Annotated in this window: 52 protein-coding genes (2 of these 52 running past the window's edge); 32 read left to right on the forward strand and 20 right to left on the reverse strand. The window is 57.4% G+C overall.

The features are described from left to right. On the forward strand, positions 1-137 hold the 3' portion of the coding sequence (locus KDX30_RS02790) for a DUF3617 domain-containing protein (RefSeq protein ID WP_027902491.1). It extends 385 nt beyond the left edge of the window; the window shows 137 of its 522 coding nt (coding positions 386-522); its start codon lies off the left edge, out of view; the stop codon is at positions 135-137. On the opposite strand, the gene folE2 is transcribed toward KDX30_RS02790, so the two are convergent. Next, complete coding sequence (gene folE2, locus KDX30_RS02795; protein ID WP_231674908.1) at positions 121-1,038, reverse strand: GTP cyclohydrolase FolE2; 918 nt, start codon at positions 1,036-1,038, stop codon at positions 121-123. The genes KDX30_RS02790 and folE2 overlap by 17 nt on opposite strands. 107 nt (positions 1,039-1,145) lie before the next feature. On the opposite strand from folE2, the gene KDX30_RS02800 reads away from it, so the two are divergent. From KDX30_RS02800 to KDX30_RS02810, 3 genes are all read left to right on the forward strand, one after another. Next, positions 1,146-2,369: an N-acetylmuramoyl-L-alanine amidase gene (locus tag KDX30_RS02800; protein WP_231674909.1), complete on the forward strand. Its 1,224-nt coding sequence runs from the start codon at positions 1,146-1,148 to the stop codon at positions 2,367-2,369. 413 nt (positions 2,370-2,782) lie between these two features. Then, positions 2,783-3,991: a zinc metallochaperone GTPase ZigA gene (gene zigA, locus KDX30_RS02805; protein ID WP_231665565.1), complete on the forward strand. Its 1,209-nt coding sequence runs from the start codon at positions 2,783-2,785 to the stop codon at positions 3,989-3,991. Then, complete coding sequence (locus KDX30_RS02810) at positions 3,991-4,641, forward strand: DUF1826 domain-containing protein (RefSeq protein ID WP_231665566.1); 651 nt, start codon at positions 3,991-3,993, stop codon at positions 4,639-4,641. The genes zigA and KDX30_RS02810 overlap by 1 nt, the downstream gene beginning before the upstream one ends. Positions 4,642-4,791: 150 nt before the next feature. On the opposite strand, the gene KDX30_RS02815 is transcribed toward KDX30_RS02810, so the two are convergent. Then, positions 4,792-5,127 (reverse strand): hypothetical protein, encoded by a 336-nt coding sequence (locus tag KDX30_RS02815; RefSeq protein WP_049827088.1) that lies wholly within the window; start codon positions 5,125-5,127, stop codon positions 4,792-4,794. 53 nt (positions 5,128-5,180) lie between these two features. On the opposite strand from KDX30_RS02815, the gene KDX30_RS02820 reads away from it, so the two are divergent. Next, positions 5,181-6,158: a CobW family GTP-binding protein gene (locus tag KDX30_RS02820; protein ID WP_122398227.1), complete on the forward strand. Its 978-nt coding sequence runs from the start codon at positions 5,181-5,183 to the stop codon at positions 6,156-6,158. A 26-nt stretch (positions 6,159-6,184) separates the two neighbouring features. On the opposite strand, the gene KDX30_RS02825 is transcribed toward KDX30_RS02820, so the two are convergent. Beyond that, positions 6,185-6,577, reverse strand: a complete 393-nt coding sequence (locus KDX30_RS02825; RefSeq protein WP_027901708.1) for a DUF3301 domain-containing protein — start codon at positions 6,575-6,577, stop codon at positions 6,185-6,187. Positions 6,578-6,690: 113 nt separating this feature from the next. Between KDX30_RS02825 and pdxY the strand changes: the two genes are divergently transcribed. After that, positions 6,691-7,557: a pyridoxal kinase PdxY gene (gene pdxY, locus KDX30_RS02830; protein ID WP_122398228.1), complete on the forward strand. Its 867-nt coding sequence runs from the start codon at positions 6,691-6,693 to the stop codon at positions 7,555-7,557. A 168-nt stretch (positions 7,558-7,725) separates the two neighbouring features. Here pdxY and KDX30_RS02835 read toward each other — a convergent pair whose 3' ends face one another. Beyond that, the gene (locus tag KDX30_RS02835; RefSeq protein WP_020291647.1) at positions 7,726-8,211 is read right to left on the reverse strand and encodes an acyl-CoA thioesterase; all 486 of its coding nucleotides are present in this window, start codon (positions 8,209-8,211) and stop codon (positions 7,726-7,728) included. A 298-nt stretch (positions 8,212-8,509) separates the two neighbouring features. On the opposite strand from KDX30_RS02835, the gene KDX30_RS02840 reads away from it, so the two are divergent. Beyond that, positions 8,510-10,273 (forward strand): cation:proton antiporter, encoded by a 1,764-nt coding sequence (locus KDX30_RS02840; RefSeq protein WP_231674910.1) that lies wholly within the window; start codon positions 8,510-8,512, stop codon positions 10,271-10,273. Positions 10,274-10,405: 132 nt separating this feature from the next. On the opposite strand, the gene KDX30_RS02845 is transcribed toward KDX30_RS02840, so the two are convergent. From KDX30_RS02845 to uvrD, 3 genes are all read right to left on the reverse strand, one after another. Continuing rightward, positions 10,406-10,813 carry an SMI1/KNR4 family protein gene (locus KDX30_RS02845; protein WP_027901704.1) on the reverse strand — a complete coding sequence of 136 codons (408 nt, stop codon included), beginning with the start codon at positions 10,811-10,813 and terminating at the stop codon, positions 10,406-10,408. A gap of 133 nt (positions 10,814-10,946) precedes the next feature. Further along, positions 10,947-11,798, reverse strand: a complete 852-nt coding sequence (locus KDX30_RS02850; protein ID WP_027902356.1) for a Tim44 domain-containing protein — start codon at positions 11,796-11,798, stop codon at positions 10,947-10,949. 528 nt (positions 11,799-12,326) lie between these two features. Next, positions 12,327-14,510 (reverse strand): DNA helicase II, encoded by a 2,184-nt coding sequence (uvrD, locus tag KDX30_RS02855; RefSeq protein ID WP_122398230.1) that lies wholly within the window; start codon positions 14,508-14,510, stop codon positions 12,327-12,329. A gap of 251 nt (positions 14,511-14,761) precedes the next feature. On the opposite strand from uvrD, the gene hexR reads away from it, so the two are divergent. Beyond that, a complete protein-coding gene (gene hexR, locus KDX30_RS02860; protein ID WP_027902358.1) occupies positions 14,762-15,628 on the forward strand; it encodes a transcriptional regulator HexR in 867 nt (288 codons plus the stop codon). A gap of 86 nt (positions 15,629-15,714) precedes the next feature. On the opposite strand, the gene KDX30_RS02865 is transcribed toward hexR, so the two are convergent. Further along, positions 15,715-16,047 (reverse strand): hypothetical protein, encoded by a 333-nt coding sequence (locus KDX30_RS02865; protein ID WP_231674911.1) that lies wholly within the window; start codon positions 16,045-16,047, stop codon positions 15,715-15,717. Between the two features lie 209 nt (positions 16,048-16,256). Here KDX30_RS02865 and KDX30_RS02870 point away from each other — a divergent pair, with 209 nt between their 5' ends. Beyond that, positions 16,257-16,481, forward strand: coding sequence for a PA3496 family putative envelope integrity protein (locus KDX30_RS02870; protein ID WP_080238321.1), 225 nt, complete (start codon positions 16,257-16,259; stop codon positions 16,479-16,481). Here the strand turns inward: KDX30_RS02870 and KDX30_RS02875 are convergent. Continuing rightward, the gene (locus KDX30_RS02875) at positions 16,435-17,385 is read right to left on the reverse strand and encodes a LysR family transcriptional regulator (RefSeq protein ID WP_122398232.1); all 951 of its coding nucleotides are present in this window, start codon (positions 17,383-17,385) and stop codon (positions 16,435-16,437) included. The two genes, KDX30_RS02870 and KDX30_RS02875, sit on opposite strands and share 47 nt — an antisense overlap. A 184-nt stretch (positions 17,386-17,569) precedes the next feature. Here KDX30_RS02875 and KDX30_RS02880 point away from each other — a divergent pair, with 184 nt between their 5' ends. The 4 genes from KDX30_RS02880 to KDX30_RS02895 all read left to right on the forward strand — a co-directional run bounded on the left by KDX30_RS02880 (position 17,570) and on the right by KDX30_RS02895 (position 22,796). After that, positions 17,570-18,985, forward strand: coding sequence for an acetyl-CoA carboxylase biotin carboxylase subunit (locus tag KDX30_RS02880; protein WP_027902361.1), 1,416 nt, complete (start codon positions 17,570-17,572; stop codon positions 18,983-18,985). A 100-nt stretch (positions 18,986-19,085) separates the two neighbouring features. After that, entirely contained in the window at positions 19,086-20,894 is a 1,809-nt protein-coding gene (gene oadA / locus KDX30_RS02885) for a sodium-extruding oxaloacetate decarboxylase subunit alpha (RefSeq protein WP_231674912.1), read from the forward strand. Positions 20,895-21,204: 310 nt separating this feature from the next. Then, positions 21,205-22,521 (forward strand): type II toxin-antitoxin system HipA family toxin, encoded by a 1,317-nt coding sequence (locus tag KDX30_RS02890; protein ID WP_231674913.1) that lies wholly within the window; start codon positions 21,205-21,207, stop codon positions 22,519-22,521. Continuing rightward, positions 22,518-22,796 carry a helix-turn-helix transcriptional regulator gene (locus KDX30_RS02895; protein ID WP_027902364.1) on the forward strand — a complete coding sequence of 93 codons (279 nt, stop codon included), beginning with the start codon at positions 22,518-22,520 and terminating at the stop codon, positions 22,794-22,796. Before KDX30_RS02890 ends, KDX30_RS02895 begins: the two co-directional genes overlap by 4 nt. Before the next feature lie 52 nt (positions 22,797-22,848). Here KDX30_RS02895 and KDX30_RS02900 read toward each other — a convergent pair whose 3' ends face one another. The 4 genes from KDX30_RS02900 to KDX30_RS02915 all read right to left on the reverse strand — a co-directional run bounded on the left by KDX30_RS02900 (position 22,849) and on the right by KDX30_RS02915 (position 25,534). Then, on the reverse strand, positions 22,849-23,442 hold the full coding sequence (locus KDX30_RS02900) for a hypothetical protein (protein ID WP_231674914.1): 594 nt from the start codon (positions 23,440-23,442) through the stop codon (positions 22,849-22,851). A 164-nt stretch (positions 23,443-23,606) separates the two neighbouring features. Then, on the reverse strand, positions 23,607-24,281 hold the full coding sequence (locus KDX30_RS02905) for a GNAT family N-acetyltransferase (protein ID WP_231674915.1): 675 nt from the start codon (positions 24,279-24,281) through the stop codon (positions 23,607-23,609). Between the two features lie 10 nt (positions 24,282-24,291). Then, the gene (locus KDX30_RS02910; protein ID WP_231674916.1) at positions 24,292-24,738 is read right to left on the reverse strand and encodes a GNAT family N-acetyltransferase; all 447 of its coding nucleotides are present in this window, start codon (positions 24,736-24,738) and stop codon (positions 24,292-24,294) included. A gap of 172 nt (positions 24,739-24,910) precedes the next feature. Next, positions 24,911-25,534 (reverse strand): FMN-binding negative transcriptional regulator, encoded by a 624-nt coding sequence (locus KDX30_RS02915; RefSeq protein ID WP_231674917.1) that lies wholly within the window; start codon positions 25,532-25,534, stop codon positions 24,911-24,913. An 89-nt stretch (positions 25,535-25,623) separates the two neighbouring features. Between KDX30_RS02915 and pdxR the strand changes: the two genes are divergently transcribed. Together pdxR and KDX30_RS02925 are read left to right on the forward strand one after the other, a co-directional pair. Next, complete coding sequence (pdxR, locus tag KDX30_RS02920) at positions 25,624-27,171, forward strand: MocR-like pyridoxine biosynthesis transcription factor PdxR (RefSeq protein ID WP_231674918.1); 1,548 nt, start codon at positions 25,624-25,626, stop codon at positions 27,169-27,171. Positions 27,172-27,375: 204 nt separating this feature from the next. Beyond that, on the forward strand, positions 27,376-28,587 hold the full coding sequence (locus tag KDX30_RS02925; RefSeq protein ID WP_231674919.1) for a YeeE/YedE family protein: 1,212 nt from the start codon (positions 27,376-27,378) through the stop codon (positions 28,585-28,587). Between the two features lie 272 nt (positions 28,588-28,859). On the opposite strand, the gene tkt is transcribed toward KDX30_RS02925, so the two are convergent. Further along, the gene (gene tkt, locus KDX30_RS02930) at positions 28,860-30,935 is read right to left on the reverse strand and encodes a transketolase (protein WP_231674920.1); all 2,076 of its coding nucleotides are present in this window, start codon (positions 30,933-30,935) and stop codon (positions 28,860-28,862) included. A 228-nt stretch (positions 30,936-31,163) separates the two neighbouring features. Here tkt and KDX30_RS02935 point away from each other — a divergent pair, with 228 nt between their 5' ends. Continuing rightward, a complete protein-coding gene (locus KDX30_RS02935) occupies positions 31,164-32,048 on the forward strand; it encodes a bestrophin family protein (protein WP_231674956.1) in 885 nt (294 codons plus the stop codon). A 210-nt stretch (positions 32,049-32,258) separates the two neighbouring features. Here KDX30_RS02935 and KDX30_RS02940 read toward each other — a convergent pair whose 3' ends face one another. Continuing rightward, entirely contained in the window at positions 32,259-33,131 is an 873-nt protein-coding gene (locus KDX30_RS02940; protein ID WP_231674921.1) for a LysR family transcriptional regulator, read from the reverse strand. A gap of 197 nt (positions 33,132-33,328) precedes the next feature. Here KDX30_RS02940 and KDX30_RS02945 point away from each other — a divergent pair, with 197 nt between their 5' ends. Genes KDX30_RS02945 through KDX30_RS02965 form a run of 5 tightly spaced genes read left to right on the forward strand, consistent with a single transcriptional unit; the run spans position 33,329 to position 38,331 of the window. Further along, positions 33,329-34,324 (forward strand): amino acid ABC transporter substrate-binding protein, encoded by a 996-nt coding sequence (locus KDX30_RS02945; RefSeq protein WP_373562242.1) that lies wholly within the window; start codon positions 33,329-33,331, stop codon positions 34,322-34,324. A gap of 29 nt (positions 34,325-34,353) precedes the next feature. After that, positions 34,354-35,508: an amino acid ABC transporter permease gene (locus KDX30_RS02950; protein WP_231674922.1), complete on the forward strand. Its 1,155-nt coding sequence runs from the start codon at positions 34,354-34,356 to the stop codon at positions 35,506-35,508. A gap of 8 nt (positions 35,509-35,516) precedes the next feature. Then, positions 35,517-36,605: an amino acid ABC transporter permease gene (locus KDX30_RS02955; RefSeq protein WP_231672255.1), complete on the forward strand. Its 1,089-nt coding sequence runs from the start codon at positions 35,517-35,519 to the stop codon at positions 36,603-36,605. Continuing rightward, entirely contained in the window at positions 36,602-37,375 is a 774-nt protein-coding gene (locus KDX30_RS02960) for an amino acid ABC transporter ATP-binding protein (RefSeq protein ID WP_095093048.1), read from the forward strand. Before KDX30_RS02955 ends, KDX30_RS02960 begins: the two co-directional genes overlap by 4 nt. Continuing rightward, on the forward strand, positions 37,375-38,331 hold the full coding sequence (locus KDX30_RS02965; RefSeq protein WP_231665580.1) for an isoaspartyl peptidase/L-asparaginase family protein: 957 nt from the start codon (positions 37,375-37,377) through the stop codon (positions 38,329-38,331). Before KDX30_RS02960 ends, KDX30_RS02965 begins: the two co-directional genes overlap by 1 nt. 141 nt (positions 38,332-38,472) lie before the next feature. On the opposite strand, the gene KDX30_RS02970 is transcribed toward KDX30_RS02965, so the two are convergent. The 3 genes from KDX30_RS02970 to KDX30_RS02980 all read right to left on the reverse strand — a co-directional run bounded on the left by KDX30_RS02970 (position 38,473) and on the right by KDX30_RS02980 (position 42,609). Next, positions 38,473-39,477: an asparaginase gene (locus KDX30_RS02970; RefSeq protein ID WP_231674923.1), complete on the reverse strand. Its 1,005-nt coding sequence runs from the start codon at positions 39,475-39,477 to the stop codon at positions 38,473-38,475. Between the two features lie 27 nt (positions 39,478-39,504). Continuing rightward, entirely contained in the window at positions 39,505-40,953 is a 1,449-nt protein-coding gene (locus tag KDX30_RS02975) for an alanine/glycine:cation symporter family protein (protein ID WP_099270109.1), read from the reverse strand. Positions 40,954-41,184: 231 nt separating this feature from the next. After that, a complete protein-coding gene (locus tag KDX30_RS02980) occupies positions 41,185-42,609 on the reverse strand; it encodes an aspartate ammonia-lyase (protein ID WP_027898152.1) in 1,425 nt (474 codons plus the stop codon). 312 nt (positions 42,610-42,921) lie between these two features. On the opposite strand from KDX30_RS02980, the gene KDX30_RS02985 reads away from it, so the two are divergent. From KDX30_RS02985 to KDX30_RS03005, 5 genes are all read left to right on the forward strand, one after another. Beyond that, on the forward strand, positions 42,922-43,833 hold the full coding sequence (locus KDX30_RS02985) for a LysR substrate-binding domain-containing protein (protein WP_099270108.1): 912 nt from the start codon (positions 42,922-42,924) through the stop codon (positions 43,831-43,833). Positions 43,834-44,046: 213 nt separating this feature from the next. Beyond that, complete coding sequence (purE, locus tag KDX30_RS02990) at positions 44,047-44,538, forward strand: 5-(carboxyamino)imidazole ribonucleotide mutase (RefSeq protein WP_027902272.1); 492 nt, start codon at positions 44,047-44,049, stop codon at positions 44,536-44,538. Between the two features lie 9 nt (positions 44,539-44,547). Next, entirely contained in the window at positions 44,548-45,630 is a 1,083-nt protein-coding gene (locus tag KDX30_RS02995) for a 5-(carboxyamino)imidazole ribonucleotide synthase (RefSeq protein WP_231665582.1), read from the forward strand. 198 nt (positions 45,631-45,828) lie between these two features. Then, positions 45,829-46,077, forward strand: coding sequence for a GlsB/YeaQ/YmgE family stress response membrane protein (locus KDX30_RS03000; RefSeq protein ID WP_027902270.1), 249 nt, complete (start codon positions 45,829-45,831; stop codon positions 46,075-46,077). 85 nt (positions 46,078-46,162) lie between these two features. Next, entirely contained in the window at positions 46,163-46,696 is a 534-nt protein-coding gene (locus KDX30_RS03005) for a DUF3299 domain-containing protein (RefSeq protein WP_027902269.1), read from the forward strand. 107 nt (positions 46,697-46,803) lie between these two features. Here the strand turns inward: KDX30_RS03005 and KDX30_RS03010 are convergent, their stop codons facing one another. After that, the gene (locus tag KDX30_RS03010; RefSeq protein WP_231674924.1) at positions 46,804-47,712 is read right to left on the reverse strand and encodes a D-hexose-6-phosphate mutarotase; all 909 of its coding nucleotides are present in this window, start codon (positions 47,710-47,712) and stop codon (positions 46,804-46,806) included. 194 nt (positions 47,713-47,906) lie between these two features. Further along, positions 47,907-48,308: an acyl-CoA thioesterase gene (locus KDX30_RS03015; protein ID WP_027901946.1), complete on the reverse strand. Its 402-nt coding sequence runs from the start codon at positions 48,306-48,308 to the stop codon at positions 47,907-47,909. Positions 48,309-48,789: 481 nt separating this feature from the next. Between KDX30_RS03015 and KDX30_RS03020 the strand changes: the two genes are divergently transcribed. The 6 genes from KDX30_RS03020 to phoU all read left to right on the forward strand — a co-directional run. Continuing rightward, on the forward strand, positions 48,790-50,082 hold the full coding sequence (locus tag KDX30_RS03020) for an MFS transporter (RefSeq protein WP_231674925.1): 1,293 nt from the start codon (positions 48,790-48,792) through the stop codon (positions 50,080-50,082). A gap of 171 nt (positions 50,083-50,253) precedes the next feature. Further along, positions 50,254-51,243, forward strand: a complete 990-nt coding sequence (locus KDX30_RS03025) for a phosphate ABC transporter substrate-binding protein PstS family protein (protein ID WP_099270103.1) — start codon at positions 50,254-50,256, stop codon at positions 51,241-51,243. 388 nt (positions 51,244-51,631) lie between these two features. Beyond that, positions 51,632-53,665 carry an ABC transporter permease subunit gene (locus KDX30_RS03030; protein WP_406643712.1) on the forward strand — a complete coding sequence of 678 codons (2,034 nt, stop codon included), beginning with the start codon at positions 51,632-51,634 and terminating at the stop codon, positions 53,663-53,665. 69 nt (positions 53,666-53,734) lie between these two features. Next, entirely contained in the window at positions 53,735-55,351 is a 1,617-nt protein-coding gene (gene pstA / locus KDX30_RS03035; RefSeq protein WP_231672802.1) for a phosphate ABC transporter permease PstA, read from the forward strand. 147 nt (positions 55,352-55,498) lie between these two features. Beyond that, on the forward strand, positions 55,499-56,332 hold the full coding sequence (gene pstB / locus KDX30_RS03040; RefSeq protein ID WP_027901941.1) for a phosphate ABC transporter ATP-binding protein PstB: 834 nt from the start codon (positions 55,499-55,501) through the stop codon (positions 56,330-56,332). A 67-nt stretch (positions 56,333-56,399) separates the two neighbouring features. Further along, positions 56,400-56,857 carry the 5' portion of a phosphate signaling complex protein PhoU gene (phoU, locus tag KDX30_RS03045; protein ID WP_122396678.1) on the forward strand. 304 nt of this gene lie beyond the right edge of the window, so only the first 458 of its 762 coding nucleotides appear in the window; the start codon lies at positions 56,400-56,402; the stop codon falls past the right edge of the window.

Raw genomic sequence — 56,857 nt, forward strand, 5'->3', positions numbered from 1 at the left:
AGTTCCTGAGTGACCGAGAGTTCACCACCCACGTTATCGGCACCTTCAATGCCACCGGCCAGCAGCAGAACGGCAGCATGGACACGCGTGCGGTATGGCAGGGCGCGCAGTGCGGTGCGGTCAAACCGCGGACTTGATAGGCTTACTCCCCACGGCGCTCCAACTGCTTTGAGCGACAGCGTCGTGGGCATGCAGGCTTTCGGCGTGCACCACCTTCACCGTGAAGGCCTTCAGCGTCGGATTGAGCTGTAATGCGTGATGCAGGCGGCGGGCAGCGTCTTCGCAGAACATCAGGTTCTGCCCGTTCGCCAATGCGAAGGCCTGCTCATCTGCTCGTTTGACTGCCGTTTGTACGGCGGTCCCGAGCGCAGCTTCAGCTTGATCAATCAAGTGAAGAAGCGGTAATTCTTGAGATAAATCATCGAGTTGCACATGTAAATGCGCAGTGCTTCGTTGGCTGTGCGGCGTTGCAACGATGCCTTCCGCAGTCCCTAGCCATTCCAGAACACGTTGAAACTCAAGCTCGGTGCTGGCGAAGTCCGCAGCGAATTGCTGTTGGATCAGCTGCCTGGCCAACGCCGCTGAGCAGGGGCAGGTGGACGAGTAGGCCACGTCAATTTTTAGTTCCACGTGGAACATATCGTTTTCAGCGCTCGCCAAGATGCTGATTGGATAGGCTTTCCAGCCTGCCAACGGGCTGATCAGCGCCGGACGTTTCAGTAAGCACTCGGTGTGAATATTTAGATAGGCACGCCGGGACAAGCCGTCGTGACTGTCGAGAAAGCTCATCAGCACCTGCCGGATCGAGTGCATGCTCAGCTCTTTGTCTTCCAGTGATTCAAGCGCGAGGTACAGACGCGACATGTGAATGCCTCTGGCGCTGCCATCATCCAGACTCACCCCCGCATCGACCTTGGCGCTGACGTGCTGTCCCTCAATGCGCACTGGCATGGCGATGCCACACATACCTACCCAATCCAGCGGCTGTGTCTGGCGGGAAGTTTGTGCGGCGATATCCGGAAGTGAAGCAAGTTTCATGAAAGAGGCCATCTGTCAGGTAAATCATCACGTTATACTATAACTATAATTTCGACGATTTCTTTTTTTTGGGCCGGGATGCTCTTCACCTTCGAATGGGTCACCGCATGCATCGCCGTCAAATTCTGCTCAATTTCTTGCTGGCCAGTGCCGCCTTTGCCTTGCCATTGGGCGTCAACGCAGCCCAGATCCGCAACGCCCGCCTGTGGCGTACTGCCGATAAACTCCGGCTGGTGCTGGATCTCAGTGGTCCAGTGCAATACAAGACCTTCACCCTCGGCGCACCTGACCGACTGATCATCGATATAAGCGGCGCGCGCCTGAGTGGTGATTTCAGTCAGCTTGCACTGCAAGACACGCTGATCAAATCCATCCGCTCCGGGCATTACGGTCAGGGTGATGACACGCGCATCGTTCTTGATCTGACCGGGCCTGTGAAGCTCAACAGCTTTCTGCTCGGGCCTGCTGGCGATCAGGGCCATCGGTTGGTTCTGGACCTGGGCGCAGAGGGGGCCGCTCCACAACAACTGGCGGCGCAGCCGGTGCAACGTGCGCCGGTGGTCAGTGACAAGCAGCACCCCAAGCGCAACATCATGGTGGTGGTCGATCCGGGACATGGCGGTAAGGACCCCGGCGCGGTAGGTTCCAAGGGCGAGCGGGAAAAAGATGTGGTGTTGTCTATTGCCCAGCTGTTGGCCAAGCGACTGAAGCGGGAGAAAGGCTTCGATGTGCAACTGGTGCGCAACGATGACTTCTTCGTACCCCTACGCAAGCGCGTTGAGATTGCTCACAAACACAACGCCGACATGTTTATCTCGGTGCATGCCGACGCAGCACCGCGTTTGACGGCTTCCGGTGCATCAGTATTTGCTTTGTCCGAGGGCGGCGCTACCTCCGCCACTGCACGCTTCATGGCACAGCGCGAAAATGGCGCGGACTTGTTGGGCGCAACCAGCTTGCTCAACCTCAAAGACAAGGACCCGATGCTGGCCGGGGTCATTCTCGATATGTCGATGAACGCCACCATCGCCGCCAGCCTGCAGCTGGGCAATACCATTCTCGGTAGCCTGGCGAACATCACCACCCTGCACCAGAAACGCGTCGAACAGGCTGGCTTCGCCGTTCTCAAATCGCCGGATGTGCCGTCGATTCTGGTGGAAACCGGATTCATCTCCAATGCCAAAGACAGTCAGCGGCTTGTGACGGCCCGCCATCAACAGGCGGTGGCGGATGGATTGTTTGAAGGGTTGCAGCGCTATTTTCAGCGTAATCCGCCGATTGATTCGTACATGGCGTGGCAGCAGGAGCAGAAGCGGGCCGGCCAGGTTTAGCTTTCTACTCTCGGAGCTTTGAGTGTCTTGTCACCACGCTGTCTTGCGGCAAACAGAGACTCGTGGGACCGGATATATCCGGGAAGGTGGCATTCTGGCGATAAAGGTGCTGTGAACGTCCCGGCCTCTTCGCGAATGAATTCGCTCCCACTGGTTCTGTGTGAACTCAGATTAGCACCGGACACCCCGCTGTCGCGCAGCAAAAATGGGCCCTGTAGGAGCGCGCTTGCCCGCGATTGCGTCAGCGCAGACGACATATTTATCGACTGACAGAAAGCATCGCGGGCAAGCGCGCTCCTACAAAGACAGTTTACTACTTGCATTGTTATACTATAACATCTTCGGGTGATTGAACGGTGCCTCGCGCCGCCATGCGAACAGGGTCTAAACCCTGCAACCTGATGAGAATACCGATGCCAAACCGTCTTCCCGTAACCGTGCTGTCCGGCTTTCTCGGTGCCGGTAAAAGCACACTGTTGAACTACATTCTGCGCAATCGCGAGGCTCTGCGGGTCGCCGTGATCGTCAACGATATGAGCGAAATCAACATCGATGGCGGCGAAGTTCAGCGTGATGTGAGCCTGAACCGCGCGGAAGAGAAACTCATCGAGATGAGCAACGGCTGCATTTGCTGCACCCTGCGCGAGGACTTGCTCGAAGAAGTCAGCCGTCTGGCCCAAGACGGGCGCTTTGATTATTTATTGATCGAATCCACCGGTATTTCCGAACCGTTGCCAGTCGCAGAGACCTTCACCTTTCGCGACGAGGCCGGTAAGAGCCTCACCGACATGGCTAGGCTGGACACCATGGTCACGGTCGTCGACGGGGTGAACTTCCTGCTCGACTATCAGGCCGCCGAGAGCCTCGCGACCCGGGGGGAGACCTTGGGTGAAGACGACGACCGCTCGATCACTGATTTGCTTATCGAACAGATCGAGTTCGCTGATGTGATTCTGCTCAGCAAGATCGACCTGATCAGTTCCAGCGAGCGCGAAGAGCTGATCGCCATCCTGCAGCGACTCAATGCGAATGCCGAAATAATTCCGATGGTGATGGGCGAGGTGCCGTTAGCGAAGATCCTCAACACCGGTCGTTTCGATTTCGAGCGGGCGTCACTCGCACCCGGTTGGCTCAAGGAGTTGCGCGGCGAACATACGCCGGAAACCGAGGAATACGGCATTGCTTCGACGGCTTACCGCGCTCGGCGGCCGTTTCACCCGGAGCGTTTCTTCAGCTTCATTGATCGGGAATGGACCAACGGCAAACTGCTGCGCTCCAAAGGCTTCTTCTGGCTGGCCAGCAAGCATCAGGATGCGGGCAGTTGGTCTCAGGCCGGAGGGTTGATGCGTCATGGTTTCGCTGGCCGCTGGTGGCGGTTCGTGCCGCGTGCGCATTGGCCTCAGGATGAAGAAAACATCACCGCAATCATGGACAACTGGACCTCACAAACCGGTGACTGCCGGCAAGAACTGGTGTTCATCGGCCAGAACATCGACTTTGCTCAGCTCACCGCTGAGCTGGATAACTGCCTGCTCACGGACGCCGAGATGGCTCTGGGCACCAATGGCTGGGTGGCGCTACCCGATCCGTTTGGCCCATGGCATGAAATGGAGGTGGCGTGATGTTAGCGACGGTATTGAAGTGGCAGCCCCGTATTCGTCAGGTGCAGGGCGACACTCCGGCCATTCTCAGCCAAGTACTGGAGGATGATGTGAATCTGGCAGTCTGGCAGCGTCAGTTGCCTGCGCACATCGAGGACTTTGGCGCATTACTGCTCTCTTTGAACGAGCCGCTTGCGGAGGCCATTACGCTGGAGATCAGTGATGAGAACGCTCAGCCTGACCTCCAGACCTTCGCCTCTGCTTATGCTGACCTTGAAGGCTATGAGGGTTTCATCGCCGACGTGTCATGGCTGATCAGCGCTTACGCCTGCCTGCTGGGCGCCAAACGTGTAGGCGTTCGGCTGCGAGTACTGGATAAAGCCATGTGTCCGCGTTTCCATGTCGATCATGTGCCGGTGCGCTTGATCACCACTTACGCGGGCATTGGCAGCCAATGGCTGAGAGAGGGGGCCATTGATCGCAGCCAGCTGGGCAAACCTCAGGCCGAGCCTTCGGATGCGCTGAATATCAGGCAGATCAACTGTGGCGATGTAGCGTTGCTCAAGGGCGAGCGCTGGGTTGGCAACGAAGGCCAAGGCCTGGTACACCGCTCGCCGCCGTTGCAGCGTGATGAGCGGCGGTTACTGTTGACCCTGGATTGGTTGGCTTGAGACTGGCAAATACGTTTGTTTGATCTGTAACGCTGACCTGTGGGAGCGAATTCATTCGCGAAGAGGCAGCTATAACCGATACATTTTTGTCATCTGGAACACCGCTTCGCGAATGAATTCGCTCCTACCGTTGCATTGCAAGCCCGCCCCTCAAGGCACCAGCCACTTCCCCTGACTCTGCCCCTCGCAAAATGGCTTCAAGTACTGCGCATCGCTGGCGACGCCGTAATAGTGAATGTCTTCGCGATAAGGCATATTGGCGACTTGTGCGTTGCTGCAAATTCCAAACGCTCCAGTGGGGCATTGCTCCAGGAACGTCACATCGGTTTTCTGCCCAGCGAGTTGCGGCTGGCAAAAGCCGTCGTGAAACAGCTTGGGCGGTATGTTGCGATTGGCCTGACAGACTTTCACGTCCAGCCGCTCGGCCTGGCTGTGTACCAGACACGCCTCGGCCTGTGCGTTTCCTGCACCCGTTGCCAGTAACATCCCCAGAAACATCCCGATTCTGGCCTTAAACGCCTTCGTCATAAGCGACCACCATGCTGCAGAACATCCCGACCCACGTCATCGGCGGACCATTGGGGGCTGGCAAGACCAGCCTCATCAAACATCTGTTGGCGCAAAAGCCGGCAGATGAACGATGGGCGATCCTCATCAATGAGTTCGGTCAGATCGGCCTCGACGCCGCACTGCTGACCACGGCCGCCGATGGTATCGCACTTGGCGAAGTGGCTGGCGGTTGCCTGTGCTGTGTCAACGGCGCGCCCTTTCAGATTGGCTTGGGTCGTTTACTGCGCAAGTCCAGACCCCATCGGTTGCTGATCGAGCCGTCCGGCCTTGGCCATCCCGTGCAGTTGATCGAACAGTTGCAGCAAGCGCCCTGGCTGGGTGTGCTCACGGTTCAGCCCAGCGTGATGGTCCTCGACGCAGCCGCACTGGCGACGGGGCATCCGCTGCCGCCCAGTCAGGCTTCGGCGCTGACTGCTGCGGGGTTGCTGGTACTGAATAAATCAGCGGATCTGAATGCTGCGGCGCGCCAGAGGCTCATTGAACAGTTGCCTGCGGGCAAGTTGATCTGGACAGAGCAGGGCCGGATCTCACTGGCTGAGTTGCCCGGCATTTCAGCACGGCCCGATCTGCTTGTGGATAAATCTGCTGTGGATAACCTCGCCATCCCCAAGAGCCTGGGGCAGCTTCCTGCTGTATGGGCTGATCCAGTACAACCGATTTGTCTCAGTCAGGCTCAACAGGAAGGCTGGAGCATCGGCTGGCGTTGGCACCCCAGCCAGCGTTTGGATCTGACCCGTGTGGAAATATGGTTGCAGGGAATGAACTGGCGTCGCGCCAAACTGGTGATTCACAGCGAAAGAGGTTGGGTGTCAGGCAATGCTGTCGCGGGGGATACTGTGCAGTGGCAAGTCAGTGAGTGGCGACGGGATTCACGGCTGGAATTGATTTTCACACAGCCTCAGGATGAACCGCGCTTACAGGCTGAACTGGCTACGTGTTTGCTCTGACAAGCTATCCACACACGGCGCGAAATCTACTGCTTCCACTTGTTGTGTTCTTGCCGCCATTGGCTCAGCTGGATGATTTCTGCACTCGGGGGCGGCGTTTTCATCTCGAACGGGTAGGGCGCCAGTTCGATCTGCGCACTGTGGGCACCAAACATGGTGATGGTGCCTGGGTGACGCTGCTCGCCGGTCACCGTGAACTCAAAGTTATACACACGGGCCAGACGTTTGCGGCCCTGTGAGTCCCGGGCAAACGTCAGCTTACGCAAGGCCACGTTGCCGTCCAGCAACTCTATATCCAGTTTCGCGCAGTGTTGTTTGACCCGCTCCAGCGCTCTTTCGCGCAAACCGTGGGCGTGCCATAGCCATGCCGCACCGGTGGCCAAAAGCATCAGGACAAACATGTTTCCCAGGGTCAGCATGAAGAAGCACTCCAACAAAGTGCCACCAGCTTAACTGTCTCCGGGGTTTTGCAGCCATACTGCGCGACTTAAATTTCTTACTACTGCATTTGCATCGTGTTCAGGAACCCTAGATGAAACGTACACCCCATTTGCTCGCCATCCAGTCCCATGTGGTTTTCGGCCATGCAGGCAACAGCGCTGCGGTGTTTCCGATGCAGCGAATCGGGGTGAATGTCTGGCCGCTGAACACTGTGCAGTTTTCCAACCACACCCAGTATGGAAAGTGGGCAGGCGACGTGTTGCCCCCGCAACAGATTCCCGCGCTCATCGAGGGCATCGCGGCGATTGGCGAGTTGGGCAATTGCGACGCAGTGCTCTCCGGTTACTTGGGAAGCGCTGCCCAAGGCCGAGCGATTCTGGTGGGCGTTGAGCGGATCAAGGCGGCCAACCCTAACGCGCTGTATCTGTGCGATCCGGTGATGGGGCATCCCGAGAAGGGCTGCAGCGTGCCCGCGGAAGTCAGCGATTTTCTGCTCGAAGAAGCGGCAGCTGTGGCGGACTTCATGTGCCCGAACCAGTTGGAACTGGATAGCTTCTCCGGCCGCAAACCTGAGTCGTTGTCCGATTGCGTGGCCATGGCGCGTGCCTTGTTGGACCGGGGCCCGAAAGCCATTGTGGTCAAACATGTGGATTACCCCGGCAAGCCCGCTGACGGCTTTGAAATGTTGCTGGTGACCGCCGATGGCAGTTGGCACTTGCGCCGCCCGCTACTGGCCTTTCCGCGCCAGCCAGTGGGGGTGGGCGATCTCACGTCCGGGTTGTTCCTGGCGCGCGTACTGCTGGGTGATGAACTGGTTGCGGCTTTTGAATTTGCCGCCGCCGCGGTCCATGAAGTGCTGCTGGAGACCCAGGCGTGCGGCAGCTACGAACTGGAGCTGGTCCGCGCCCAGGACCGCACGGCTCATCCTCGGGTGAGGTTTGAGGCGGTGCGGTTGTAGAGTGTGGTCAGCACGGTTCCCTGTGGGAGCTGGGCTTGCCCGCGATAAACGATCACGCGGTGTATCTTATATCTGCGTCTCATATATCGCGGGCAAGCCCGGCTCCCACAGGAATAGCATTCCAATTGATAGTCTGTATTGCCTGATATACCGGGGTTGAGTCTCGCCTTAGAGCGTCTCGTCCTTGATTTCCTGATAACGCTTTTCCAGCTCCTGGCGGATTTGCCGACGCTGTTGCGCCTGAATGTAGCGGCGTTTGCCGTCCAGGCTTTCTGGCTCCAGCGGCGGCACGCTGGCCGGCTTGCGCTGATCGTCCACGGCGACCATGGTGAAGAAACAGCTATTAGTGTGGCGCACCGAGCGCTCGCGGATGTTTTCCGTGACGACCTTGATGCCGACTTCCATTGAGGTATTACCGGTGTAGTTCACCGACGCCAGAAAGGTCACCAATTCACCCACATGAATCGGCTCGCGAAATATCACCTGATCCACTGATAGCGTCACCACGTAACGCCCTGCGTAGCGGCTCGCACAGGCATACGCAACTTCATCGAGGTATTTCAGAAGGGTGCCGCCGTGTACGTTGCCAGAAAAGTTGGCCATGTCCGGGGTCATCAATACAGTCATCGACAGCTGGGCGTTTCCGGGTTCCATAGCGTACTCACGATCAAGGCGGTTCAGAAATTGCACCTTATGACGGTGCTTACGGATTCAAGCGGTGTGTGACAGTTATCGGGACGCTTGCTGGCTTGAGGCCGTCACGCGTGCAGCCGATCTGTTTCCATATATTGCACCGGCTTTATCGATGAATGCGCGGTGTTAACCTGCAAAAGCCCGTGGATCGGGCAATTTCTTACAAATTAATCAGATTTCTGCACTGCAGTGGCTGAATTCTCCGTCGTCCTGATGAGAGTTCGGCCATCAGCAATGCGTTTCATAAGGAGCCGGACCCATGCATGCCATCAGCTTTATTCAGGATTTGGCGGTGATCATGCTGGTGGCTGGTGTTGTGACCATCCTCTTTCATCGCCTCAAACAACCTGTAGTGCTGGGCTACATCGTCGCCGGTTTCATCATCGGCCCGCATACACCGCCGTTCGGCCTGATCCACGACGAAGACACGATCAAGACCCTCGCCGAGCTGGGGGTGATCTTCCTGATGTTCTGTCTGGGGCTGGAATTCAGCCTGCGCAAGTTATTCAAGGTTGGGGCAACAGCGTTCATTGCGGCGTTTCTCGAAATCACCCTGATGATCTGGATCGGTTATGAAATCGGTCAGTACTTCGGCTGGAGCACCATGGATTCGCTATTCCTTGGCGCGATCCTGGCGATTTCTTCGACGACCATCATCGTCAAAGCGCTCAATGACCTGAAGATGAAAAACCAGCCCTTTGCGCAGTTGATCTTTGGCGTGTTGATCGTCGAAGACATTCTGGGCATTGGCATCATTGCCTTGTTGTCCGGGATCGCCGTCAGTGGCTCAGTCAGTTCGGGCGAGGTGTTTTCTACCGTCGGCAAGCTGTCGCTGTTCATGATCGTCGCCTTGGTGATCGGTATTCTCGTAGTGCCGCGCTTGTTGGCTTACGTGGCGAAGTTTGAAAGCAATGAGATGTTGCTGATCACCGTGCTGGGCCTGTGCTTCGGCTTCTGTCTGCTGGTGGTAAAGCTCGAATACAGCATGGTACTGGGCGCGTTCCTGATTGGCGCGATCATGGCCGAGTCGCGGCAATTGTTGAAAATTGAACGCTTGATCGAGCCTATTCGAGACATGTTCAGCGCGATCTTCTTCGTTGCCATTGGCTTGATGATCGATCCTGCGATTCTGGTGCAATACGCCTGGCCGATTGCGGTGATCACCGTAGCGGTTGTCCTCGGCAAAATGTTGTCCTGCGGATTGGGTGCCTTTCTCGCCGGTAACGATGGCAAGACCTCGCTGCGGGTGGGTATGGGCCTGTCACAGATTGGCGAGTTTTCCTTCATCATCGCGGCGCTGGGCATGACCTTGCAGGTCACCAGCGACTTCCTCTATCCGGTGGCGGTCGCGGTTTCCGTTATCACAACTTTGCTAACGCCTTATCTGATTCGCGGTGCCGATCCGTTGTCGAATCAGTTGGCGAGCATCATGCCTCGCCGCGTGGCGCGGGTGTTCGGCATGTACGGTGAGTGGCTGCGAAGCATCCAGCCACAAGGCGAGGGCGCGCTGCTGGCATCGATGATTCGGCGGATTCTGTTGCAGGTCGGGGTCAATCTGGCCCTGGTCGTGGCCATATTCTTCTGCGGAGGCTATTTCGCCGAGCGTATCGGCGTGTATATCAGCGACTGGGTCAGCGACGTTGGGCAACAGAAAGCCTGGATCTGTGGCGCTGCATTGCTGCTCTCACTGCCCTTCCTGATCGCGGCTTATCGCAAGCTCAAAGCGCTGTCGATGCTGCTGGCTGAGATGGGCGTCAAACCGGAGATGGCGGGTCGGCACACGGCGCGAGTGCGCAAGGTGATCGCCGAGGTGATCCCGCTGCTGTCTTTACTGGTGATCTTCGTGATGCTCGCGGCGTTGTCCGCCAGCATCCTGCCGACCAACGAACTGCTGATTCTAATCGCCGTGATTGCCGCCATTGTCGCCGCAGTGGCATGGCGCTGGTTCATCAGAGTGCATACGCGCATGCAGATCGCGTTGCTGGAGACGCTGGGGAATAACCAGGAGTCGAACGGGCATTAGCGGCCCGGTTGAAACCTGATAAATCCGGGTACTGTAGGAGTTGTCGGAGGTTACGACGGCGCCGATAGCGGTTTGCCTGACACACCGCTATTCGCAGCCTGCGGCAGCTCCTACAGATCCAGGTAATGCAGCTCAGCTTTCCAGCCAGACGTCCCGCGCCCAGTGCCATACCGATTCCCAGCTTTCTTCGGTGACCAGCTCTTCTTCGCCAGACCACAGCACCACGGTGCCGTCTTCTTCGACGCAGTAGTAGTCTTCACCGTCCTGGCAGATCGGGATCAGCTCGCGCGGCACGCCGATGTCCCAGGCTGACGCGGCGACTTCCGGCAGGTAAGTGTGCGATCCGGGGTCGGTAACGGTCACCGGTTCCAGGCTGCCGTACACCACGTCGCTCACGGTCAGGAGAAATTCCTTGAAGACGAAGGGGATGTTGATGAACAGCTGTTCTTCTACCTCAACGAGTTGATCCTCGTCGGGCAGTTCCAGCGGAACCGGAACAGGTTCATTCGCTTCGCGTAATTGTTCAATGACTTCTTCCACGGCCTGGCTCCTCTGACTTGATGGCGCGGTTTATACAGTAGCTTAAAGCGTTTCTCAAAATAACTATCCCAACGGATAAAACAAAAACCCCGGACAAGTCCGGGGTTTCTGCTTACGCGTGGAGCGGTCTGGATCAACCGTTCTGGCGAATACCTGCAACCAGCCAAGGCTGATTATCGCCTTGTGGGCGTTCCATGTTCCAGCTTTCGCTGAACACTTCACCCTGATCGAAGCGCGAAGACTTGGACACACCGCTGAATGTCAGCGTGGCGATGGTCTTGTCTGCACGATCATCCAGGCCGTCCAGTTGCACGTTCAGATTGTCGATATAGGTCGACTGGAAGGCGTCGCCCAGATCCGCACGTTCTTTCTTCAGGAACTGCAGCATCTGTGGGGTCACGAACTCTTCGATCTTGTCCATTTCGTTCGCATCCCAGTGCTGTTGCAGCGACTGGAAGTGGCTACGAGCAGCTTCAAGGAAGCGGGTTTCGTTGAACCAGGCCGGAGCGTTGATCACCGGAGCGGCTGCCGATGCTGCACCCGAACCACCAAAGATGGAATTCTGGGCAGGCTGTTGAGCGTTTTCACGCTGATAAGTCATCGGGCCAGCGGCGGTAGCCATTTGCTCGCCTTGTTGCTTACGACGACGGGCCGCGATGAAGCGGAAGATCAGGAAGGCAATGACCGCCATGATCAGGATGTCGAAGATCTGCATCCCCTGGAAGCCGTCGCCCATGAACATGGAAGCGAGCAGGCCGCCAGCAGCGATACCGGCCAATGGGCCGAGCCAGCGGGAAGCACCGCTAGCAGCAGGACGACCAGCAGCGGTTGGTGCTGCGGCTGGAGTGGTCGGAGTGGCTTGGCGCGACTGGTGACTTGGCGCCGAGCCCATGCTCTTGCCACCACCGAAACGCGCAGCGTTGGCTTCGAAGCTCATGGTGAGCCCGATGCACAACGCCATAGCGATGCTTAGAAAACGTTGCATAAGGGTATTCCCGTTTTGTGGATTGCACGCGCGCCATATTGCATAGGGCATATGTGTCTGGCTAGCGGCCAAGTGTTTCCGGCTTTTGCGTGATTGCCGAAGACCCTATTTAGATTGGTCCGTAGGGCTTCGCTGAAAGTTCTGTAGGACAGATCGCCGGACAGTGTCATCTATATGGAGGTGACCGGTGGCTGATTCAATCTGCCGCTGCATCACTGCTGTCTGTGGGAGCTGGGCTTGCCCGCGATAAGGCTGGATACGATTCACATGAAACCGCGTTGACCTTATCGCGGGCAAGCCCAGCTCCTGTCAAACAAGATAATAACTACCTGATCTGGAATGCATTTTCTGTAGGAGTGAGCTTGCTCGCGATAGCTTCAGCACAGGCAATATATTCATCGACCAACAGATCGAATCGCGAGCAAGCTCACTCCTACAGGTCCCGTGTTTGCTGCGCGACAGCGTGGTGTCAGGACGCCGGGGCAGCTCCCACAGGAAGTATTTCCATTCAGAAAACGAGTCAGCAGTCTAAATAGCTTCCAGCTTCGCGTAGCCCATCATCAGCCACTTGCTGCCTTCGGCGAAGTTGACCTGGACACGCGCCTGAGCGCCAGCGCCTTCGAAGTTCAGGATAACGCCTTCGCCAAACACCGCATGCTGCACACGCTGCCCAAGGCTGAAGGCTGTCTCCGGAATGCCGGTGCCATTGAAAAGGCTGCTGTTGCTGACCTTCTGCGTGCCGCCGAAAGGTCGAGTGACGCTGTTGGACAGGCGCACTTCCTGAATCAGCAGCGGCGGAATTTCACGTACGAAGCGCGACACCTTGTTGTAGGTCTCGCTGCCGTACAGGCGACGGGTTTCCGCGTAGGTCATCACCAGCTGTTGCATGGCGCGGGTAATGCCGACATATGCCAGACGCCGTTCCTCTTCAAGACGGCCCGGTTCTTCCAGGCTCATCTTGTGGGGGAACAGGCCTTCTTCCATGCCCACCAGGAACACGTAAGGGAATTCCAGGCCCTTGGCACTGTGCAAGGTCATCAATTGAATGCTGTCTTCATGCTCTTCGGCCTGGGTATCCCCGGCTTCCAGCGAAGCATGGCCGAGGAATGCCGCCAACGGGGTCAGCTCGGCGTCTTCTTCGTTGTTTTCGAAGTTGCGCGCGGCACTGACCAATTCCTCAAGGTTTTCTACCCGAGCCTGGCCTTTTTCGCCTTTCTCTTCCTTGTGGTAGTTGATCAGTCCGGACTGCTCGATGACGGTTTGCGTCATCAAATGCAGCGGCATCTCCATGACCTTGGCGGCAAGGTTTTCGATCAGCTCGACGAAACCGCCCAGCGCGCCTGCCGCACGGCCGGTCAGACCTTTATTGGCGATTAGTTGGCGAGTGGCTTCCCACATCGAGACATCGGCATGGCGAGCATGCTGACGAATCGCTTCGACGGTTTTTTCACCGATGCCACGGGCCGGCACGTTGATGATCCGCTCCAGTGCCGCATCGTTGCCACGGCCTTCCAGCAAGCGCAGATAAGCCATGGCGTTCTTGATTTCGGCGCGTTCGAAGAAGCGCTGGCCGCCATAAATGCGGTACGGAATTCGCTCGCGCAGCAACGCTTCTTCAAGCACCCGGGATTGGGCGTTGGAGCGATACAGAATGGCGATTTCGCTACGGGCAAGACCGGTCTTGAGTGCGCTTTCAATGGTTTCAACCACGTAGCGGGCTTCGTCGTGTTCGTTGAATGCCGCGTACAGATTGATCAGCTCGCCATCACCGACATCAGTCCACAGCTCTTTGCCCATGCGGCCGCTGTTATTGATGATCAGGCCGTTGGCCGCTTTGAGAATACTGGCGGTCGAGCGATAGTTCTGCTCAAGACGAATGACTTCGGTGTCCGGGAAGTCCGACGAATACTGGTGGATGTTCTCGATCTTCGCGCCGCGCCAGCCGTAAATCGACTGGTCGTCATCGCCGACCACCATCAGGCTGTCGCCACCCTGCGCCAGCAAGCGCAACCATGCGTACTGCACGGCGTTGGTGTCCTGAAATTCGTCCACCAGCACATGGCGGAAGCGGCGCTGATAGTGAGCAAGCAGGCCGGGATTGTCGCGCCACAGGTCGAGTGCACGCAGCAGCAGCTCGGAGAAATCGATCACGCCGGCACGCTGACAGGCGACCTCATAGGCTTCATAGACCGACTTCATGGTAGTCAGAAACAGATCGCCGCTGGCCTGAATATGCTTCGGGCGCAGGCCTTCGTCTTTTTGACCGTTGATAAACCACGTGGCTTGTTTGACGGGCCAGCGTTGTTCATCAAGCCCCAGCTCGCGCATGACGCGCTTGACCAGGCGTTGCTGGTCATCGCTGTCCAGAATCTGGAAGGTCTGCGCCAGATTGGCTTCCTGCCAGTGTGCCCGCAACAAGCGGTGCGCAAGGCCGTGGAACGTGCCCACCCACATGCCTGCCGGGTTGATGCCCATCAGTTGTTCGATCCGGTGGCGCATTTCTGCTGCCGCCTTGTTGGTGAACGTCACCGACAGGACCGAATGTGGCGAGGCTTGCTCGACCTGGATCAACCAGGCGATGCGATGCACCAGCACACGGGTTTTGCCGGAACCAGCGCCGGCCAGGACCAACTGACGACCCACGGAGGCAGCTACGGCCTGACGTTGGGCATCGTTGAGGGAATTAAGCAGAAGGGAGAGATCATCGCGCATCGACGCATTCTAGGGTGCCGAGCGAAACCGGGCAAACCATGCTTTGCGCGAATCGACAAAAGCAGCATCTGGCGACGGGTGGCGAGCGGTTGTCGGGACGTGAGGGGGATAGGCATCAAGGTAGGCTACGGGCGCCGGGCGAACTGCGATTCATGATCAAAGGAGCGTTTAACTGGGCGTCCCGCAGGTCATGTAGTATAACTACAAAAAAGCTACATCCCGTCCCATGCACCTTTGCCGAGTCTGCCCCTTTGAATCTGCTGCAACACATCGCCCAGTCACGCCATCTGTTACGCAAGTCGGAGCTGAAAGTCGCCGACCACGTGCTGCTTGACCCTGCGGCTGTGATGCACAGTTCCATGGCCGATCTGGCGCACAGCGTTGGTATCAGCGAGCCCACTATCGTGCGCTTCTGCCGTGCCATTGGTTGTACCGGCTTTCAGGACCTGAAGCTCAAGCTGGCGCAGAGTCTGGCTGCCGGGGCGAGCTTCGGCCAGTTCGCGATCCACGAAGATGACTCGGTCGCTGACTACAGCCTGAAGATTTTCGATACCACGCTGCATACCTTGATGGAAGTTCGCGAAAACCTTGATCCCCATGCGTTGCAGCTGGCTGTGACTGCCATGGCGGCAGCCAAGCGGGTCGAGTTTTACGGGTTTGGTGCGTCGGGTGCGGTAGCGGCTGACGCTCAGCACAAGTTCTTCCGGCTGTTGCTCAGCGCGGCGGCTTATTCGGATCCGCACATGCAGGCCATGTCGGCGGTTACACTGGTCCCATCAGATGTCGCTGTTTGCATTTCCCAGTCCGGGCGCTCCAAGGATCTGCTGATCACGGCGAATCTGGTTCGCGAGACCGGTGCGACGTTGATCACTTTGTGTCCAAGTCAGACACCACTGGCTGAACTGTCGTCAGTCAATCTGGCGATTGATGTGCATGAAGACACCGAAATCTATACGCCTCTGACTTCGCGCATCGCGCATCTGGTAGTCATCGATGTGTTGGCGATGGGCGTTGCCATGGCGCGTGGCCCAAGTCTGGTCAACCACCTCAAGAGCGTGAAGCGCAGCTTGCGCAGTCTTCGTCTTTCGCCCAAGTCGATCAAGTCTCACGAGGATTGATCGCTTCGACTCCTGTACAAAAACTGCTACCAGCTACCCGAAAGTAGCCGGCAGCAGTTCACTGCTATGAAACCAATCCGTGTTTATCAATGAGTGACTTGCACGTCATCGATGCTTGCCAGCAGCTTGCCTTTGTAAAAGATACTGACCCCGGTGATGCTTGCGCCACTGGATTGCGTGTACCTGACCGGTCTATCAAACAGTTCTGTTTCATCCCTCTCCACCGGCAGGGTGATTTCGTCCTTTCTGCTTTCAACCATCAGATCGAGGCCTAGATGATTACCGGCAGCGGGGGATTCACTGCGAACCAGAACTGCCTGGAGGTGGTAAGGTAGCGACACGATGCCAGATACTTTTAAGGTATTAACGCCTGGCATTTTGTCGTCTTGCGCATGCCAGTCTCTGTTTTGAATGCTCATGATTTAGCTCCTTGCTAAAGTTAATTGCGTCCTGCAGGGCTACTATCTCAAGGTCGTGTTGATGGGTTGCACTACATAAATATATCGGTTGTTGCGTCTTGTTTCCGATGTGACACGTGTTGACCTTAACCATCCTGTCACGCATTCGCCGTCAGATCGTCACGCCCTCCGGGCATTCTGTACTCCCGCAACGCACTGGGAGACAGGATATGCCTCGGCACTACGATGACTCGCAACAGAGCAGCACCGTCAAAACCCGCCGTCAGCAGGAAGATCAGCGACGTATGGGGTTCCGTCGGGCAATAGAAAGCTATTCCGAAGCGCGTCGGCTCAATCAAGAGCTGTGCGACTTTGAAGAGAGCGTTTCAGAGCGCTTCTGGCAGGCGGCTAAACCTTTGGAAGACGCCCGTCGAAACGCTCCATCAGCTGGCTGATCTGCGCACGTTCGGTGCGGATGAACGCCAGGAAGGCGTGCGCCACGGGCGACAGGCGTCGATCCCTGGCCTGCACCACGCACCAACTGCGATAAAGCGGCAACTCTGCCACCGGTAACTCTTTCAGCATGCCGGTGGCGAGTTCCAGGCTGACCGCGTGTCGGGTCAGCATCGCGATGCCCAGCCCGGCCAGCACGCTTTCCCGTTGCGCTTCGTGAGCCGACATCTCTACGGTCGTGGTGAAGTGCACGCGCTTGTCCTTGAAATACTCTTCGCAGGCCTTGCGAGTCCCCGAACCATTTTCCCTAATCAGTAAGGTATAGGGCTCCAGATCCTTGAGCGCTAAGGTACGTCCGTCGCATAGCGGATGATCCGGCGGAGCGACGGCTACAATCGGATTATTGAGAAACGGCAGGAATTCCAGGCCCATGTCTTGCGGCACCATGGACATCACGACCAGATCATCGCGGTTATCCGACAGCCTTCTGATCACTTGAGCGCGATTGACCACTGTCAGGTTGAGGACCACCTCCGGGTATTTACGCTTGAAGGCGGCAAACAAGTGCGGGATGAAGTATTTACAGCTCGATTCGACGGCCAGCTTCAATTGCCCTTGTAGCGAGCCCTGCATATCGGTGAGCTGCATATCCAGGCTTTCCAGTCGCCCGAAGATATCGCGACTGGCCGATTGCAGCGCTTCTGCGGCCTCGGTCAGGTAGAGCTTTTTGCCGACGTATTCAAACAGCGGTTGGCCTACGAGCTCTTCCAGCTGGCGAATCTGCAGGCTGACAGCCGGTTGAGTAAGCGACATTTCCTCCGCTGCTCTGCTGTATGAACGCAGATCACACACTTCGTTGAAAATTCGTAATTGACGCAATGTCATACGCATCAATGACTTACGCATTTTTAACGACCCCGCTTGTTCGCTGAATCTTCAACTATAAGTCTTTACTTATACACAACCCAATTTTTACTCATTTTTGTTAATCCCTGATCGGCCTTAGGGTGTCCCTGCGGCAATCAACCACATGCCCCGTTACAAAACCGGTTCAGCTATAAAAACCGGTTCAACGGTCGAGGGAATACTCGTGATAACAAAAATCCTGATCGCCAACCGTGGAGAGATCGCTGTCCGGATCGTGCGCGCTTGCGCCGAGATGGGCATTCGCTCGGTGGCAATCTTTTCCGACGCCGACCGTCACGCGTTGCATGTGAAGCGTGCTGACGAAGCCCACAGCATTGGTGCCGAACCGCTCGCGGGTTATTTGAACCCGCGCAAGCTGGTTAACCTGGCGGTGGAAACCGGCTGCGATGCGTTGCATCCCGGCTATGGCTTTCTATCAGAAAATGCCGAACTGGCTGACATCTGCGCTGAACGTGGGATCAAGTTCATTGGTCCGTCCGCGGAAGTCATCCGTCGCATGGGTGACAAGACCGAAGCACGCCGCAGCATGATCAAGGCAGGCGTACCTGTTACGCCCGGCACCGAAGGCAACGTGGCGGATATTACCGAGGCGCTGGTTGAAGGGGACCGCATCGGGTATCCAGTGATGCTCAAGGCGACCTCGGGTGGTGGTGGGCGCGGTATCCGTCGCTGCAACAGCCGCGAGGAACTGGAGCAAGCCTTCCCGCGAGTGATTTCCGAAGCGACCAAAGCATTTGGCTCGGCGGAAGTCTTTCTCGAAAAATGCATCGTCAATCCCAAGCACATCGAAGCGCAGATTCTCGGCGACAGTTTCGGCAATGTCGTGCACCTGTTCGAGCGCGATTGCTCGATTCAGCGCCGCAACCAGAAACTGATCGAGATCGCTCCCAGCCCGCAACTGACGCCCGAGCAGCGCGCCTACATCGGCGATCTGTCGGTGCGTGCCGCTAAGGCCGTTGGCTACGAAAATGCCGGGACTGTGGAGTTCCTGCTCGCTGAGGGCGAGGTGTACTTCATGGAGATGAACACTCGCGTGCAGGTGGAGCACACCATCACCGAGGAAATCACCGGCATCGACATCGTCCGCGAACAGATTCGGATCGCGTCGGGCCTGCCGCTCTCGGTCAAGCAGGAAGACATCATTCACCGTGGCTTTGCCCTGCAATTCCGGATCAATGCCGAAGACCCGAAGAACAACTTCCTGCCGAGCTTCGGCAAGATTACCCGCTATTACGCGCCCGGCGGCCCCGGTGTACGCACCGATACGGCGATTTATACCGGCTATACCATTCCGCCGTATTACGACTCCATGTGCCTGAAGTTGATTGTCTGGGCGTTGACCTGGGAAGAGGCGATGGACCGCGGATTGCGCGCTCTGGATGACATGCGTCTGCAAGGGGTTAAAACCACAGCGGCGTATTACCAGGAAATCCTGCGTAACCCTGAATTCCGTAGCGGCCAGTTCAATACCAGTTTCGTTGAAAGCCACCCTGAACTGACTAACTACTCGATCAAGCGCAAACCCGAAGAGCTGGCCCTGGCTATCGCTGCCGCCATCGCCGCTCACGCAGGCTTATGAATAAGCAGCGGCAAGCTCCAAGCCGCAGGCTTCAAGCAAAAGCAGATCTGCTCTTACTTGCCGCTTGTAGCTTGCAGCTTGTCGCTATGAGGAGATCCAAATGTCTAAGAAAATCTTCGTAACCGACACCATCCTGCGTGACGCCCACCAATCTCTGCTCGCAACGCGCATGCGCACCGAGGACATGCTGCCGATCTGCGACAAGCTCGACAAGGTTGGCTACTGGTCGCTGGAGTGCTGGGGCGGCGCGACCTTTGATGCCTGCGTGCGCTTTCTGAAAGAAGATCCGTGGGAACGCTTGCGCCAACTGCGGGCCGCATTGCCCAATACACGTCTACAAATGTTGCTGCGAGGCCAGAACCTGTTGGGTTATCGCCACTACAGCGACGACGTGGTCAAAGCTTTCGTCGCCAAGGCCGCGGTCAATGGCATTGATGTGTTCCGTATCTTCGACGCCATGAACGACGTGCGTAACCTGCGCGTCGCCATCGAGGCGGTGAAAGCCGCTGGCAAACATGCTCAGGGCACCATCGCTTACACGACGAGTCCGGTGCACACCATCGAGGCCTTCGTCGGTCAGGCCAAACAGATGGAATCCATGGGTTGCGACTCAGTGGCAATCAAAGACATGGCCGGTTTGCTGACGCCTTACGCCACGGGCGAACTGGTCAAGGCACTCAAAGCCGAGCAGTCGCTGCCGGTGTTCATCCATTCCCACGACACGGCGGGTCTGGCTGCCATGTGCCAACTCAAGGCCATCGAAAACGGCGCGGACCATATCGACACCGCCATCTCCAGCTTCGCCTGGGGCACAGGCCACCCTGGCACTGAGTCCATGGTGGCCGCGCTCAAAGGCAGCGAATTTGATACAGGCTTGAACCTGGAACTGCTGCAGGAAATCGGTCTGTATTTCTATGCAGTCCGTAAGAAGTATCACCAGTTCGAAAGCGAATTCACGGCTGTCGATACGCGGGTCCAGGTCAATCAGGTGCCGGGCGGAATGATTTCCAACCTTGCCAACCAGCTAAAAGAGCAGGGTGCGCTGAATCGTATGGGCGAAGTGCTGGCCGAGATTCCGCGGGTACGTAAAGACTTGGGTTATCCACCACTGGTCACGCCGACTTCGCAAATCGTCGGTACCCAAGCGTTCTTCAACGTTCTGGCCGGTGAGCGTTACAAGACCATCACCAATGAAGTGAAGCTCTACCTGCAAGGCGGCTACGGCAAGGCGCCGGGTCAAGTGGATGAAAAACTGCGTCGTCAGGCGATCGGTAACGAAGACCTGATCGACGTGCGACCTGCTGACTTGCTTAAGCCGGAAATGACCAGGCTGCGCGGCGAAATCGGTGCTTTGGCTAAATCCGAAGAAGACGTCCTGACCTATGCCATGTTTCCTGACATTGGCCGCAAGTTCCTCGAAGATCGCGCTGCTGGCGCGCTCAAGCCCGAAGAGTTGTTGCCTATTCCGGAAGCGGGTGGCGTGAGCAGTGCGAGTGGGGAGGGCGTACCGACCGAGTTCGTCATCGACGTGCACGGCGAAAGTTATCGCGTGGATATCACTGGCGTGGGTGTGAAGGCTGAAGGCAAGCGCCATTTCTACCTGTCCATCGATGGCATGCCGGAAGAAGTGGTGTTCGAGCCGCTCAATCAGTTCGTCAGCGGCGGTGCCAGCAAGCGCGCCCAGGCCACAGGGCCGGGCCACGTCAGCACTGCCATGCCCGGCAACATCGTCGATGTGCTGGTCAAGGAAGGCGACATGGTCAAAGCCGGTCAGGCGGTCTTGATTACCGAAGCCATGAAGATGGAAACCGAAGTCCAGGCGTCAATCGCCGGCAAGGTGGTCGCCATTCACGTGGCCAAGGGGGATCGGGTCAATCCGGGCGAGATACTGGTTGAGATTGAGGGTTGATCAGACACGGTCCCGTACTGTGGTGGGCTCATGTGGGAGCGGATTTATCCGCGAATGCTGCGGTGAAAACGCTGCATATGTTTAAGGTTTACCGGCCTCTTCGCGAATGAATTCGCTCCCACTGGGCTGTGTTGGCAGGCCTTGAGTTTCAAGATTTCCTCGGGGGGCCTTCGTGGCTCCTTTTTTTATCTCTACACTCATAACTGCATTACATTGCATTTTTAAACCCGAACAGCACAGCAAAAATGCACTATAGTGCAGATGCAGTCCGTTTATACGGCTTTCAGGTGCAATAAATTGCAGGTGGCCCATGTATAACCTCACTCTCCAGATCTATGGCGGTGGCATCTGGAAGGATGCAATGACCCTTTCGTTCGACGACCCCTCCAAAGGGTTTCTCGGCCCATGCCGTTTCGCCTACAAGGCGGAATATGTTCTGGACGCTTATCCGAATTCTTTCGCCCAAGGTGTGAGCGCCCGCCTGCCGGTGGATTTTGAAACCTTTTCATTGCCCGAAGCCCCGGCTTTCCTGCACGACATTGCTCCTTCTGGCGCGGCCAAGCGCTTCCTCATCGCCCAGCTAGGTCGACAAAAGCCGGAAGGCTTGAGCGATGACTTGTACCTGCTTGGGCGTAGCACGCCCGCTCCTATTGGCAACTTGCGGATCAAGGAGTCAGTAGCGGTTCTGGAAGAGGGCGAGGCCATGGGCTTTACGCGTGGGGATGTCATCACCCGTGACCAGCATTTTCTTGAGTATGCCTATGAACAGGGCGCTGCCATTGGTGGTGCTACCGGCGCGGGCGGCGAAGCGCCGAAGTTGTTGATGACGCAGGGCGTCGACGGCTTGCTGTATCCCGATGCGGTGCTGGCTGATGAACAGGCTCGGGGGCACTGGTTCATCAAGCTCGCCCGAAACCAGGCCCTGAAAAACGATCAGGATATTCTGCGCAGTGAGTACTTGTACTACAGGGCGCTGCAAGGGCTTGGTATCGATACCGTTGCGACAGAGGACATGGCGCTGGAGGAGGCGACCAAACCGAGCCTGTGGATGAAACGCTTTGATCGTCGTATCACCGGGCAAGGCGTAGAGCGGTTGGCGGTGGAATCGATCTATTCGCTGGCCGGAGTGACATTGCCAGGTAGCCGCATGGATCATCTGGAAGTCATCACACTCTTGAGCGCCCTTTGGTCGCAAGCAGGGCAGGAGGAAGAAATACCTGATCTGGTGGCTGAATACCTGCGCCGTGACTTGATCAACCAGATCCTTGGCAACTCGGATAATCACGGTCGCAATACGGCAATTATTCGCAGTCAAGACGGTTATCGACTTGCGCCCATTTATGATCTTGCACCCATGGTAATGGATGCCGAAGGCATCACGCGTACAACAAAATGGTCGAAGTCCATTGAGCGGGCAGGGATAGTGAACTGGCGGGCAGCGTGTGATTCACTGGCAGATATTCTTGATCCGCAGCAAGCTTTCGAGCGCTTGTGTCACGACGCCCAGCAGCTAAGATCACTGCCGGATATGTTGCGTGACAGCGGTTTGCCGGACACGACGTTCAACCATCCGGCCATCGCTTTGGGCAAACTGGACGAGCGGCTGACGACCTGGGGGCTGCAATGACCTTATCCATCGACGCCCGCGCGCTGCTGATCGAAAGTGTTCAGCAGGGTATCGCCGACGGAAGCCTTGAGATGGGTGAAGCAGTCAAGCGCCTGCGGGTGGAGGGAGCGAGGCTGCATCAAAGTCAGTACGCCCGAATGTGCAAAATCTCGGTGCGCACGCTGATTCAGATCGAGCAGGGTGAGGGTAACCCGACGCTCAAGTCGTTGAACGCCGTGTTCCGGCCGTTCGGTTTGCAGATGGGCGTGGTGAGGCGTCATAAGCAGATCAGCTAATGGCGTCTCACCACGCATCAGGAATCAGAAGAAATCCAGCTCCTGTCGATTCTTATGGTTTTTTATAGCGCTGCTGAATGGCCTCAGCCACTTGCTTGAAGGTGATGCTTTTAGTCGCGATCTTCTGCATGCCGTCTTCAGGCAGGTAACCCAGTTTTACATACAGGACTTCTCCCTTTTCTCTCTGCGCCTCGGTCAGACCGAGAAGGGACTTTCTGATGGCTTCCAGGCTAGTCGGACTTGAAACAAATGTTACCCAGTCCGGTACCGGAATGGTGCTGGCGAAGTAACTGGCAACGTTGACCAACGCATCGCCCAAAGGAAATACGGCTTTGAAACGTTCCTGAGGTTTATACGTTGCGATGCCCATATAGATCTCGGGCAGCTCTTTGATCCTGTTCTCGATCCCTCGTTTTTGATTGGAAAGAAGAAACTCGAAAATTTCCAATGAGGTACCGACGATAACCAGCGACTGAGCACCAATAGCCGATTCATCAAAAAGGTAACCGTTAAAGGTGGAGGAAGTTAAGGCCTTCATCCTCCCTCCCTGATCGAGAATAATGCTGCCGTACTTTCCGTTATGCAGAACCGGGGAAACTGCGCGCCATGGGTTTTTGTGAACCGATGCCTTTGTGTAGATATTCATTCTCACAACGTCCTTGTTGTTTATTACGGGTTAGTGACTCTATGCCTGATAGGCATGACTGAACGTTAGTCGCTTAAACGAGATCGTAGGCGTTGATATGTGTCCAGTTATTGGATCGACGCAGTTCTGAGTTCACGAGCAACGCGAGTAGGGCCGAAAAATTCTTAGCGCTTTCGAAATGCCTCCAACCCTTCTACCTGCTGCCCCTCCTTGAAGTTATCCACTGCCAGCCAACCCTCAAATGCCTTCTGCAACTCAGGCCACTCCTCGTCGATGATCGAATACCAGGCTGTGTCCCGATTGATGCCTTTGACGACCATGTGCTGGCGGAAGGTGCCTTCATAGCTGAAGCCAAACCGCTCGGCGGCGCGTTTCGAGCGAGCGTTGTTGGCGTTGCATTTCCATTCCAGACGGCGATTGCCCAGCGCGAATGACTCTTTAGCCAATAGATAAATCGCCTCAGTACCTTTCGGCGTACGTTGCATCGATGCGCCGAAGGTCACATGACCGATCTCGATCCGGCCGTGGGCGGCGACAATGGACAGAAAGCTTATGCAGCCGTTGGTGGCCCCTGTGGCCTGATCGACGATGGCGTAGAACCAGGGATCGGTGTCGGCTGCATGGCGGGTTAGCCAGGCATCAAAATCGCTGCGCTCCAGAAACGGACCGTACGGCAAATAGTCCCACAACTTCGGATCAGAGCCTGGGCCTTGCAGCGCAGCCCACAAACCATCGCCATGGCGCGCGACACTGAGTTTTTCCAGGCGGATGAAGCGTCCTTCCAGCGTTCGGGCATCTGGAAGTCTGGCGGGCTGCCAATCAGGTACAGGGTTCGGCATGGACTCTTTCCTAGATCATTTTGCGAAATTGAATGTAGCCCGGGCGTTCGGCGATACGTTCATAAAGCTGAATCGCGGTGGCGTTGGTTTCGTGAGTCAGCCAGTGCACCTTGTCGCAGCCATTGGCTTTGGCAGTGGTGTAAACGTGCTCTATCAACAGGCGGCCTACACCGGTCCCACGTTGTTCCGGTGCTACCAACAGGTCCTGAAGATAACAGGCATTGGCAATGCTCCAGTTCGAACGATGGTAGATGAAATGGACCATGCCCACCGCTTTGCCGTCTTGCCAGGCCAATGCCGCATTGGTCGGTTCGGACCGGTCGAGAAAGCGCGCCCAGGTACTCGCAATTACAGCGTCGGATAGCTCGGTTTTGTAGAACGTCAGGTAGGCCTGCCATAGCGGTAACCATGCGGCGTGATCGTTCTCGGTAACGGGGCGGATCTGAATGTCGGTCATGACAGTCTCCTGGCGGAATAGCTGACTGAACTAAGTGCTTTTCTGTAGGAGCTGCCGAAGGCTGCGAAGCATTTCTCCTGATACATCGCGATCGCAGCCTTCGGCAGCTCCTACAGGCTCTATGTTTGCCACGAAACAGCGTGCAGATCCTGATTTGCGTCACAAAACACTTTCAGCTCATCTGGTGAGCCAGTTCCTGATCTTTTGAATCTGCGCTGGCCGTCAGCCCTTCACGTACGCCTGCGTAATCAGCAGCAGAGCGGTTCTGACCTAGCTTGCGTTTACCTTCCAGACGCTCGATGGGTAGCGAGAAGCCGACAATGGCACTGAGCATCTTGTCGATGTAATCGGCGGGCGCATCGGCCACGGCCCAAGGGGTGGCGCGCCCGTTTTCATGTTTGTCGGTCAGGCCACTGACCACGTCCAGCAGTCGCTGCGGATCATTGAAAACCTGCGCAACGCCGTAAGCGTGAATGGCCACGTAATTCCAGGTGGGCACCACTTTGCCGTGCTCGGCCTTGGCTGGATAAAACGACGGGCTGATATAAGCGTCTGCACCGGGGAAAATCACTAAAGCCTGTGCGCCGTTCTCCAACGCGCGCCACTGAGGGTTGGCCTTGGCCAGGTGTCCGTACAGGGTGCCATTGGAGCTTTCATTCGCGCGCAACAGCAGCGGCAAATGGGTGGCCTGCATACCGTGTTCGTCGTGGGTGACCAGGATCGCCAGTCGAGTCTGCTCAATCAGCGCGTGCAGGCTGCCCAGGTCTTCGTCTTTGAAAGCGCTCGGTATGTACATGGAAATATCTCTTGGCCGAAGTCTCAATCCTAGGCAGGCTATTGGTTGGTTGTAAGAGCCATTAATAGCCAATTCGATAGGGCCAATGCATGTCCGAACAACCGCCATCATTCCCGTTCAGCCTTGCCGGCATTGAGCTGGATCGCCGTCAGGGTCTGAGTCGTCAGCTTTATCAGGCACTGCGCGCGCGTATCCTGGACGGGCGCTTGAGCAGTGGGACGCGACTGCCAGCCAGTCGCGATCTGGCTGAATCCTTGAGCATCTCCCGCAATAGCGTGATGCGCGCCTACGATCAGCTCTACGCCGAGGGTTTCACCGACGGGCGTGTTGGAGACGGAACCTACGTGGCGCAATTACCCAATCAGGTGATGCCCGGCAAAAAATTATCCACAAAAGTGTCCACAGGGTTATCTACAGGTTTATACACAGCTTTATCCACAAAACTGGAAAATGCTTCACCCAATTCTCTTGATCAAGTTATCCACAACCCGGCGATCAAGAAGCTTGAGACGCATCATCTGGGCACTTATTCGCCAAGCGCGCCGCGGGCTTTCCGGGTGGGCGTTCCGGCGTTTGACCTATTTCCGTTTGCTGTTTGGGGCAAGCTTTACGCAGCTTTTTGGCGTAAGCCGGATCTGGCGATGCTCGGTTACGGCCCGGCCGCTGGCGACACACGTCTGCGCGAGCTGGTCGCTGCCTACCTGCGCACTTCCCGTGGTCTGAAGTGCACCGGTGAGCAAATAGTAATCACCAGTGGTGCGCAGCAAGCGATCAGCCTTTGTGCACAGCTGTTGTTGGAGGAAGGTGATGGCGTCGCGATAGAGAATCCAGGCTACCGCGCCGCCGGTCATGCCTTTGCCATTGCCGGAGCAAAGTTGCATGGCATTGCCGTTGATGAGGACGGCATGCGCTGCGATCAGTTGCAGCGGCAGGCCTGCAAACTGGCTTATGTCACGCCGTCTCACCAATATCCGACGGGTGTGGTGATGAGCCTGGCGCGCCGCCTTGAGCTGCTCGCCTGGGCCGAGAAGGCACAAGGCTGGATTGTCGAAGACGACTACGATGGCGAATACCGCTACAGCGGCGCGCCATTGGCACCCCTGGCGGCACTGGACCGAAGCGGGCGGGTTTTGTATGTCGGCACCTTCGGCAAGATTGCTTATCCGGGGTTGCGTCTTGGTTATCTGGTGCTGCCTGCCGGGTTGGTGGAACCTTTCAGCCGTCGACGTGCGGTGGACATGCGCCATTCGGAAGTCAGTACTCAGGTGGTGATGGCCGAGTTCATCGCTGCGGGCCATTTCCAGCGTCACATCCGCCGTATGCGCCGCGCTGCCTTGAGCCGTCGCAATACTCTGCTCAGTCACTGGCCCGAGAACATAACGGGCTGCGCAGCAATGCCCAAAGTTGTCGCGGGGCTGCATGTGGCAGTGAGAGTGGACAGCCTTGAGCGGGAAACAGAACTGATCGAAAAAGCCAAAAGTGTCGACGTTGAAATCAGCCCGTTGAGCGGTTATTGGCTGCCCGAATCCAGTGAGCCTGTGGATAACAGGGCAGGGCTGGTGCTGGGATTTGCGGCCGTGCCCGAGGCGGATATTGTGGATGCGCTGAAGAGGCTGACGCAGGTTTGGCGGGATTGATCAAGGTCAGCGCACATCCCCCGTGGGAGCGAATTTATTCGCGAAGAGGCCGGTACATTCACAGCATTTTCATCGTCAGGAATACTGCCTTCGCGGATGAATCCGGTCCCACGGGTTGAAGTGTTTGCCGATAGTTCGGCAGGATCACGAAAGCTTGTGCGCGATATACTCGCCGCCATTACCCTTTTCAAACCGAGACCTCCCATGAGTACTTCTCTTGCTGCGGCACCGGCTCGCAAGCCCGGTGCGCCGCTCATTGCTACTTTCCTGTTGTTGTTCATCGCGATGTTTCTGCTGAGCAGCGTTGGCATGCGTCAGGTGCTCCTGCTCATCGTCGGCGCGGCGTTAGGGCTGACGCTTTATCACGCAGCTTTCGGCTTCACCTCCGCATGGCGGGTGTTCATTCGTGAGCGGCGCGGTGCGGGCTTGAGGGCGCAAATGGTCATGCTGGCCATCGCCGTGGTGCTGTTCTTCCCGGCGTTGGGCGCGGGCACGTTGTTCGGTCAGCCAGTGAATGGCCTGGTTGCACCAGCAGGTGTGTCGGTTGTGTTCGGTGCCTTTATCTTCGGCATCGGCATGCAGTTGGGTGGTGGTTGTGCGTCCGGTACGCTGTTCACGGCGGGCGGCGGTAACGCACGGATGCTGGTGACGCTGCTGTTCTTCATCCTTGGCTCGTTGATCGCGACTCATCACGTTGACTGGTGGTTTGCGCTGCCGTCTTTTCCGGCAACATCCATCGTCAAAAGCTTTGGTGTAATCCCTGCGCTGTTGCTGAGTCTGGCGGTGTTCGCGGCCATTGCATTCGTGACTGTGCGCCTGGAAAAGCGCCGTCACGGCCAACTGGAAGCCGCGGTGACCAGTGAACACGTCGGCCTGCGCCGCTTCCTGCACGGTCCATGGCCACTGGTGTGGGGCGCGATTGGTTTGGCATTGCTTAACTACGCAACCCTGGCCCTGGCCGGTCGCCCTTGGGGCATCACTTCGGCGTTTGCCCTGTGGGGCGCGAAGGTCGCGGGTTCTCTGGGTGTCGATGTAGGCAGTTGGGCCTTCTGGCAGATGCCCGCCAATGCCAAGGCGTTGGCCGCGCCAGTGTGGGAAGACATCACCAGTGTGATGGATATCGGCATCATGATCGGTGCGCTACTGGCAGCTGGTTTGGCAGGAAAATTCGCACCCAACCTGAAAATCCCGACGCGCTCCATCGTCGCGGCAGTGATCGGCGGCCTGCTGCTGGGCTACGGTTCACGTCTGGCCTACGGCTGTAACATCGGCGCGTACTTCAGCGGTATCGCATCCGGCAGCCTGCACGGCTGGTTGTGGCTGGTAGCTGCGTACATTGGCAACGTGGCGGGCGTCAAATTCCGCCCGTTCTTCTTCCCGGGCGAGAAGCCGCAGGTTGCGTTGAGCGGTTGCTAATCGACACCATTGACCTGCTGTAGCAAATCCTGTGCAGACTGTGTGACAACTACTGCGCTCGGCAATACTGCGTTAAAAACAGGCGAAAAAATGCTCATTTAGAACACCTAGACTCCGCTTTTTCGCCTGTTTTTGCATTGTCTTGCCGTCGCTCGCTACGTTTTCACACAGTCTGTGTGGGAGCGAAGTTATTCGCGAAGAAGCGCGTACATCCGACCTGATCTATAGGTCTGGAATACCGCATTCGCGAATGAATTCGCTCCCACAAGGGATCACTGCTCTAACTGCTCCTTCGCCAGCTTCACAATGTTCTCCACCGTAAAGCCGAACTTGGCCTGCAGTTTGTCGATGGGTGCCGAGGCGCCGAAGGTATTCATCGTGACCTTGGTGCCCGTGTTGCCCACATAGCGATCCCAACCCAGCGGGCCTGCCTGTTCCACCGCAACCCGAGCGGTGACCGAGGGCGGGAAGACGCTGTCGCGATAAGCCTGATCCTGATCTTCAAACAACTCCCAACTCGGCATCGATACCACGCGAGCAGCAACGCCTTGGGCTTTCAGTTGCTCGAACGCCTGCACGGTCATGCCAACCTCGCTGCCGGTGGCAATCAGAATCACCTCAGGTTCGCCGTCTTTGGCATCGGCTAACACATAAGCGCCTTTGGCCAGACCCTCTGCCGACGCATATTGCGTGCGGTCCAGCGTGGGCAGCGGTTGGCGAGACAGCACAATGCAAGACGGACGACTGGTTTGCGCCAAGGCGATTTTCCAGGCCTGTGCGGTTTCATTCGCATCACCGGGGCGCAGTGTGAGCAAACCGGGCGTAGCGCGAAGCTGGGTCAATTGCTCGATAGGCTGGTGAGTCGGGCCGTCTTCGCCAACGCCGATGGAGTCGTGGGTGAAGACAAAGATCACCGGCAACTCCATGATCGACGCCAGGCGAATCGGCGGCTTCATGTAATCGCTGAACACCAGAAACGTCGAGGTGTAGGGTCGTACGTAAGACAGCGCCATGCCGTTGGCAATCGAGCCCATGGCGTGTTCGCGAATACCGAAGTGCAAGTTGCGGCCGCTGTAATTGTCAGCCGAAAAACTCCCGGCGCCGTCGAACGTCAGGTTGGTTTTGGTCGATGGCGACAAGTCAGCCGATCCGCCCAGTAACCAGGGGATTTTCGCCGCGAAGGCATTGAGGACCTTGCCACCGGAAGCGCGCGACGCGATGCCTTTGGCGTCGGTCTCGAAGGTTTGCAGGTTGTCCTGCCACTGCTCGGGCATTTCTCCAGCGCGCATGCGTTGCAGCTCATCGGCCAGATCCGCTTGTTCTTCTTCCAGCTTATTGAGCGCGCCTTGCCAGCTTTCATAATTGCTGGCATTGCGCTCAATCAGGGCGTCGTGCAACCAGGTGCGCGCTTCGTCGGGCACCAGAAAGCTGGAGTTTTCGTCCCAGCCATAGGCTTTTTTGGTCAGCTTGATTTCATCGTCACCCAAGGGCTCACCGTGGGCCGCTGCGGTGTTGTGTTTGTTGGGCGAGCCAAAGCCGATCACGCTGTCGACTACGATCAAGGTCGGCGCGTCATCGGTGCGTTTGAACACCTCAAGGGCCCGGGCCAACGCTTCGGTGTCGTTGGCATCGGCCACATGCAGAGTGTTCCAGCCGTAGCCTTCAAAGCGGGTTTGCACGTCTTCGCTGAAGGCCAGCTCAGTGTGGCCTTCGATGCTGATGGTGTTGTTGTCGTAGATCCAGCACAGGTTGGCGAGCTTCAGGTGTCCGGCCATGGAGGCCGCCTCAGCGGTCACGCCCTCCATCATGTCGCCGTCACCACACAGCACGTACACGTTGTAATCGAACAGTGTGCGTTCAGGTGCGTTGAAGCGCTCGCCCAGCCAACGCTCAGCCATCGCCATCCCGACACTGTTGGCGCAGCCCTGGCCGAGTGGGCCAGTGGTGGTTTCCACGCCCGTAGTCATGCGGTATTCCGGGTGGCCGGGGGTTTTGGAGTCCATCTGGCGAAACTGCTTGATGTCTTCAAGGCTTATCGCTGGTTTGCCTGATGGTTTGCCGTGCTCATCAATTTCAACCACGCCTGCCAAGTGCAGCAACGAGTAGAGCAACATGGAGGCATGACCAACCGACAGCACGAAACGGTCGCGATTTGGCCAGTCCGGATGTTCAGGGTGATAGCGCAGGAACTGATTCCAGACGGTGTAGCCCACCGGCGCCAAAGCCATTGGCGTTCCTGGGTGGCCAGAGTTGGCCTTCTGCACGGCGTCCATGGCCAGGGTGCGAATGGTGTTGATACAGAGTTGGTCGCGTGCGGTGCGTTGTTCGCTGGAAAAAGACGAGCCCATTGAATTTACCCTCAGTGACGTGCTGCTGAACATCCAGATAAGTGTGGAGCGCAGCCGAGGGCTTTTTGTTCATTGTATTTTGGGGCTGTCCGATGGCCATTACGACCCAACCTTAACTGAACATTAAACGGTTCAGCTTTTATGCGGTCAGTCGCGAACCATATACCTCAATGGCATTCGAAGCAGGTGAGCGGCGTGTATTACGCAGTAGCCCATGAGGTAATCGTTTTGAAGCAAGCCATCATCGACAAATACCGATTTCTGATCAAAACCATTGGTTACGTAGGCTGGTCACTGTTCTGGCTGCTGATCTGGGACATCGTGGTCACGGCGGACTTCATGCTGTTTCTGGATCGCAAGATCAGCTTGCCCTCGTTGCCCTTGACCTTGCTGGCCTCTGCGCTGGTGGTACTCACCAGCTTTCGCAACTCCAGTGCCTATAACCGTTGGTGGGAAGCACGTACCTTGTGGGGCGCGATGGTGAATAACTCCCGCAGCTTCGCCCGTCAGGTGCTGACGCTGGTTGAGGATGAAGGCGAGCTGAATCCCGTGAAAGCAGTGTTGCTGCGTCGCCATGTGGCCTTCGTGAAATGCCTGTCTGCGCATCTGAAGGGTGAATCCTGTGGCGACGAAGTACAGTCATTGATAACCCGCGAGGAATACGCACGCAGGCACGAAACCAACAACTTCCCCAACGACATACTTAATACTTCGGCTGCACTGTTGGCCAAAGAGTACAAAGCCGGCCGTCTGGACAGCATCCGTCTGGCGCGTCTCGAATCGACAATGGTGGAACTCTCCAACTGCCAGGGTGGCATGGAACGTATCGCCAATACGCCGCTGCCTTACCCTTACGTGGCGTTCCCGCGTTTGTTCATCAGCCTGTTCTGCGTAATCCTGCCGATTGGTCTGGTGGACACGTTGGGCTGGTATACGCCGCTGGCGTCAACTGTCGTTGGCTTCATGCTGCTGGCCATCGAAAAGATCGGCACCGACCTGCAAAGCCCGTTCAAAGCCAGCGAGCATGAAATCCAGATGACCAAGCTGTGCGAAAACATCGAGCGCAACCTGGAGTCCATGCTTCGGGATGCGAAGGAAGAGTGCACGGTTTAAGCGAGTTTTGATGCAGGATTTGTTACGGCTCGGGCGCTTTATCTAACTGCATATAACTGCCTGATGTGCCGAGGAGATCTGTTGGAGCGAGGCTTGCCCGCGAACTAGACAACTCGGTATATCAGGAGCACTGCGTTATCGTTCTTCGTCGGAATGCCGCCCAGACCAAGCCTCGCTCCAACAGATCGGAGGCTACAGACTGTGTTGCATTCAAGAAATCCGCCTCCAAAACGCATCCGCCTCGGCATTCCTGTTACCCCGCCAGCGCACCAGAATCACTTCCAGGTGATCGGACTCCATCTCTGGGTAAAGGCGCACCAATTCCTTTCGCTCGATCAACGGCGCAACCATGGTGTGTGGCATGCAGGCCACGCCGTGTCCGGCAGCCGCCATCGGCTTCAGGGCTTCCGATACTGTCGCTTCGAATACCCGGCGCAGGCGGTGCGGTTGCGGGTGGCGTTTGACCTGTTTGTGTGACAGGTCATGCAGTTGTGCGCTGCGGGCATAGGTCAGCCATGGGATGGGCGCATCGGAGTTGGCGCAGCGAGCTGCCACTTCTGGCGTGGCGACCCAGTAGAGTTCATCGTGGCCCAGCGACAGCTCTTCGAATTCGCTTTGTCGGGAGTACGGCTCGGTCTGGGCATCGCGATAGAACAGGATGAAGTCGCAGCGTCCGGACATCAGCGCCATGTAGTAATCATCGGTACTGCGATAGCCCGTATCGATGCGGGTGAACATGGGCGACTCGGCGGACGAGAACTGGCTGATCCATTCCGGAAAGAAATTACAGCCCAGGGTATGCAGCGAGGCAAAGGTCAGGGGGCGGTCAATGATCTTCACGCTTTGCTCGCAATCTCGCGCCAGACGTACCAGCTCCGAGGCATTGGGCAGCAGCGCCTCACCGGCAGCGGTCAGCCGAATAGGATTCTTGCTGCGATCTATCAGTGTCGCGCCCAGGCGGGTTTCCAGCAACTGGATGCGTCTGCTCAGCGCCGATTGCGATGAACCGCGCATGCTGGCAGCGGCGGTAAACTTGCCCGTATCGGCCAGAGCCAGAAAGTCTTCGTACCAGTCGATATCCATAGTTATTCCAAAATTCGATAGCGCGACCAGCATAGTGGATCAACAGTCACTAACGCATGCAGGTTTTGTATGGCTATTGTGCAGGTAATCGCCACCTGCCGATCCAACGTGGTTCATCCATAACTAGAAAAATTTGTCGTAGAAGGGGCAATGCTATGCAAAAACGGAATGGCCTTAAGACTTTCATCAAGTCGTCAATGTTGCTGATCAGCCTCGTGGGTGCTGCAGGTGCGCAAGCGGGTGTACTGGAAAAGGTCAAAGCGCACGGTGCTGTGCGTTGCGGCGTTGCCAGTGACAAACCAGGTTTCTCCCTGATTGATGACAAGGGCCAATGGACCGGCATGGACGTTGACCTCTGCCGCGGCGTAGCAGCCGCTGTGTTGGGCGACGCAAGCAAGGTTGAATACATCGCGACCACCGGCAAGAACCGTTTCACTGCATTGGCCTCTGGCGAAATCGACGTGCTGTCCCGTGCGACCTCATGGACGGCGGATCGCGTTGCCAGCCTCGGTGTGGACTTCACCACCGTCTGGTTCTACGACGGTCAGGGCTTCATGACCCACGCCAAAGATGGTATCGAGAAGTTGACTGACCTGGATGGCGCAACCTTTTGCCTGTCACCGGGCACCACGTCGGAACAGAACCTGGACGACTATTTCAGCCAGCGCGGCCTGACTTACAAGACCGTGATTATCGAGAAAAGCCCTGAGTTGTTCGCAGCCTTCCAGAGCGGTCGTTGCAACGCGATTTCCAATGACTTGTCGGGTCTGGCCTCACGCCGTGCCGTCATGAACAACCCGCAAGACTACGCGTTACTGCCTGAAGTGATCTCCAAGGAGCCGTTGGGTGCTTATGTTGCTCAAGGCGATACCGTGTGGCGCAACATCGTGACCTGGACCGCCTATGCGCTGATGACTGCCGAAGAGTTCAGCATCACCTCGGCCAACGTCGATGAGATGCGCGCCAAGAAGGGCGGCTCGGCGGACGTCGCGCGTTTGCTGGGCACCGAAGGTTCGGTGGGCAAGGCATTCGGTATGGACAACGACTGGGCGTATCGCGCCATCAAGCAGGTCGGTAACTACGCCGAAATCTACGACCGCAACCTCGGCGAGAAAACCATTCTGAACTTCCCTCGAGGCCTTAACCGCTCGTGGAAAGATCAGGGCCTGCTGTACGCGCCACCAATCCGCTGATCGCGTCACTCTCCAACGGAATCACTGTCATGTGGACCCAACGCTTGCAGAACGCTCGAGTGCTGAGCGTGCTGCAGCAAGGCCTGGTTCTGGCCATTGTTGCAGCTGTGTTTTACGTGCTGGCGCACAACGCCAGTCTCAATTTGAAAGCGCTGAACATTGCTTCCGGCTTTGACTTTCTGTCACAGCGTGCCGGTTACGACATCAGCTTCAAACTGATCGACTTCACCCCCAACGACAGCTATGGCCGAGCCTATCTGGTGGGGTTGCTCAATACGCTGCTGGTCTCGGTGATGAGTATCGTAACCGCTACCGTCGTGGGCGTGGCGTTGGGTCTGTGCAAGGTTTCCGAGAACTGGCTGATCAATCGCCTGGCCGGTGCGAGTATCGAGTTTCTGCGCAATGTGCCGTTGGTGGTGCATCTGGTCTGGTGGTACGGACTGGCGCTGGCGTTGCCCGGTGTAAAGCAGGCGGTTTCGATTTTCGATGTGGCTTATCTGAGCAACAGCGGGTTGATATTGCCATGGCCTGCACAAGGTTCACTGGTGGGCTGGGGCCTGGCACTGATGGCGCTGGGCGTTTTGCTCGGTTTGATCGCCTGTCGCTTTCGTGATGCCAAGGCCAAATGGCGCAGTTTCACGCCACGACGCTGGCCATTGCTGTTGGCGGGTGCGGTGCTGCTACCGCTGCTGGTGTATGCCCTGAGCGACGCGCACTGGAGCTGGGAAGTTCCGGTTGCCAAAGGCTTTGGTTTCAAAGGTGGCGTAGCGCTGGTGCCGGAACTGCTGGCCTTGTGGTTGGCGTTGTCCTTCTACAGTGCCAGTTACATTGCCGAAATTGTCCGTGGTGCCATCCAGTCGGTGCAGCGCGGCCAATACGAGGCCGCCAAGGCGCTGGGCTTTGAATACGGGCCGACCATGCGTCGGTTGATCGTGCCGCAAGCGATCTATCCGATGATCCCGCAGGTCACCAACACCTATCTGAACATCGTCAAGAACTCATCTCTGGGTGTGGTCATCGGCTTCATGGAAATGGTGTCCTCCACCGGTGGCACCACCTTGAACCAGACCGGTCAGGCCATTGAGTGCATCGCGCTGGTGATGGGCACGTACTGCGTCATGAGCCTGCTGATTTCCATTGCGATGAACATCTACAACCATCGCATCGGTCAGCGAGGCCATTGAGGATGAACATGATCAATCAAGCATCCCCTGCGCGCTTGCCGCCGACTAAGCCGCTGCCGGTACGAGTTCGGGCGTGGACGCGCGAGCATCTGTTCCCCAGCGTGGGTCACGGCTTGCTGACCGTTGCCGTGCTGGCGTTGCTGCTGTGGAGTATTCCGGCAGCGCTGAACTGGCTGGTGTTCGATGCCACGTTCGTCGGTACGGCACGCACTGACTGCAATCCCCATGGTGCGTGCTGGCTGCCGATTACCCAGCGCTGGAACCTGTTCGTGTATGGCTTCTATCCGGAAGCCGAGCGCTGGCGGGTCAACCTGGCGCTGTTTTTGGCAGTCTTCGCCTTCGTGCTGCTGTTTTTCAAACGTCTTGATCGTCGCCTGCTGATTGGTTATCTCGCGCTACTGCCGGTGGTCATGTGGTGGTTGCTCAAAGGCGGCGCGGGTTTGCCGGAGATTTCGTCGACCAAGTTCGCGGGGATGATGGTGACGGTGTTTCTGGGCACGGTGGGTATGATCTTCGCCTTGCCCATCGGGATTCTGCTGGCCTTGGGGCGGCGCTCGAAGAAGCCCGTGATTCGCATCCTGAGCGTGATGTACATCGAGCTGGTGCGCTCTGTGCCGGTTATCTCGCTGCTGTTCATGGCGTCGCTGATGATCCAGCTGTTCCTGCCGCCGGGTTCTGCGTTCGACATCCTGCTGCGTGTGCAACTGGTGCTGATCCTGTTTACCGCTGCATACATGGCCGAGACCCTGCGTGGTGGTTTGCAGAACCTGCCGAAGGGCCAATACGAAGCGGCTCAGGCGTTGGGTTTTGGCTACTGGAAAACCATGGGCCAGATTGTCCTGCCGCAAGTCTTGAAACAGTCGATTGCGCCGCTGCTGACGCAATTCATCGGCCTGTTCAAGGAGACCACGCTGGTCATGATCGTCGGCGTGCTGGACATCGTCGGTATCGCCATGAGCACCGCCGCAGCGCCGGAATGGGTGGGCTATGGCCATGAGATCTACATTTTTCTGGCGATCTACTTCTTCGTCGTCTGCTTCGCACTGTCGCGCTATGCCCGGCACCTTGAAAAGAAACTGGAACAGAACCGCTCATGACTGATCATCGCGAGGCTGACGCAGCCCCTATCGTGCGTATCGAGCAACTGAACAAATGGTATGGCCAATCCCACGTCCTGCGGGACATCTCGTTGTCGGTCAAGCCGGGCGAGAAAGTGGTGATTTGCGGTCCTTCGGGTTCGGGCAAATCCACTTTGATTCGTTGCATCAATCAACTGGAACAGCATCAGCAAGGCACCGTCGAAGTGTTGGGCGAAGTGCTGGATGGCAACGTGAAACGCCTGGAGCGCATTCGCCGACAAGTCGGCATGTGTTTCCAGCATTTCAACCTGTTCCCGCACCTCACGGTGCTGAAGAACTGTACGTTGCCGCAGACTTCCAACCTCGGGGTGCCCGAAAAGGAAGCCATCGAGCGCGCTTTGGCTCTGCTCGACAAAGTGCGCATGCGCGATCACGCCAACAAGTTTCCGTCGCAGTTGTCCGGTGGTCAGCAGCAGCGCATCGCGATTGCCCGTGCGTTGTGCATGCAGCCCAAGGTCATGCTGTTCGATGAGCCGACCTCGGCACTGGACCCGGAGATGATTGCCGAAGTTCTGGAAGTCATGACCGGCCTGGCTCAGGAAGGCATGACAATGATTTGCGTGACTCACGAAATGGGTTTCGCCCGCAAAGTTGCCGACCGTGTCGTGTTCATGGATCAGGGTGAAATCGTCGAGCAGGCGACCCCGGATCGTTTCTTCTCTGCGCCGGAATCCGAGCGCACTCGTCGTTTCCTCAATCAGATCCTCGACCATGGAGTCCACGCGTGATGGCCAACCCTATTGCTATAGCCCTGCACGGTGGGGCGGGCGTACTGACTCCGGGTTTGCTGACGCCGGAAGACGAAACAGCCATTCACGAGGCGTTGTTGCGGGCACTGAAAGCGGGTCTGACGTTGCTCGAGCAGGACGGTAGCAGCCTGGATGCCGTGCAGGCAGCGGTTATCGAGCTGGAAGAGTGCCCGTGGTTCAACGCCGGTAAAGGCGCGGTGTTCACCCACACCGGTGATCACGAACTGGACGCTGCAATCATGCACGGCGCTAACCGCGAAGCGGGTGCTGTGGCGGGGATTCATTTCGTGCGCAATCCGATTCTGGCTGCCCGCGCCGTGCTGGAGCACAGCGAGCATGTTTTGCTTGCGGGCGTCGGCGCTGATGCGTTTCTGGAAACACAGAATCTGGAGCGTGTCGCCAACGACTGGTACGACACGGATCTACGTCGCCGTCAGTGGCAGACTCAGCTTCAACAGCCCAATAGCGTTTCGCTGGAGCCAGGCGGCGTCGACAAGAAGTTCGGCACCGTGGGCGCAGTTGCTCTGGACCGTCACGGCCATGTGGCTGCGGCGACGTCTACTGGCGGGATCACCAACAAGCGTTTCGGCCGTATCGGCGATTCGCCGTTGATTGGCTCCGGTACCTGGGCAGACGACCGCAGCGCAGCGATCTCCGCTACCGGTCATGGCGAGTTCTTCATCCGCACCGTAGTGGCCCACAACATCGCGTCCCGCGTGCTGCTGACCGGCGAAACGCTCAATACGGCCTGCGACACGGTGGTGTCAGGTGAGTTGAAAGCCATGGGCGGCAACGGTGGCGTGATTGCCGTATCACCAACCGGCGAAACCGCATTGAGCTTCAACACACCGGGCATGTACCGCGCGTGGCGTGATGAGCAGGGAGGTTTGCATACCGCGATTTATGCAGAGGATGATCGTCTGCATCTGGCTTAAGACTTGATCGTTTTGTAGGCACTGTGGGAGCGAATTCATTCGCGAAGAGGGCATTCCAGAAAAGTATCTGGTTCTGACACACCGCCTTCGCGAATGAATTTGCTCCCACACAGTCTGCACAGGTTCGAGTGTTCGCTGCGCTTAGCGCAGCTCCCCGCACAGATCCACTTCAACCAACCGGCGTACTTCAGCCAGCGGCAAGCCTGCACCCAGCAACAGATGCAGCTTGCCCAGCGCTGCTTCACGGGTCATGCCGCCACCGGACAGCACGCCAGCACCGCGCAGGCGGCTTCCCGCTTCGTAGACGTCCAGTTCGACACCGCCTTCATGGCATTGCGTGATTGCAACGACGCAGATGCCTTGCTGGTGGGCGCGTTCCAGGCTGGTCAGGAAAGCCGGGTCATCGCTGGGGCCGGTGCCGCTGCCGAAGCATTCAAGCACCAGCCCCTGGATGCCGCTGTCGATTACAGCGTTCAGTTGTGCTGCACCGATACCTGGAAATAACGGCAGGATGGCGACGCTGGCGGCGACTTTAGGCAGGCGATAATCCAGCGGCGCAGGGTGCGCAGCCGGTGTTTCGCCGCTGTGGGCGCGGTTCAGCGCTGCGAACGGATGGCGACCGAAGCTGCGGATTTTTGCGCAACGGGTCGGTGCCAGCAGTTCACCGTGGAAGTACAAATGCACGCCCGAGGTCAGACCTTTACCCAGCGCGACCAATGAGCCGTTGACGTTTTCCCAGGCATCGCTGTCCGGGACGCCAGCAGGCAGCATTGAGCCGGTGAAAAGCACTGGAGCACGGAGCCCCAGCAACTGGAAGCTCATGGCGGCGGCGCTGTAAGCCAGCGTGTCAGTACCGTGAAGGATCAACACCGCGTCGCAGCCATCGACATCAACGGCTTCGATGACCGCTTCGCGCAGACGCAGCCAGTAGGCCGGTGTCATGTTGGCGCTGTCGATCAGCGGGGCCATCTCACGAAAGCGCCATTCAGGCACCACCAGATCAGGCAGTTCGGCCAGTTGCCCGGCCATGCGTGCCTCGAAGCCCGATGCAGGTGTCAGGCCATTGGCGCTGGCCTGCATGCCGATAGTGCCACCGGTATAAAGAACCATGACTCGCTGAGCGGGTTGTGGCTGTTCATGAGTCATGATTCTTCTCCGGTATGACGTTAGCTATCAGGCTTGGGTAGCAGGCTTTGCCGTGGCCTCGACCGGGTTGACCGGTGTGTGGTCAGGGTTGGCAGGCCATGCGTTGCGGTCCAGGTCCAGATCCGGGAACTGGCTCGAATCGAATACTGGAGTCTTGATGCCCGCCTTACGTTGCGCATCGTAGTCGCGCAGGATGCGCATGGCGACTTTGAACAACATTGCCAGGGCGATCAGGTTGACGAAGGCCAGCAACGTCATGGTGATGTCGGCGAAGGCGAACACGGTGTTGAGATCAACGACGGCACCCCAGAGGATCAGCACCAGCACGAAAATCCGATAGCCGACGATGGCTTTCTTGCTCTCGCCCACCAGGAAACGCAGGCTGTTTTCGCCCAGGTAGTAGTTGTAGAGAATCGAGGTAAAGACAAACAGCGCCAGGGCGACACTGATGAAGATACGACCCCAGTCACCGACCACGGCTGCCAGCGAGTTCTGTGCCAGAACGATACCGTTGCCGCTGTAACCCACGTCGTAGATGCCCGAGAGCAGAATCAGCAACGCGGTGCAGGTGCAGATCACGAAGGTGTCGAGGAACACGCTGAATGCCTGAACCACGCCCTGTGAGATCGGGTGCTCAACCTGCGCAACAGCGGCCACGTTTGGTGCACTGCCCAGGCCGGCTTCGTTAGCGAACACGCCGCGTTTCACGCCCATGACGATTGCGCTGCCGATCAGGCCGCCAAACACCGGGTCCAGACCAAATGCGCTTTTGACGATGGTCGCCAGCATGGCCGGAACGTGGTCAATCTGCAGGACGATGACGTAAATGGTCACGGCGATGTAGATCAGGGTCTTGACCGGTACCAGCAGGTCCGAGATCGCCGCGATACGCTTGATGCCGCCGACGAATGCAAGGCCCAGCAACACTACCAGGCAGATACCGGTGGTCATGGTGTCGATGCCGAATGCACCTTTGAGGGAGTCGGTTACTGCGTGGGATTGCAGGCCGTTGAAGGCAAAACCGAAGGTCACCAGCAGCAATACTGCCATGACCATGCCGAGCCAGCGCTTACCCAGACCATGCTGGATGTAATACGCCGGACCGCCACGGAACTGGCCTTCGGAGTCTTTGCGTTTGTAGAGCTGAGCGAGCGAACACTCGATGAAGCTGCTGGCCATGCCCACCAGTGCGGTGACCCACATCCAGAAAACCGCGCCTGGGCCGCCCAGTGTTACGGCAATACCGACACCGGCAATGTTGCCTGCGCCGACACGTCCGGCAAGGCTGAGCATCAATGCCTGGAAGGAACTGAGCTGGCCGGTGCTGTTGCGTAAACTATCCCTGAAAACAGCGAACATGTGGAAAAAGTGGCGAAACTGGACGAAACGCGAACGTATCGTGAAATAACCGCCGAGCCCTACGATCAGTACGATCAGCACTTTACCCGAAAGGAAGTCGTTGATGACTTCAAGCATTGGAGAATCCTCGCTGTTGTTTTTAGGGGCGCGCACTATACCGGTGCGCTCGTCTTGCGTCTGCAATACTTTTCCTTTCCAGTGCAGCGATACATCCATGTTGTTATTGGCAGTGAGCGTTTTGCAGGTAAAAAAAAGGGTCCGGAGAGAATGATCTCTGGACCCCCAAAAGGGGTGAGGAGTGTCTAGGTCCTCAACACCTGGTGAGCGTGTAGCTGTCGAGCATTTGCATCAGGCCTTCAATGGGACCAGACGCGGGGCAATCATGTTTTCCGGTCGCAGGATGTCGTCCAGCATGGCGTCGTCCAGCAAGCCTTCTTCGCGAACCAGTTCCAGTACGCCGCGCCCGGTTTCCAGCGCGATACGGGCGATACGGGTGGCGTTTTCATAACCGATGTAAGGGTTCAGTGCGGTGACCAGGCCAATGGAGTGCTCGACCAGTTCGCGGCAGCGGGCTTCGTTGGCGGTGATGCCGACGATGCAGTGCTCGCGCAGCATGTCCATGGCGCGTTGCAGCAGGCGAATCGAATCGAAAATCTTGTAGGCGATCAGCGGCTCCATCACGTTGAGCTGCAATTGACCGCCTTCGGCTGCCATGGTCAGTGCCAGGTCGTTGCCGATGATTTCGAAGGCAACCATGTTGACCGCTTCCGGGATGACCGGGTTGACCTTGCCGGGCATGATCGAGCTGCCTGGCTGACGCGCTGGCAGGTTGATTTCGTTGATGCCGGTGCGTGGGCCGCTGGACAGCAGGCGCAGGTCGTTGCAGATCTTCGACAGTTTGACGGCGGTACGCTTGAGCATGCCGGAGAACAGCACGAAGGCGCCCATGTCGGAAGTGGCTTCGATCAGGTCAGCCGCCGGAACCAGTGGTTGGCCGCTGATGATCGCCAGACGGTCAACGGCAAGCTTCTGGTAGCCCGGGTCGGCGTTGATGCCGGTACCGATGGCGGTTCCGCCCAGGTTCACCTCGGTCAGCAGTTCTGGTGCCAGGCTGCGAAGACGATTCAAGTCTTCGGTCAGTGTTGTGGCGAAGGCGCGGAATTCCTGGCCGAGAGTCATCGGCACAGCGTCCTGCAGCTGGGTACGGCCCATTTTCAGTACGTGGTTGAATTCCTGGCCCTTGGCCGCGAATGCCTGAATCAGGCTGTCGAGGCTGGCCAGCAGAGCGTCGTGACCCAGCAGCAGGCCCAGACGAATAGCGGTCGGGTAGGCGTCGTTGGTCGATTGAGCCATGTTGACATCGTTATTCGGGTGCAGCTGTTTGTAATCGCCTTTCTCGAAGCCCATGGCTTCCAGAGCAATGTTGGCGATGACTTCGTTGGCATTCATGTTGGTTGAAGTGCCAGCGCCGCCTTGAATCATGTCCACCACGAAGTGCTCGTGGAAATCGCCGCGAATCAGACGTGCACAAGCTTCGCTGATCGCTGCATGCTTGGCCGCATTGAGGTGGCCCAACTGATGGTTCGCGTCAGCGGCTGCCTGTTTGACCATCGCCAGTCCGACTACCAGCTTCGGGTAGTGCGAAAGCGGAACGCCGGAAAGGTGAAAATTGTTCACCGCTCGCAACGTTTGAATACCGTAATACGCGTCAGCAGGGACTTCGAGAACACCAAGCAGGTCTTTTTCGGTGCGCGATGATGCAGGCGAGGACATGATAGAGATAATCTCAAGAGAGGCACGGACAAGGCCGGAACGCAGCTGATACTGGTCCTCTGGCATATTTTTGACCAATGCTGTTACATACTGGGCCATGCCGAAACGGCATAATGCAGATGTGACGCGATAGGTGTTACTGGCGTGTATATACATTTCCGGCGGTTAGCGGCGTCTTTGTGGGAGCGAATTCATTCGCGAATAGATGTCCCTGACACGTCTGTTTGTCTGACACACCGGCTTTCGCGAATGAATTCGCTCCCACAGGACCCATCCCAATTCAGATGGATAGGGTGCAGGTAAGAGGACAACATGAATCTGGAAAGCAAATGGCTGGAAGACTTCAGTGCGCTGGCCTCTACGCGCAGTTTTTCCCAGGCGGCAGAGAAGCGTTTTGTGACGCAACCCGCCTTCAGCCGGCGTATTCGCAGCCTTGAAGCGGCGCTGGGGCTGACGCTGGTCAATCGTTCGCGTACGCCCATCGAGCTGACGGCGGCTGGCCAGCTGTTTCTGGTCACGGCGCGTACCGTGGTCGAGCAACTGGGTGAAGTGTTGCGTCACTTGCACCATCTGGAAGGCGGGCAGGGCGAAGTCATGCAGGTTGCTGCGGCGCACTCCCTGGCGCTGGGTTTCTTCCCGCGCTGGATCGCTCAACTGCGCAACGAAGGCCTGAACATCGCGACCCGGCTGGTCGCCACCAACGTTGGCGACGCTGTGCATGCCTTGCGTGAGGGCGGCTGTGACCTGATGCTGGCGTTCTACGATCCGGATGCCGCCCTGCAGATGGACCCGGAAATTTTCCCGTCGCTGCATCTTGCCCACACCGAAATGCTGCCGGTATGCGCCGCCGATGAAAATGGTGAGCCGCTGTTTGCTCTGGAGGACGGTGGCAGCGTGCCGCTTCTGGCTTACAGCGCCGGAGCTTTTCTTGGCCGTTCGGTGAATCTGTTACTGCGCCAGCGAAACCTGCGCTTTACCACGATCTACGAGACAGCTATGGCCGACAGTCTCAAGAGCATGGCACTGGAAGGTCTGGGCATCGCCTGGGTACCGAGGCTCAGCGTGCGTGCCGAATTGGCCCGCGGCGAACTGGTCGAGTGCGGTGGCCCGCAATGGCATATTCCACTGGAGATCCGCCTGTATCGCTGCGCCTTGGTACGCAAGGCCAACGTGCGCTTGTTATGGCGCAAGCTTGAGAGCGCCGCGACCCCTGATGGAGCTTGACCCGCAGGTCAGTAAATACGGGGTTTGCAGGTCATAAACGGCTCACAGGACAGATGGTCACGAGGGGTGCTTCAAACGCTCTTCTTTGGGGTATACTGCGCGGCCTTTGGCCGGCTCGACCGGTCATTATTCGTACAGCAAGCCACGCCGGTCCTCCCGCGTGGCTTGTTTGTTTTTTGATGCGCCTGCGGGCGCCCGATGAGAGGCACGACGATGAGCGCACTGGTTGGCGTGATCATGGGCTCCAAGTCCGATTGGTCCACCCTTAGCCACACCGCCGATATGCTGGAAAAGCTCGGCATTCCGTACGAAGTGAAAGTGGTGTCTGCGCACCGCACTCCGGACTTGCTGTTCCAGTATGCCGAACAGGCTGAAGCACGCGGTATTGAAGTGATCATCGCCGGTGCTGGTGGCGCTGCTCACTTGCCGGGCATGTGTGCGGCCAAGACCCACCTCCCGGTACTGGGCGTTCCAGTCCAGTCCTCCATGCTGTCGGGCGTCGACTCGTTGCTGTCCATCGTGCAGATGCCTGCTGGTATTCCGGTTGCGACCCTGGCCATCGGCAAGGCCGGTGCGATCAACGCAGCGCTGCTCTCTGCCAGTATCCTGGGCGCCAAGCATCCACAATTCCACGCAGTGTTGAAGAAATTCCGCACTGAGCAGACAGACAGCGTTCTGGACAATCCAGACCCGCGCGACGCCTGAGGTTTTGCAATGAAGATTGGTGTAATCGGTGGCGGCCAGTTGGGCCGCATGTTGGCCCTGGCAGGAACCCCGCTGGGGATGAACTTCGCCTTTCTGGACCCCGCGCCAGACGCGTGCGCAGCCGCATTGGGCGAACATCTGCGTGCCGATTACGGCGATCAGGATCATCTTCGTCAGTTGGCTGACGAAGTGGATCTGGTGACCTTCGAGTTCGAAAGCGTACCTGCTGAAACCGTGGCGTTCCTGTCGCAGTTCGTGCCGGTTTATCCGAGCGCCGAAGCCTTGCGCATTGCCCGTGATCGCTGGTTCGAAAAAAGCATGTTCAAGGACCTGGGCATTCCGACGCCTGAGTTCGCCGACATTCAGTCCCAGGCCGATCTGGATGCTGCTGTCGCCGCTATGGGCCTGCCTGCAGTGCTCAAGACGCGCACCCTGGGTTATGACGGCAAGGGCCAGAAAGTCCTGCGCACCGCAGCTGACGTCGAAGGTACTTTCGCGGAACTGGGCAGCGTTGCCTGTTTGCTGGAAGGTTTTGTACCGTTCACCGGTGAAGTCTCGCTGATCGCCGTGCGTGCTCGTGACGGGGAAACCCGTTTCTACCCGCTGGTGCACAACACCCACGACAACGGCATTCTGCGTATCTCCATTGCCAGCACCGATCACCCGCTGCAGGCGTTGGCTGAAGATTACGCCGGTCGTGTGCTCAAGCAGCTCGATTACGTTGGCGTGCTGGCTTTCGAGTTCTTCGAAGTCGATGGCGGCCTGAAAGCCAACGAAATCGCGCCTCGCGTGCACAACTCAGGGCACTGGACCACCGAAGGTGCCGAATGCAGCCAGTTCGAAAACCACCTGCGGGCGGTAGCGGGCTTGCCGCTGGGCTCAACGGCCAAGGTGGGGGAGAGCGCAATGCTCAACTTCATCGGTGAAGTGCCGGCTGTTGATAAAGTGACCGCTATTGATGATTGCCATCTGCATCATTACGGCAAAGCGTTCAAGGCGGGCCGTAAAGTGGGCCACGCCACCGTGCGCAGCGCTGATCGCGCAACGCTGGATCGCCAGGTGAAGCTGGTTGAGGCCCTGATCAAAAACTGATCAAGACGCTCTTGTAGGAGCTGCCGAAGGCTGCGAAAGCGGGGTGTCAGACATACCCCTTTCGCAGCCTTCGGCAGCTCCTACGGATTTTGTGCCTGTCTTATGCATTGAACCATTCCAACCCCGCACCTCTCTGATAGCGTGATGCCAATGGCTGACCAAGCTTTGGCATATCACTTATTTGAGAGGGAAAACGGCATGGGTATTATCGGAACCATCTTCATCGGCTTGATCGTTGGCCTGCTGGCGCGTTTCCTCAAGCCAGGCGACGACAGCATGGGTTGGATCATGACCATTCTGTTGGGCATCGGCGGTTCGCTGGCGGCCACGTATGGCGGTCAGGCGCTGGGCATCTATCAGGCAGGCGAAGGCGCAGGCTTCCTGGGTGCATTGGTTGGCGCAATCGTACTGTTGGTGATCTTCGGCCTGATCAAAAAGAAAAGCTGATGTTCAATGGCCCTCTGCGTTCCGGCACGCAGAGGGCTAGAATGCCGGGCAGTTTTTCAACTTCCCATACTTGCCGAGCCTGTCGATGCGTCGTCTCTTAGTTATCCCTCTGCTTCTGATCTGCGGCCTGGCCCGCGCTGAAATCCCTGAAACCGACTGGCTGGACCTGATGCCCAAGTCGGATCAGAAAGCCCTCGAAGCCATGCCTGAAATTGACCACAACTCCCCGGAAGCCCAAGGGACGTTTGACAGCAAAGGTGGTTTGAAGCAAAGCAAGGGTTTGCCTGCCGTCATGTACTCAGCCAAGACCGTACCGGCCATGAATGGCAAGGAAGTGCGTCTTGGAGGTTATCCAGTACCGCTTGAAACGGATGCCAAGGGCCACAGCACGCTGTTTTTCCTTGTTCCGTATCCTGGCGCCTGTATCCACGTGCCACCGCCACCGCCCAACCAGCTCGTGTTGGTGCGTTACCCCAAAGGCCTGAAGATCGAAGACATCTACACGCCGCTGTGGGTGGTTGGCAAACTGAAGGTTGAAAAGGTCAGCAACGATCTGGCTGATGCGGCTTATGCAATGGATGCAGAGAAAGCGCGAGTGGTGGTTGAGGCGGATTTGTAGGGCTTACGCAGGCCGGTAGGAGCGCGCTTGCCCGCGATGAGCGATGACGCGGTTTGTCAGACAGACCGAGTTATCGTTCATCGCGGGCAAGCGCGCTCCTACAGAAATCAGGCTTCCGACAAAGACTCAGCCCAGATACTCACATCCAGCACATGCATCTGCTCCGGCTCCAGCGTCACGATATCGTCCAGCACGTTGGCTGTTTCGACGCATACCATGCCCTGCCAGCCATCAGCGGCCATATCGTTGAAGGTTTTGGTTTTCTCGATCCACGGATTCCACACGATGGCTGACTTGGAGCCGTTGGTGCAGATATGGATTTTGCGCTGCCATGTCGGATCGACAATGCTCAGCATGTCCGGGGTGTTGAGGTAAATGCGGTCGGTCTCGCCTGCGAATTTCACATCGCCGGACTGCTTGCGCTCTTCCCAGTTTTCCAGAGTTTCGATGTAACGCACGCCATCGAGGCCTTTGATGCTGATTTCGCGTACATCGCTGACGGCGAAGTAGGTGTGCAGCGCTTGGCTGAAACTCACGGTTTCAGTACCGGAGTTGTAGCTCACTAGGCTGACATTCAGTGCTTCGTCCAGACGAATGCTCAGTTTCAGACCCACGTTATGCGGCCAGCCTGGCAGCTTGCCTTCCGTCTTGGGCTGGATGAAATCGACGATCAACGCGTCGTCATCTTCGGCCATCCCCATCAATTCCCAGTCAATGGCGCGTACTTCGCCATGAGCCTTGGCGGGCTCGTGGCTCACGCGCATGGCCTGAACACTTTCCGGGTTACGCTGAAGATTGCCGAACCATGGCCAGCACACAGGCATGCCGCCGCGAATCGGAGTGCCTTTTTTGAAGGCGGCTTGATCATTGGACCAGATCAGCGGCTGCTGCCCGGCCAGCTTGTAACTGACGATATGCGCACCTTGCTGGGCGACAACGAGTTCAGCTTCACCGTGGCTGATTCTCCAGCAGTTAAGCTCATCGATGGTGACGGATTCGACCTGGGGCGTTGGCATATAAAGAACTCTCAAACAAAGACTAAGACAAAATGGACCATGTCCAGGTCGATGAGTTTACCTTTCTCCAGCCAGCCTTACCTTCTTTGGAGTGTGATTCACTGTAGGAGCTGCCGAACGCTGCGAATCGCGGTGTTTCAGGAATAGGCCTTTCGCAGCCTTCGGCAGCTCCTGCAATTACAAATTACACAGCCTTATCGCCGCGCTGGAACCGACCGGGTGCGCCCGCTGCCATCTATAGCCACAAACACAAACACCGCTTCGGTCACTTTGCGCCATTCGCTGGACAGCGGGTCATCGCTCCAGACTTCAACCATCATCTGGATGGAGCTGCGGCCAATTTCCAGTGCCTGGGTATAGAAGGACAGCTGCGCGCCCACTGCCACCGGAACCAGAAACGCCATGCGATCAATGGCCACTGTGGCAACCCGCCCGCCCGCGATCTTGCTGGCCATTGCGGTGCCTGCCAGATCCATCTGGGATACCAGCCAGCCGCCGAAAATATCGCCGAAGCCGTTGGTTTCGCGGGGTAGTGCGGTGATTTGCAAAGCGAGATCGCCTTGCGGGATTGGATCTTCTTGTTCGAACTCGATCATGCCTAGGGTGCCTCTGACCCATGACTCTTAGTATTGTTGCCGCGGTTGGCAGGCGCTATTCAAAACCATTTGCGTGAACATAAAGCGTTCAGCGCAGGTGGAACACCTGAAGGGGAAACTCTGCGAAAGCGGCTGAATGGCAGCTGATTTCGCACAGCACCCCCGACTGACTGAGGCTTGTGCGCTACATTCCGACACACAACCGACAGTAATCCGACGGTCTGCGAGTATATCGGGCGATGCGTCATGAAACGACCATCGAGTACTGATTTCGACGATATACGCATCAGGCTGTGTGCTTTTTGAAACAATTTGCTATCGTGCCGGACCCGACAAGGCGGCATGACTGCCTGTGTCACGCAATTTTGGTGCCTATCCGCACAGTTGCTCCGGACAATCGCAGTTGCAGGCCACCCCGCCGTAACCTGCTTTACTGTCGCTAACCCTATTCAAGAGAAGCCTCCCTAGAGAAGTATTGTTCATGTCAACTGTGCCTTCGAGTACCGCGCAGCCTTCGCGCCCGCTGACCCGCAACGACTACAAGACCTTGTCGCTGTCCGCGTTGGGCGGCGCGCTGGAGTTCTACGACTTCATCATTTTCGTGTTCTTCGCTGCTGTGGTCGGCAAACTATTTTTCCCGGCGGATATGCCGGAATGGCTGCGCATGATGCAGACCTTCGGGATTTTTGCCGCAGGTTATCTGGCGCGCCCTCTGGGCGGCATCATCATGGCGCACTTCGGCGACCTGCTGGGGCGCAAGAAAATGTTCACCCTGAGCATTTTCATGATGGCGGTGCCGACGCTGATCATGGGTTTGCTACCGACATATGCCCAGATCGGCATGTGGGCGCCGATTCTGCTTCTGCTGATGCGCGTCATTCAGGGCGCGGCCATTGGCGGTGAAGTGCCGGGCGCCTGGGTGTTCGTTTCCGAGCACGTTCCTGCGCGTCATATTGGCTATGCCTGCGGCACGCTGACCTGTGGTCTGACGGCCGGCATTCTGCTGGGCTCCCTGATGGCGACCCTCATCAACAGCATCTACAGCCCGATTGAAGTGTCCGACTACGCATGGCGTATCCCGTTCCTGGTAGGTGGTGTGTTCGGTCTGTTGTCGGTGTATCTGCGCCGTTGGTTGCACGAAACCCCAGTGTTCGCCGAGCTGCAGTTGCGCAAAGCGCTGGCCGAAGAAGTACCGCTCAAGTCAGTACTGCGTGATCACCGCGGTGCAGTTGCTATCTCGATGCTGCTGACCTGGTTGCTGTCGGCGGGGATCATCGTGGTCATTCTGATGACCCCGACCATCCTGCAGGGCGCGACCTTCGGCTTCCCGGCAGCTGTGGCCCTGAAGGCGAATAGCCTGGCGATCGTTTTCCTGAGTCTGGGCTGCATCGCTTCGGGCGCACTGGCCGACCGCATTGGTGCTGGCCGTGTGTTCCTGTTTGGTAGCCTGGGTCTGTTGATCTGCTCATGGACGATGTACCACACGCTGGCGGCCAATCCTGACTGGCTGTTCCCGATGTATGCAGTGACCGGCCTGTTCGTTGGTGTCATCGGCGCAGTGCCGTACGTGATGGTCAAGGCATTCCCGGCCGTGGTGCGTTTCTCGGGATTGTCGTTCTCATACAACCTGGCTTACGCGATTTTTGGCGGCCTGACGCCGATGGTCGTGACGCTCATGCTCAAATCCAGCCCTATGGCACCCGCCTGGTATGTGGCGATTCTATGTGTGCTGGGCATGCTGATTGGCTGCTATCTGATCGCTAAAAAGCGCTGATCGCTCGAGCCTGAAGACTTCCGTTTCATGCCGCGTGGTACTCAAGGCCGCCATTCCTGAACAGGGTGGCGGCCTTTCATTTAATTGTCACAATTAAGTCATAGAGTCGTCACGCGTCAGGCCAATACTCGGGCCAACGGACCTGTTTCTTCACCTCGCTCGGAGCAAGGTATGACTTTTAAACGTTTGATCACCGCATTCACTTTCGTTGCCGCTGGCGTCGCTACTGCCAATGCGGTTGCTGCTGTTGATCCGGCGATCAAACCGTACGTAAAGACGTCGGGTGTTTCGGGCAACTTGTCCAGCGTAGGCTCCGATACCCTGGCCAACCTCATGACACTGTGGGCTGAGGCGTACAAGAAAGAATACCCGAGCGTGAACATTCAGATTCAGGCAGCGGGTTCCTCTACTGCGCCACCGGCACTGACCGAAGGCACCGCCAACCTCGGCCCGATGAGCCGCAAGATGAAAGACGGCGAGTTGTCGGCATTCGAGCAGAAATACGGTTACAAGCCCACTGCTATCCCGGTTGCAGTCGATGCGCTGGCAGTGTTCGTACACAAGGACAACCCGATCAAAGGGTTGACCATGGCGCAAGTGGACGCGATCTTCTCGGTCACCCGCCTGTGCGGTGCCAAGGCAGACGCCAAGACTTGGGGTGATGTGGGTATAACCGGTGATTTGGCAAACAAACCGATTCAGCTTTTTGGTCGTAATTCGGTGTCCGGCACCTATGGCTACTTCAAGGAAGAAGCGCTGTGCAAAGGCGACTTCAAGGCTAACGTAAACGAACAGCCGGGTTCGGCTTCGGTCGTCAGCTCCATCAGCAGCTCGCTCAATGGCATCGGTTACTCGGGCATTGGTTATAAAACGTCCAGCGTGCGTACCGTCCCTCTAGCCAAAAAAGAAGGTGGCGAGTTCGTTGAAGACAACGAGGCCAACGCCTTGAACGGCACTTATCCGCTGTCGCGCTTCCTGTATGTGTACGTCAACAAGGCTCCGAACAAACCGCTGGCCCCACTGGAAGCAGAGTTCATCAAGCTGGTGTTGTCGAAGCAGGGGCAGGAAGTGGTCATGAAAGACGGCTACATTCCGCTGCCGCCGAGAGTGGTAAGCAAGGCTCTGACCGATCTGGGCCTGCAGGAAGCAGCCGCAAAATAATCCGGGTTGCGGTGGGATCTGTTCTAATCAGGCCCACCGTTAACTGAACAGTTCGCTGCCATGATCCTAGGTGGCGGGCTTTTTTGCGTCACCCCGCTGTAATGTTTTTGTCATACAGGGCGACTAGGGTGTGCGCATGAATGATCTGGCCAATTCATCAATGAATCAGAATTCACCTGCCAAGCGCATTGATTTCAATACGCCTGAGCTGCAACGCAGGCGCCGCATACGCGCTTTCAAGGACCGCCTGACCCGTTGGTATGTCGCCATTGGCGGCCTCGCCGTGCTCGCGGCTATCACCTTGATCTTCTTTTACCTGGCCTATGTGGTTGCACCGTTGTTTCAGGGCGCAAGCCTGAGCAAGGAAGACGCTCTTAAGCCTGCCTGGCTGAACGACGCGGGCAAGTCGCTAATGCTGACTGTGGAAGAGCAGAACCAGGTCGGAATGCGTATTTCCGACAAGGGCGAAGCCGTGTTTTTCGGCATCGCGGACGGTGCAGAAATCAAGCGTGTCAGCCTGCCTTTGCCTGCTGGCGTGAGCGTGGCTTCGCTTGGTCAGGATCAGCCGGGTACGCCGCTAATTGCGTTGGGCTTGTCCAATGGTCAAGTCCTGGCGTTCAGGCACAGCTACCTGATCACCTACCCGAACAACCATAAAACCATCACGCCGACCATCACCTGGCCTTATGGCGAAGCACCGCTGGTGCTGGATGAAGGGGGGCAGGCGGTTGAGCATGTGAGCATCAATGCCAATGGCGAGAAGCTCCTGATCGCAGGCACCACCGGCAAGCAAATGCATGTTTTGTCGCTGGCCAAAGAAGAAAACATGATGACCGGCGAGGTGACCAGCGAGCAAACTCGTATCGAGTTGCCGCAGATGTCCGAGGTTGTGAAAGCCATCTACATCGATCCGCGCCAGCAATGGCTGTATGTGATCAATGGTCGTGCGCAGGCCGACGTGTTCAGTCTGCGTGATCGCACGCTCAACGGCCGCTACAAACTGCTTGAAGACGGCAATGCCGAGATCACGGCCAGCACCCAGCTGGTGGGCGGCATTTCGTTGATCATCGGTAACTCAAAAGGCGGCATGGCCCAGTGGTTCATGGCCCGTGACGTCGATGGCGAACAGCGCTTCATGCACATTCGCGACTTCAAGATGGGCGCGGCGCCGATTACCCAGATCACCGCTGAGCAACGGCGCAAGGGCTTTATCGCACTGGACGCTTCGGGTCAGCTCGGCGTTTTCCATAGCACTGCACACCGGACGTTGTTGGTCGAAAAAGTCGCTGACGGTTCGGGTATTTTTGCCCTGTCACCGCGTGCGGATCAGATTCTGGTAGAGCAGGGCGGTGCGTTGCGGCCGATGAGCTTGAAGAATCCGCATCCGGAAGTGTCCTGGAGCGCATTGTGGGGCAAGGTCTGGTACGAGAATTACGATGCGCCTCAATACGTCTGGCAGTCCACCGCCTCCAATAGCGATTTCGAGCCCAAGCTGAGCCTGGCACCGCTGACCTATGGCACGCTCAAGGCTGCGTTTTACGCCATGCTGCTGGCTGCGCCTCTGGCGGTTGCCGCCGCGATCTATACCGCTTACTTCATGGCTCCCGGGATGCGCCGCAAGGTCAAACCGGTAATCGAGCTGATGGAAGCCATGCCGACGGTGATCCTTGGCTTCTTCGCCGGGCTGTTTCTGGCGCCCTATCTGGAAGGTCATCTACCGGGTGTGTTCAGTCTGATGCTGCTGACGCCCATTGGCATTCTGCTCGCCGGTTTTACCTGGAGCCGTTTGCCTGACTCGATTCGCCTGCGGGTTCCCGATGGTTGGGAAAGCGCGATCCTGTTGCCCGTGGTTCTGCTGGTAGGCTGGTTTTCACTGAGCATGAGCCCGCACCTGGAGAACTGGTTCTTCGGCGGTGACATGCGCATGTGGATCTCCCACGATCTGGGCATCACCTACGACCAGCGCAACGCCTTGGTGGTCGGCATTGCCATGGGCTTCGCCGTTATTCCGAATATTTACTCGATTGCCGAGGATGCGGTGTTCAGTGTGCCTCGCGGTCTGACGCTGGGTTCGCTGGCACTCGGCGCTACGCCGTGGCAGACCCTGACCCGCGTGGTCATCCTGACCGCAAGCCCGGGGATTTTCTCGGCGCTGATGATCGGCATGGGCCGTGCGGTGGGCGAAACGATGATCGTGCTCATGGCCACCGGCAATACGCCGATCATGGACATGAACCTGTTTGAGGGGATGCGCACTCTGGCGGCCAACGTGGCTGTGGAGATGCCTGAGTCGGAAGTGGGTGGCAGTCATTATCGAGTGTTGTTCCTCGCAGCCCTGGTGCTGTTGATGTTCACCTTTGTGATGAACACCCTCGCAGAGCTGATCCGTCAGCGCCTGCGCAAGCAATACTCGTCTCTCTAAGGAAGGTAGAAGTTCGTGAAACAGAACTCCCTCAAGAGTTGGATTAAAACCGGCGCCCCTGGCGTCTGGATGAGTGCGGGCGCGGTATCCATTGCGGTCATCATGACGCTGGGCTTGTTGTCGGTGATTGCCGTGCGCGGTCTGGGGCATTTCTGGCCGGCCGATCTGATGTACGCGCAATACGATGTGCCCAATCAAGAGAAACACGTTCTGATCGGCGAAGTCGTCGAGCAAGAGCAAGTCCCTCGCGCCCGCCTCAAAGGCGCGGGTTTGCCGGTACCGGAAGATGGCCCGGAGTTCATGACCCGTGAGCTGGTCAAGGTCGGCAATCGTGACGTCAACCCCAGCGATTTCACCTGGGTCGTGGGCGAGTGGATATCCAACCAAAGCCTGCCGCCCGAGCTGATGACGATTGAACGTCGCGAATGGGGCAATTTTTACGGTTATCTGGTCAACGTCAAAGAAGGCGGCAAGGTCGTCGCTGAAGGCGAAGCGGCCTGGCCGACGCTACAAGAACGTATCAAGCGTGTCGAAGGTCTGGCTCGCGAGCTCTATCAGCTTGAAAAGAAAGACGTCGGGGCGATCAACCACGGTATCGAACGGTTGCGTCTACAGGCCCGCAAACTGGAGCTGGATGGCAAGCTTGATGCGCAGGCTCAAGCCGACATGGCCAGCGAACGTGCCGAACTGGACAGTCGCTACACCGTTATCGAAGAGCGTCTGACCTCGCTGCACGAGGCGTTTGATCGCGACAGCCTTACGGCGCGCGACGCCAACGGCAAAGAAGTCGAAATCAGCCTGGGCAAAGTCGTCCACGCTTACCAGCCCAACGGCATGGGCACGCTCACCAAAGTCGGGTTCTATTTCAAGAAGCTGTGGGAATTCCTCAGTGAAGACCCGCGGGAAGCCAACACCGAAGGCGGGATTTTCCCGGCAATTTTCGGCACGGTGATGATGACCCTGATCATGGCGGTGATCGTCACGCCATTTGGTGTACTGGCAGCGGTTTACCTGCGTGAGTACGCCAGACAAGGCCCGGTCACGCGCTTGATTCGTATCGCAGTGAACAACCTCGCGGGCGTTCCGGCTATTGTTTACGGTGTGTTCGGTTTGGGCTTCTTTGTCTATGTACTGGGCGGATCTCTGGATCAGCTGTTCTTCCCCGAAGCCTTGCCTGCTCCGACGTTTGGTACGCCTGGCCTGCTCTGGGCGTCGCTGACGCTGGCATTGCTGGCCGTGCCAGTGGTGATCGTCGCGACTGAAGAAGGTCTGGCGCGTATCCCGCGCACCATCCGCGAAGGCTCGCTGGCGTTGGGTGCGACAAAGTCTGAGACGCTGTGGAAGATTGTTCTGCCCATGGCGAGCCCGGCCATGATGACCGGCCTGATTCTGGCGGTGGCGCGTGCAGCGGGTGAGGTTGCGCCGCTGATGTTGGTGGGCGTGGTCAAACTGGCTCCGTCGCTGCCGGTGGATGGCAACTACCCTTACCTGCATCTGGATCAGAAGATCATGCACCTGGGGTTCCATATTTACGACGTGGGCTTCCAGAGCCCTAACGTCGAGGCGGCGCGACCATTGGTTTACGCCACGGCGCTGTTGCTGGTGTTAGTGATTGCCTTGCTTAACCTGTCGGCGGTGGCTATTCGTAACCACCTGCGCGAGAAATACAAAGCGCTGGACAGTTGATGGTCTGTGGCCGTGCTGTCGTGCGGCAAACCAGGAGCTGGTAGGAGCGAACTTGTTCGCGAGGCGGTGTGTCAGGTTCGACGCCCCGCGAACAAGTTCGCTCTTACCGACGTTCAAATGAATTTGGTTAGCGTAGGGAGCAATTCCATGCAGCATGAAAACCCGGCACGAGGCATCAACATGTCGGCCCTGGGGCGCAACAAGTCCGGCCTGCATCTGGCCGACGAAACCGTGGCTATCGAAGTGCCGGGTCTGAACCTGTTTTATGGTGACAAGCAGGCGCTGTTCGATGTCAGCCTGAATATTCCGAAGCAGCGTGTGACGGCCTTCATTGGTCCGTCCGGCTGCGGCAAGTCGACATTGTTGCGTACGTTCAACCGCATGAACGACCTGGTCGATGGTTGCAGCGTAAAAGGCGCAATCAATTTGTACGGCCACGATATCTACACCAAAGGTGAAGACGTCGCCGAATTGCGCCGTCGTGTCGGCATGGTGTTTCAGAAGCCCAACCCGTTCCCCAAGACCATCTACGAAAACGTGGTGTATGGCTTGCGGATCCAGGGCATCAACAAAAAGCGCGTACTCGATGAAGCTGTCGAGTGGGCACTCAAGGCCGCAGCGTTGTGGGACGAGGTCAAAGACCGTCTGCATGAGTCAGCGCTGGGGCTTTCCGGCGGTCAGCAGCAACGTCTGGTGATCGCCCGGACCATCGCCGTGGAGCCGGAAGTCCTGCTGCTCGACGAACCCTGTTCAGCGCTCGATCCAATTTCGACGTTGAAAGTTGAAGAGCTGATCTACGAACTGAAATCCAAATACACCATTGTGATCGTTACTCACAACATGCAGCAGGCGGCACGGGTTTCGGATTACACCGCGTTTATGTACATGGGCAAACTGGTCGAGTTCGGTGACACGGACACGATGTTCACCAACCCGGCTAAAAAACAGACTGAAGATTACATCACCGGTCGTTACGGCTAGGTCCTGCTCAAACCCTGAAGCACCGCTGCGTTTTCGCACTTAACCGGACGTTCCAAGGACACCAAGCATGATTCATAAAGACAGCCTCACGCATCACATCTCCCAACAGTTCAACGCTGAGCTTGAAGAAGTACGCAGCCATCTGCTCGAGATGGGCGGTTTGGTCGAGAAGCAGGTCAACGATGCCGTGACTGCCTTGATCGAAGCGGACTCCGGTCTGGCCCAGCGCGTTCGTGAAGTCGACGACCGCATCAACCAGATGGAGCGCAACATCGATGAAGAATGCCTGCGCATACTGGCGCGTCGTCAGCCGGCGGCTTCCGACCTGCGTTTGATCATCAGCATTTCCAAGTCGGTGATCGACCTGGAACGCATCGGTGATGAATCGACCAAGATCGCTCGTCGTGCCATTCAGTTGTGCGAGGAAGGCGAATCGCCGCGTGGTTACGTCGAAGTGCGTCATATCGGCGATCAGGTGCGCAACATGGTTCGCGATGCTCTGGATTCGTTTGCCCGCTTCGACGC

The sequence above is a fragment of the Pseudomonas quasicaspiana genome (genome assembly GCF_021147825.1).
In the GTDB taxonomy this organism is placed as follows: Bacteria; Pseudomonadota; Gammaproteobacteria; order Pseudomonadales; family Pseudomonadaceae; genus Aquipseudomonas; species Aquipseudomonas quasicaspiana.

What these genes read in the sequence shown, in the direction of transcription:
- folE2 (WP_231674908.1), bottom strand. Translation starts at nt 1,038, where the DNA reads ATGAAACTTGCTTCACTTCCGGATATCGCCGCACAAACTTCCCGCCAG.
- KDX30_RS02800 (WP_231674909.1), top strand. Translation starts at nt 1,146, where the DNA reads ATGCATCGCCGTCAAATTCTGCTCAATTTCTTGCTGGCCAGTGCCGCC.
- zigA (WP_231665565.1), top strand. Translation starts at nt 2,783, where the DNA reads ATGCCAAACCGTCTTCCCGTAACCGTGCTGTCCGGCTTTCTCGGTGCC.
- KDX30_RS02810 (WP_231665566.1), top strand. Translation starts at nt 3,991, where the DNA reads ATGTTAGCGACGGTATTGAAGTGGCAGCCCCGTATTCGTCAGGTGCAG.
- KDX30_RS02815 (WP_049827088.1), bottom strand. Translation starts at nt 5,127, where the DNA reads ATGTTACTGGCAACGGGTGCAGGAAACGCACAGGCCGAGGCGTGTCTG.
- KDX30_RS02820 (WP_122398227.1), top strand. Translation starts at nt 5,181, where the DNA reads ATGCTGCAGAACATCCCGACCCACGTCATCGGCGGACCATTGGGGGCT.
- KDX30_RS02825 (WP_027901708.1), bottom strand. Translation starts at nt 6,577, where the DNA reads ATGCTGACCCTGGGAAACATGTTTGTCCTGATGCTTTTGGCCACCGGT.
- pdxY (WP_122398228.1), top strand. Translation starts at nt 6,691, where the DNA reads ATGAAACGTACACCCCATTTGCTCGCCATCCAGTCCCATGTGGTTTTC.
- KDX30_RS02835 (WP_020291647.1), bottom strand. Translation starts at nt 8,211, where the DNA reads ATGGAACCCGGAAACGCCCAGCTGTCGATGACTGTATTGATGACCCCG.
- KDX30_RS02840 (WP_231674910.1), top strand. Translation starts at nt 8,510, where the DNA reads ATGCATGCCATCAGCTTTATTCAGGATTTGGCGGTGATCATGCTGGTG.
- KDX30_RS02850 (WP_027902356.1), bottom strand. Translation starts at nt 11,798, where the DNA reads ATGCAACGTTTTCTAAGCATCGCTATGGCGTTGTGCATCGGGCTCACC.
- uvrD (WP_122398230.1), bottom strand. Translation starts at nt 14,510, where the DNA reads ATGCGCGATGATCTCTCCCTTCTGCTTAATTCCCTCAACGATGCCCAA.
- KDX30_RS02865 (WP_231674911.1), bottom strand. Translation starts at nt 16,047, where the DNA reads ATGAGCATTCAAAACAGAGACTGGCATGCGCAAGACGACAAAATGCCA.
- KDX30_RS02870 (WP_080238321.1), top strand. Translation starts at nt 16,257, where the DNA reads ATGCCTCGGCACTACGATGACTCGCAACAGAGCAGCACCGTCAAAACC.
- KDX30_RS02875 (WP_122398232.1), bottom strand. Translation starts at nt 17,385, where the DNA reads ATGCGTAAGTCATTGATGCGTATGACATTGCGTCAATTACGAATTTTC.
- oadA (WP_231674912.1), top strand. Translation starts at nt 19,086, where the DNA reads ATGTCTAAGAAAATCTTCGTAACCGACACCATCCTGCGTGACGCCCAC.
- KDX30_RS02890 (WP_231674913.1), top strand. Translation starts at nt 21,205, where the DNA reads ATGTATAACCTCACTCTCCAGATCTATGGCGGTGGCATCTGGAAGGAT.
- KDX30_RS02895 (WP_027902364.1), top strand. Translation starts at nt 22,518, where the DNA reads ATGACCTTATCCATCGACGCCCGCGCGCTGCTGATCGAAAGTGTTCAG.
- KDX30_RS02900 (WP_231674914.1), bottom strand. Translation starts at nt 23,442, where the DNA reads ATGAATATCTACACAAAGGCATCGGTTCACAAAAACCCATGGCGCGCA.
- KDX30_RS02905 (WP_231674915.1), bottom strand. Translation starts at nt 24,281, where the DNA reads ATGCCGAACCCTGTACCTGATTGGCAGCCCGCCAGACTTCCAGATGCC.
- KDX30_RS02910 (WP_231674916.1), bottom strand. Translation starts at nt 24,738, where the DNA reads ATGACCGACATTCAGATCCGCCCCGTTACCGAGAACGATCACGCCGCA.
- KDX30_RS02915 (WP_231674917.1), bottom strand. Translation starts at nt 25,534, where the DNA reads ATGTACATACCGAGCGCTTTCAAAGACGAAGACCTGGGCAGCCTGCAC.
- pdxR (WP_231674918.1), top strand. Translation starts at nt 25,624, where the DNA reads ATGTCCGAACAACCGCCATCATTCCCGTTCAGCCTTGCCGGCATTGAG.
- KDX30_RS02925 (WP_231674919.1), top strand. Translation starts at nt 27,376, where the DNA reads ATGAGTACTTCTCTTGCTGCGGCACCGGCTCGCAAGCCCGGTGCGCCG.
- tkt (WP_231674920.1), bottom strand. Translation starts at nt 30,935, where the DNA reads ATGGGCTCGTCTTTTTCCAGCGAACAACGCACCGCACGCGACCAACTC.
- KDX30_RS02940 (WP_231674921.1), bottom strand. Translation starts at nt 33,131, where the DNA reads ATGGATATCGACTGGTACGAAGACTTTCTGGCTCTGGCCGATACGGGC.
- KDX30_RS02945 (WP_373562242.1), top strand. Translation starts at nt 33,329, where the DNA reads ATGTTGCTGATCAGCCTCGTGGGTGCTGCAGGTGCGCAAGCGGGTGTA.
- KDX30_RS02950 (WP_231674922.1), top strand. Translation starts at nt 34,354, where the DNA reads ATGTGGACCCAACGCTTGCAGAACGCTCGAGTGCTGAGCGTGCTGCAG.
- KDX30_RS02955 (WP_231672255.1), top strand. Translation starts at nt 35,517, where the DNA reads ATGATCAATCAAGCATCCCCTGCGCGCTTGCCGCCGACTAAGCCGCTG.
- KDX30_RS02960 (WP_095093048.1), top strand. Translation starts at nt 36,602, where the DNA reads ATGACTGATCATCGCGAGGCTGACGCAGCCCCTATCGTGCGTATCGAG.
- KDX30_RS02965 (WP_231665580.1), top strand. Translation starts at nt 37,375, where the DNA reads ATGGCCAACCCTATTGCTATAGCCCTGCACGGTGGGGCGGGCGTACTG.
- KDX30_RS02970 (WP_231674923.1), bottom strand. Translation starts at nt 39,477, where the DNA reads ATGACTCATGAACAGCCACAACCCGCTCAGCGAGTCATGGTTCTTTAT.
- KDX30_RS02975 (WP_099270109.1), bottom strand. Translation starts at nt 40,953, where the DNA reads ATGCTTGAAGTCATCAACGACTTCCTTTCGGGTAAAGTGCTGATCGTA.
- KDX30_RS02980 (WP_027898152.1), bottom strand. Translation starts at nt 42,609, where the DNA reads ATGTCCTCGCCTGCATCATCGCGCACCGAAAAAGACCTGCTTGGTGTT.
- KDX30_RS02985 (WP_099270108.1), top strand. Translation starts at nt 42,922, where the DNA reads ATGAATCTGGAAAGCAAATGGCTGGAAGACTTCAGTGCGCTGGCCTCT.
- purE (WP_027902272.1), top strand. Translation starts at nt 44,047, where the DNA reads ATGAGCGCACTGGTTGGCGTGATCATGGGCTCCAAGTCCGATTGGTCC.
- KDX30_RS02995 (WP_231665582.1), top strand. Translation starts at nt 44,548, where the DNA reads ATGAAGATTGGTGTAATCGGTGGCGGCCAGTTGGGCCGCATGTTGGCC.
- KDX30_RS03000 (WP_027902270.1), top strand. Translation starts at nt 45,829, where the DNA reads ATGGGTATTATCGGAACCATCTTCATCGGCTTGATCGTTGGCCTGCTG.
- KDX30_RS03005 (WP_027902269.1), top strand. Translation starts at nt 46,163, where the DNA reads ATGCGTCGTCTCTTAGTTATCCCTCTGCTTCTGATCTGCGGCCTGGCC.
- KDX30_RS03010 (WP_231674924.1), bottom strand. Translation starts at nt 47,712, where the DNA reads ATGCCAACGCCCCAGGTCGAATCCGTCACCATCGATGAGCTTAACTGC.
- KDX30_RS03015 (WP_027901946.1), bottom strand. Translation starts at nt 48,308, where the DNA reads ATGATCGAGTTCGAACAAGAAGATCCAATCCCGCAAGGCGATCTCGCT.
- KDX30_RS03020 (WP_231674925.1), top strand. Translation starts at nt 48,790, where the DNA reads ATGTCAACTGTGCCTTCGAGTACCGCGCAGCCTTCGCGCCCGCTGACC.
- KDX30_RS03025 (WP_099270103.1), top strand. Translation starts at nt 50,254, where the DNA reads ATGACTTTTAAACGTTTGATCACCGCATTCACTTTCGTTGCCGCTGGC.
- pstA (WP_231672802.1), top strand. Translation starts at nt 53,735, where the DNA reads ATGAGTGCGGGCGCGGTATCCATTGCGGTCATCATGACGCTGGGCTTG.
- pstB (WP_027901941.1), top strand. Translation starts at nt 55,499, where the DNA reads ATGCAGCATGAAAACCCGGCACGAGGCATCAACATGTCGGCCCTGGGG.